The 41,252-nt window shown below is 69.9% G+C and carries 34 protein-coding genes and 2 pseudogenes (1 of these 36 running past the window's edge); 19 read left to right on the forward strand and 17 right to left on the reverse strand.

What is annotated here, in order from left to right; genetic code table 11:
- Window positions 1-1,159 carry the 3' portion of a benzaldehyde dehydrogenase gene (locus ACWD5D_RS33875; RefSeq protein WP_451376627.1) on the forward strand. 305 nt of this gene lie to the left of the window's left edge, so the window shows 1,159 of its 1,464 coding nt (coding positions 306-1,464); the start codon falls outside the window, past its left edge; the stop codon is at window positions 1,157-1,159.
- A gap of 220 nt (window positions 1,160-1,379) precedes the next feature.
- Here the strand turns inward: ACWD5D_RS33875 and ACWD5D_RS33880 are convergent, their stop codons facing one another.
- The 5 genes from ACWD5D_RS33880 to ACWD5D_RS33900 all read right to left on the reverse strand — a co-directional run bounded on the left by ACWD5D_RS33880 (window position 1,380) and on the right by ACWD5D_RS33900 (window position 7,496).
- Window positions 1,380-3,674, reverse strand: a complete 2,295-nt coding sequence (locus ACWD5D_RS33880) for an FUSC family protein (protein ID WP_451376628.1) — start codon at window positions 3,672-3,674, stop codon at window positions 1,380-1,382.
- Window positions 3,675-3,870: 196 nt separating this feature from the next.
- Window positions 3,871-4,311 carry a tautomerase family protein gene (locus tag ACWD5D_RS33885; RefSeq protein WP_451376629.1) on the reverse strand — a complete coding sequence of 147 codons (441 nt, stop codon included), beginning with the start codon at window positions 4,309-4,311 and terminating at the stop codon, window positions 3,871-3,873.
- 136 nt (window positions 4,312-4,447) lie between these two features.
- Entirely contained in the window at window positions 4,448-4,681 is a 234-nt protein-coding gene (locus ACWD5D_RS33890; RefSeq protein WP_451376630.1) for a hypothetical protein, read from the reverse strand.
- A 230-nt stretch (window positions 4,682-4,911) separates the two neighbouring features.
- A complete protein-coding gene (locus ACWD5D_RS33895) occupies window positions 4,912-6,873 on the reverse strand; it encodes a zinc ribbon domain-containing protein (protein ID WP_451376631.1) in 1,962 nt (653 codons plus the stop codon).
- Complete coding sequence (locus ACWD5D_RS33900; RefSeq protein WP_451376632.1) at window positions 6,870-7,496, reverse strand: IS607 family transposase; 627 nt, start codon at window positions 7,494-7,496, stop codon at window positions 6,870-6,872. The genes ACWD5D_RS33895 and ACWD5D_RS33900 overlap by 4 nt, the downstream gene beginning before the upstream one ends.
- Before the next feature lie 191 nt (window positions 7,497-7,687).
- Between ACWD5D_RS33900 and ACWD5D_RS33905 the strand changes: the two genes are divergently transcribed.
- Together ACWD5D_RS33905 and ACWD5D_RS33910 are read left to right on the forward strand one after the other, a co-directional pair.
- A complete protein-coding gene (locus ACWD5D_RS33905) occupies window positions 7,688-8,386 on the forward strand; it encodes an aldo/keto reductase (protein ID WP_451376660.1) in 699 nt (232 codons plus the stop codon).
- Window positions 8,387-8,588: 202 nt separating this feature from the next.
- Window positions 8,589-9,878 (forward strand): permease, encoded by a 1,290-nt coding sequence (locus ACWD5D_RS33910; RefSeq protein ID WP_451376633.1) that lies wholly within the window; start codon window positions 8,589-8,591, stop codon window positions 9,876-9,878.
- A 281-nt stretch (window positions 9,879-10,159) separates the two neighbouring features.
- Here the strand turns inward: ACWD5D_RS33910 and ACWD5D_RS33915 are convergent, their stop codons facing one another.
- From ACWD5D_RS33915 to ACWD5D_RS33925, 3 genes are all read right to left on the reverse strand, one after another.
- Entirely contained in the window at window positions 10,160-11,029 is an 870-nt protein-coding gene (locus ACWD5D_RS33915) for an MBL fold metallo-hydrolase (protein WP_451376634.1), read from the reverse strand.
- A 170-nt stretch (window positions 11,030-11,199) separates the two neighbouring features.
- Entirely contained in the window at window positions 11,200-11,979 is a 780-nt protein-coding gene (locus ACWD5D_RS33920; RefSeq protein WP_451376635.1) for an alpha/beta hydrolase, read from the reverse strand.
- A gap of 453 nt (window positions 11,980-12,432) precedes the next feature.
- A complete protein-coding gene (locus ACWD5D_RS33925; RefSeq protein ID WP_451376636.1) occupies window positions 12,433-13,641 on the reverse strand; it encodes an MFS transporter in 1,209 nt (402 codons plus the stop codon).
- Window positions 13,642-13,779: 138 nt separating this feature from the next.
- Here ACWD5D_RS33925 and ACWD5D_RS33930 point away from each other — a divergent pair, with 138 nt between their 5' ends.
- From ACWD5D_RS33930 to ACWD5D_RS33940, 3 genes are all read left to right on the forward strand, one after another.
- The gene (locus ACWD5D_RS33930) at window positions 13,780-14,316 is read left to right on the forward strand and encodes a TetR/AcrR family transcriptional regulator (protein ID WP_451376637.1); all 537 of its coding nucleotides are present in this window, start codon (window positions 13,780-13,782) and stop codon (window positions 14,314-14,316) included.
- A 196-nt stretch (window positions 14,317-14,512) separates the two neighbouring features.
- Complete coding sequence (locus tag ACWD5D_RS33935) at window positions 14,513-15,622, forward strand: alkene reductase (protein ID WP_451376638.1); 1,110 nt, start codon at window positions 14,513-14,515, stop codon at window positions 15,620-15,622.
- Window positions 15,623-15,945: 323 nt separating this feature from the next.
- Entirely contained in the window at window positions 15,946-16,371 is a 426-nt protein-coding gene (locus ACWD5D_RS33940; protein WP_451376639.1) for a hypothetical protein, read from the forward strand.
- Between the two features lie 137 nt (window positions 16,372-16,508).
- On the opposite strand, the gene ACWD5D_RS33945 is transcribed toward ACWD5D_RS33940, so the two are convergent.
- The 6 genes and pseudogenes from ACWD5D_RS33945 to ACWD5D_RS33970 all read right to left on the reverse strand — a co-directional run.
- The gene (locus tag ACWD5D_RS33945; RefSeq protein ID WP_451376640.1) at window positions 16,509-17,720 is read right to left on the reverse strand and encodes a 4-hydroxybenzoate 3-monooxygenase; all 1,212 of its coding nucleotides are present in this window, start codon (window positions 17,718-17,720) and stop codon (window positions 16,509-16,511) included.
- Window positions 17,720-18,871 carry a bifunctional 3-oxoadipate enol-lactonase/4-carboxymuconolactone decarboxylase PcaDC gene (pcaDC, locus tag ACWD5D_RS33950; protein ID WP_451376641.1) on the reverse strand — a complete coding sequence of 384 codons (1,152 nt, stop codon included), beginning with the start codon at window positions 18,869-18,871 and terminating at the stop codon, window positions 17,720-17,722. Before pcaDC ends, ACWD5D_RS33945 begins: the two co-directional genes overlap by 1 nt.
- Window positions 18,868-20,295: a 3-carboxy-cis,cis-muconate cycloisomerase gene (gene pcaB / locus ACWD5D_RS33955; RefSeq protein WP_451376642.1), complete on the reverse strand. Its 1,428-nt coding sequence runs from the start codon at window positions 20,293-20,295 to the stop codon at window positions 18,868-18,870. The genes pcaDC and pcaB overlap by 4 nt, the downstream gene beginning before the upstream one ends.
- Complete coding sequence (gene pcaG, locus ACWD5D_RS33960; RefSeq protein WP_451376643.1) at window positions 20,282-20,836, reverse strand: protocatechuate 3,4-dioxygenase subunit alpha; 555 nt, start codon at window positions 20,834-20,836, stop codon at window positions 20,282-20,284. The genes pcaB and pcaG overlap by 14 nt, the downstream gene beginning before the upstream one ends.
- Window positions 20,836-21,597: a protocatechuate 3,4-dioxygenase subunit beta gene (pcaH, locus tag ACWD5D_RS33965; protein ID WP_451376644.1), complete on the reverse strand. Its 762-nt coding sequence runs from the start codon at window positions 21,595-21,597 to the stop codon at window positions 20,836-20,838. Before pcaH ends, pcaG begins: the two co-directional genes overlap by 1 nt.
- Before the next feature lie 9 nt (window positions 21,598-21,606).
- A pseudogene (locus tag ACWD5D_RS33970) lies at window positions 21,607-21,885 on the reverse strand (3-oxoadipyl-CoA thiolase); the annotation flags it as partial.
- A 215-nt stretch (window positions 21,886-22,100) separates the two neighbouring features.
- Between ACWD5D_RS33970 and ACWD5D_RS33975 the strand changes: the two are divergent.
- Complete coding sequence (locus tag ACWD5D_RS33975) at window positions 22,101-23,738, forward strand: IclR family transcriptional regulator domain-containing protein (RefSeq protein WP_451376645.1); 1,638 nt, start codon at window positions 22,101-22,103, stop codon at window positions 23,736-23,738.
- 135 nt (window positions 23,739-23,873) lie between these two features.
- Window positions 23,874-24,344, forward strand: a complete 471-nt coding sequence (locus ACWD5D_RS33980) for a pyridoxamine 5'-phosphate oxidase family protein (protein ID WP_451376646.1) — start codon at window positions 23,874-23,876, stop codon at window positions 24,342-24,344.
- A gap of 201 nt (window positions 24,345-24,545) precedes the next feature.
- Here ACWD5D_RS33980 and ACWD5D_RS33985 read toward each other — a convergent pair whose 3' ends face one another.
- Window positions 24,546-24,710 carry a hypothetical protein gene (locus ACWD5D_RS33985; protein ID WP_451376647.1) on the reverse strand — a complete coding sequence of 55 codons (165 nt, stop codon included), beginning with the start codon at window positions 24,708-24,710 and terminating at the stop codon, window positions 24,546-24,548.
- 226 nt (window positions 24,711-24,936) lie between these two features.
- On the opposite strand from ACWD5D_RS33985, the gene ACWD5D_RS33990 reads away from it, so the two are divergent.
- The 3 genes from ACWD5D_RS33990 to ACWD5D_RS34000 all read left to right on the forward strand — a co-directional run bounded on the left by ACWD5D_RS33990 (window position 24,937) and on the right by ACWD5D_RS34000 (window position 26,841).
- Window positions 24,937-25,368 carry a hypothetical protein gene (locus ACWD5D_RS33990; protein WP_451376648.1) on the forward strand — a complete coding sequence of 144 codons (432 nt, stop codon included), beginning with the start codon at window positions 24,937-24,939 and terminating at the stop codon, window positions 25,366-25,368.
- 314 nt (window positions 25,369-25,682) lie between these two features.
- The gene (locus ACWD5D_RS33995) at window positions 25,683-26,216 is read left to right on the forward strand and encodes a hypothetical protein (RefSeq protein ID WP_451376649.1); all 534 of its coding nucleotides are present in this window, start codon (window positions 25,683-25,685) and stop codon (window positions 26,214-26,216) included.
- Entirely contained in the window at window positions 26,206-26,841 is a 636-nt protein-coding gene (locus ACWD5D_RS34000; RefSeq protein WP_451376650.1) for a Fic family protein, read from the forward strand. The genes ACWD5D_RS33995 and ACWD5D_RS34000 overlap by 11 nt, the downstream gene beginning before the upstream one ends.
- Before the next feature lie 72 nt (window positions 26,842-26,913).
- On the opposite strand, the pseudogene ACWD5D_RS34005 reads toward ACWD5D_RS34000, so the two are convergent.
- A pseudogene (locus ACWD5D_RS34005) lies at window positions 26,914-27,129 on the reverse strand (IS701 family transposase); the annotation flags it as partial.
- A 224-nt stretch (window positions 27,130-27,353) separates the two neighbouring features.
- On the opposite strand from ACWD5D_RS34005, the gene ACWD5D_RS34010 reads away from it, so the two are divergent.
- The 7 genes from ACWD5D_RS34010 to ACWD5D_RS34040 all read left to right on the forward strand — a co-directional run bounded on the left by ACWD5D_RS34010 (window position 27,354) and on the right by ACWD5D_RS34040 (window position 39,025).
- Window positions 27,354-35,462: an RHS repeat-associated core domain-containing protein gene (locus ACWD5D_RS34010; RefSeq protein ID WP_451376651.1), complete on the forward strand. Its 8,109-nt coding sequence runs from the start codon at window positions 27,354-27,356 to the stop codon at window positions 35,460-35,462.
- A gap of 32 nt (window positions 35,463-35,494) precedes the next feature.
- Window positions 35,495-36,058, forward strand: coding sequence for a phage tail protein (locus tag ACWD5D_RS34015; RefSeq protein ID WP_451376652.1), 564 nt, complete (start codon window positions 35,495-35,497; stop codon window positions 36,056-36,058).
- A gap of 41 nt (window positions 36,059-36,099) precedes the next feature.
- Complete coding sequence (locus tag ACWD5D_RS34020; RefSeq protein WP_451376653.1) at window positions 36,100-36,672, forward strand: phage tail protein; 573 nt, start codon at window positions 36,100-36,102, stop codon at window positions 36,670-36,672.
- Window positions 36,673-36,683: 11 nt separating this feature from the next.
- On the forward strand, window positions 36,684-37,277 hold the full coding sequence (locus ACWD5D_RS34025) for a phage tail protein (protein WP_451376654.1): 594 nt from the start codon (window positions 36,684-36,686) through the stop codon (window positions 37,275-37,277).
- 108 nt (window positions 37,278-37,385) lie between these two features.
- Window positions 37,386-37,919 carry a GNAT family N-acetyltransferase gene (locus tag ACWD5D_RS34030; protein ID WP_451376655.1) on the forward strand — a complete coding sequence of 178 codons (534 nt, stop codon included), beginning with the start codon at window positions 37,386-37,388 and terminating at the stop codon, window positions 37,917-37,919.
- A gap of 363 nt (window positions 37,920-38,282) precedes the next feature.
- Entirely contained in the window at window positions 38,283-38,603 is a 321-nt protein-coding gene (locus tag ACWD5D_RS34035) for a GYD domain-containing protein (RefSeq protein WP_451376656.1), read from the forward strand.
- Between the two features lie 179 nt (window positions 38,604-38,782).
- Window positions 38,783-39,025: an SDR family oxidoreductase gene (locus tag ACWD5D_RS34040; protein ID WP_451376657.1), complete on the forward strand. Its 243-nt coding sequence runs from the start codon at window positions 38,783-38,785 to the stop codon at window positions 39,023-39,025.
- A 453-nt stretch (window positions 39,026-39,478) separates the two neighbouring features.
- Here the strand turns inward: ACWD5D_RS34040 and tnpA are convergent, their stop codons facing one another.
- Window positions 39,479-39,928, reverse strand: a complete 450-nt coding sequence (gene tnpA / locus ACWD5D_RS34045) for an IS200/IS605 family transposase (RefSeq protein WP_451376661.1) — start codon at window positions 39,926-39,928, stop codon at window positions 39,479-39,481.
- Window positions 39,929-39,935: 7 nt separating this feature from the next.
- Between tnpA and ACWD5D_RS34050 the strand changes: the two genes are divergently transcribed.
- Window positions 39,936-41,144: an RNA-guided endonuclease InsQ/TnpB family protein gene (locus ACWD5D_RS34050; protein WP_451376658.1), complete on the forward strand. Its 1,209-nt coding sequence runs from the start codon at window positions 39,936-39,938 to the stop codon at window positions 41,142-41,144.
- The last annotated feature ends 108 nt before the right edge of the window (window positions 41,145-41,252 follow it).

Raw genomic sequence — 41,252 nt, forward strand, 5'->3', positions numbered from 1 at the left:
CATGGCCCGGTTCGCACTCCACACCGCTGCCGAGGAGTGCTACGAAGCCGCCTCGCTCCCCGGCCGCCCGCTGGGCGAGCTGCTGCCGAGTGAGGAGCCGCGCCTGTCCATGGCACGCCGCGTCCCCGCCGGCGTCGTGACGGTGATCGCGCCATTCAACGTGCCGATCATCCTGGCGATCCGCTCCGTCGCTCCTGCCCTGGCTCTCGGCAACTCGGTCCTGCTCAAGCCGGACCCCCGCACCGCGGTCACCGGTGGCACGCTGATGGCTCGTATCTTCGAGGAGGCAGGTCTGCCGGCCGGAGTGCTGCAGATGCTTCCGGGCGGTCCGGACGTCGGCGAGGCGTTGGTCGTCGACCCGCATGTCCGTGTGATCTCGTTCACCGGCTCCACGGGCGTCGGCCGACGCATCGGCGAGCTCGCCGGCCGGCACCTGAAGCGCGCTCACCTCGAGCTCGGCGGCAACTCCGCACTGCTCGTCCTCGATGACGCCGACGTGGAAGACGCGGTCAACCTGGCCGCGTGGGGCTCCTTCTTCAACCAGGGTCAGATCTGCATGACCACCGGAAGGCACCTCGTGTCGAGTGCGGTCTACGACGACTTCGTCGCCGCGTTCGCTGCGAAAGCGCAGAGCCTGTCGGTCGGGAACCCGGCCGGTGGCGACGTCGCTCTCGGACCGATCATCGACGCAAAGCAGCGTGACAAGATCCACCACCTGGTCACCGAGAGCGCCTCCCAGGGGGCAAAGGTCGCGGCGGGAGGCACCTACGAGGAGCTCTTCTACCGTCCGACGGTCCTGGCGGACATGTCACTCACGGCACCGGCTTTCGCCGAAGAGGTCTTCGGCCCGGTGGCACCGGTCACCCGCGTCGAGTCCGTGGAGGACGCGGTCCGGATTGCCGCGGACAGCGAGTACGGGCTCTCGCTCGGCATCGTGACCAAGGATGTCATGCACGGCCTGGCCGTGGCCGAGAAGATCCCCACCGGGATCGTGCACATCAACGACCAGACGGTGAACGACGAAGCGGTGGCACCGTTCGGAGGGGTGAAGGCATCGGGCACGGGGTCCCGCTTCGGCGGGGCCGCCGCGAACATCGAGGCCTTCACCGAGACCCGCTGGATCACCATGCGTGGTACCGCCGCGCGCCACCCCTTCTGATCGACATGCCTTGGTCCGGCAAGGGCGCCTCGTCCGGGGGCCCCGGCCGGACCGAGTGCCGTCGGCTCCGGCGGACGCCGCCAGAGTGATGCGCCAGAAATCCTGAGGATTGCTTCCTTCCGAGGACGAGCGTGTCGAACCGGTGTGCCGGGCGGGGCTGCGCAACCGCATCCGCACCACCGCCGGCAAGCTCGGCCTGTCCCACCTGGCGGAGCCCATTTCAAGCCGAGCCGAGAACGGCAGTCCGCGCATCGGCGTCACTGGCCGCCGCCGCGATGGGCACCTGAAGCCGGCGGGCCATTTCCAGGTGGTCACCGGTCCAGACGATGCGGACGCCGGTCGCCGTCGCCAGACCGTCCGCATTGTGCAGGTCACGGCGGACTGCCTCGACCAGCCGGGAGGTGTTCTCCGGGTCGGACTCCAGCGGTTGGGGCACCGGCCTGCTGCTCTCCAGTGCGTCGGCCAGACTCCGGTACCACCGCAGGATCCGTTCCGCCATGGTGATCAGTTCCTTCTGCGCGGCGGCGCGCTCTTCGAGCAGCACCCTGTCCGGGGAGCGTCGCCACAGCTCCAGGACCGCGTCGGCGGCAAGGCGAAGCCCGACCACACCAGTGGCCAGGGTCGTCATCTCGTCCAGAGGAACAGCCTTGGGCCCACGCTCGGCCAAGTACGTCCGGAAGGCGTCGTCCAGCCGCCGTGCCGCGGCCGCCGCCTGGCGGCGTTCCTGCGGAACCTGGATGGCCGCGGGCCCGAGAACGGAGCAGGACACCGCGTAGTCCACCGCAGCGAGCAGATAACGCGCACTGTCGGTGTACGCCTCCGCCAGCGCCTTGCTGAACGCGGCGGAGGCGCCGCGTGGCCAGAAGAAGAGGCCGACGACCAGGCTCACGGCACAGCCGAGCGCGATGTCCTCGATGCGGAACAGGATGACCGACAAGCCGGCAGGCTGGGCGATGTTGAACAAGATCACCAGCGTGAGCGTGAAGGCCGCCTGCCCGGCAGCGAACGAGATCGCGGCCGGGACGACACCTGAGATCATCACGGCGATCGGCAGCAGGATCCACAACAGGGTCGTCTCATGCCCGATGAACTGGAGGACACCGGCGCCCAGGACCGAGCCGACCAGGGTGCCGCCGAGGGCCCGGAAGGCGTTCTGCCCCGTGTTGAGTGCGTTGGAGCGCAGCACCGACAGGGTGCCGAGGATGACCCAGAAGGCGTGCTGGACGCCGGTCACGTCGGCCAGCACGACCGCGATGCCCAGGCCGACAGCGCCGCGGATGCTGTTGTGCAGCCAGACCGAGTGCGGTTCCATATGCGCCACCGCGCGCTCCGTGGCGCTGGTCAGCGGGCCGATCGGCGCCCCAGGCACGCGGCCGAGCAGGCGGTCCGGCCAGCTGCGCTGGTGGGCGGCCCGCGCGGTGTCGACGTTCTGGGCGATCTGCAGGACGACGAAGGCCACCTCCTGGGCCCGGAAGGACACGTCCAGACTGTCGACGAAGGTGTCGTGGTCAAGCCCGTCGCCTTCGCCGGCCGACGGCGACGGCAGGCGGCCGACCGCTCCGTCCTCCAGCACGGTCAAAGCCTTCCGAAGCTCCGCCGCCCCGGCCAGCAGCCGGTCCGACGGGCCGCCCAGATCATCGAGCAACTCGGCCGACAGATCCAGCACCGTCGCAGCGGCCCTGCGCACCTGCGACGACTCCACGGTGCCCAACGGGCCGTCCTCCACCGTGGGAGCGGCCTCCGCCAGGATCGCGGTCAGCCAGGTCAGCTCATCGACCAGGCGGACCAGAGCCCGGGACTCGGTCGACAGGCCCGTGGGCCGGTAGGGGGTGGAGGTGAAGGCAAGCCGCAGCTTCTGCGTACTCGACTCGGTCTCCTCCGCACAGCTACGGCACTCCCAGAACGTGGGGGCGGCGGATCGCCCCGCGAAATAGTCCGCGTCGGCACGCAACTGAGCCGCCGCCGCGCGGCAGACCCGCGCCGCCGGCGCACTGAGCGGATCGCCCTGCGGTCTCGGCCACAACAACCAGACCGCGAGCATGGACGCCCCGGCCGCCAGCACCACACCGAGCAGGCGCTCGGGCAGTTGCGACAGCGGCGCGGGCGCCGACACCGGCAGGATGAACGCAAGCAACAGCGGTGTCGTGGCGCCGGCCAGGACCGAGCTGACCACGCCCGAGAAGAGCACGGTGAAGCCCACCAGGACCGTGGCCACCATCGCGGTCCAGATCGACCGCGTCGCGAGGGTGCCCAGCGAGACCAGCACCAGCCACGCAACGGCGAGAGCCGCATGGGCCCGCAGCCGCTGGGCCATGGGACCGGTGAACTCGACGAGCAGAAGCATGGCGAACGCGCCGAACGCGGCAAAGGTACCCGCGACCGGCGCATGGAAGACCTGGGCACACAACGCGAAGAGGAAGGGCATCACCACAGCGGTCCTGGCCGCCCGCCGCGTGGCGGCCAAGCCGGGATCCCGGCGGCGCAACCACGCGGTGAGCCGACGCATCTGATTCATCGCAATCCGCCTCGGACGGTTGGTGGCACGGTGACCAGGTAGGGCTGTTCAGGAGGCATTCTCAGGTTGCCGTCCCGGCGAAGGGAAGGGTCGACGACCTGGCGTTGGGCGCGGCCTGGGCCACTGCGACGCCCACGACGCGCGCCACCACGTCCAGCGGCCACGGTGGTAAGCGGGAAACATTCCGATGGAGCCGCTAATCCGTCTTCGCCGCGGCGATCTCGGCAAGCTGAGCGCGGGCGGCCGCCACCAGCTCGGCGTTCGTGTTCGCGTGCCCGGCCAGCCCCCAGCCTCCCTCGCATGCCTCCGTGAGAAGGACCCACGTCCGCTCTGCCGCCGACGGGTCACCTGCTGCGTCAGCGACGAGATCGGTCAGTCGGCGGACCACCGCCAGCTGCTTGGCGCGGTCCAGAGCGCCGACGTTGGTCAGCACCTGGACACGGATGTACGTCGCGTCGCCGTCGACGTTCGACAGCTGGTCCACCGGCATCTCGTGGATGAAGGCGGCGGTGTTCTTGCGGAACATCGGGATGTCCGGTACCTGCTCGATGTCCATCAGCGTCGCTGCCAGATCCCGGGCGAGCCGTTTCGTCTCCCTGAAGGTGCCGGCTGCGGCATAAACGTCGATCATCGGCATTTTTCTGTCTCCTTGGCCAGGTGAGTGGACCCGGCGGGAACCCACTGCGGGTATTGCGCCTCCAAGGACCCGGGCCCGTGTTTCGTGCGGACAAGTGACCGACCCTGCTCCATCGCCGGTCACGAGGAGTCGGGGATCACGGTATTTCCAGCCCGTCGGTTCGCCGTCGTTCAAAGACGAGCCGAACCGCTGCGGAGCCCTCACCAACTGCTGTAGCGAAGTCGTAGGAGGCATCGCCGGCCGAGAAGTGGATGTCGCCGGAGGCGGCTGGATGCTCCGACCCCACGGCCCTCAACCGTGCGAGCTGATCGCCGGAGAGCGGCGCGATCGCGGCCCAAGCCGCATTCCCGCGCCGTTCGACGTCGTCCATGTGATGCCTTCCTTCGTCCCGGCGGGCAAGCACGGGTCCGTTCTTGGAGTGACCCATGCTCCGACGCGCCCGCCGACCTGTCCCTCACCCAAGAGGTGAGGGTCCGCCAGGGATGGAGTCTGCGGACGCCGGCACTCGTGTCTGTTGCCCTTGCGTGCCCGCGGTTTGACCAGTTGTGCGGTCTCAGGTGGTCTGGGTTTACCGCAGGCCTCCGCGGACAGCGTCTCTGATCAGCTAAGCGATCCCATGCGAACCGTAAGGTCTGACGCGGGTTCTGCCCACTTGGGCGGGGAGGCGTGAGCGTGGAGGTGGAATCCCGCGCCCAGTGCTGCTCCGCGTGGCCGGTGTCGGCGGGTGGTGGGTGTGCTGATCGTGGTCACGCCCTGGTGCCGGTGGGCTGCGCGGGGCAGCCGGGTCCGGCCCTGTGGTGCGTGTCCCTCCGGACGCTGGCCGGCCGGGCCGGTGGGCCTGGCTGGGGAGGGAACCTCACGTCGCCTGGGCGTGAGGCGGTTGGTTCGTGGCCGGGTCGGGCCGGTCTTCGACCGGTCCGACTGAGGGGTCTTCTCCGTGGCCGTGATGACGGCCTTGTCCTCCATCGTGTCCACCACGGCACGGATCACCATCTGCCCGGTGGAACGGTCCACGATGGTCTTGGTCTGGTGGGCCAGGCCCCGTGCAGCGATCCGCTGCCACGCGCCCTGGTCACGGTCGCCCTGCCATCCGCACTCCGGGTTGGGACAGATGGCCCATTTCCAGCCGGACACGGCAGGCCGGTCGGGTGCCTTGCGGTGCCGCAGCGGTGTGAGGCAATGCGGGCAGTGCTTGGAGGTGTTGCGCGGCGGCACGGTGACCACGGCGATGCCGACTTCGGCGGCGAGGTGCCGCATGCGGTCGGCGATCTGGCCGCGCACGGTCTGCGACATGCGCGTGTTGTGGGTGCGGCCCATGCCGCCTGCTTCCATCGACCGCAGGTCTTCCAGGTAGATGACCGTGGCCCCGGCCGCGATGGCCTGATCCACAGCCCAGCGGGCGGCCGACCATGCCAGGGCGTCGTTGAGGTTCGAGCGGCGCTCGGACACGCGCCGGATCTCCTCGGCAAGCACTCCGGCCTTGCCCTCCATGGCGGGATCGGCGAGCCGGACGTAGTGGTCGGTCTTGGCGTGCAGGCGTTCGGAGATACGGCGGAGCCGGTACTGCTTGGCCTGCACACCTGCGGCCCGGAACTGGGCACCGTGCGCGAGTGTGGTGATGCGGTAGTCGTCGTGGAGGCGGGCAGCGCCGGCGGACAGGAGCGTGCCCAGGCCCCAGTCCACGCCCAAGGCGACCGTATGGCCCGCCCGCCTCGTCTTGGGTACGCAGTGGGTGTAGGCGAGGTCGGCCCGCACCTTGCCACCCGTGATGCACAGAGTCGGCAGGTGGATCACCGCGTTCACCGGAACGGTCGGTGGCAGGGCGATCGGGCAGGCCACCCACGTCCAGTCGGCGTACTTGTGCGGGTCGGGGCGGGTCGGGAGCTGGAGCCGCAGCAGGGCCCGCTGCCCGTCATCGGAGCGCTTGATGGTGGCCTGTTGCGCGTCGCACGCGGCGAGCAGCAGCATGCGGGCCACACGCGGCGCGTCCTCCAGTTCGAACACGTCGGCCGGCAGACGCCCGTGCTTGCGCTGGAAGGAGACAGCCTGGCGGGTCCGGGAGCGAATGACGCTGGACGGCAGGTACTCCCCGCCGGGGACCACCCCGCGTACCTGATCCCACTCTTTGGGAGTGCGCTTGGCGGGATCGGCAGGCCAGGCGGCCAGAACTCCGGCGGCCAGGTCAGCACGCCACTTCGCCGATCGCAGCGCACGCCCGGCGCTCTCCTGGGCTATGCGCACGATCCGGTCGTTCACCTTCACTCCTTCGGGGGCGATGGTCCAGCCGAGGCGGCGCAGTGCCATCCACGCGTTCGACGGCAGCTTGCGGCCCCCGGCATCCTCCCCCGAGGCCAAAGCGTTCACGTCGGCGGTGTTCCAGTGCCCGGCCAGCAGCGCCCTCGTCATGCCGGCCACCAGGTCGACGCACCAGCCGACCCGCTCGACCAAGCCAGCACTGGTGAGGACTTCGCCGGTCTCCTCGTCCACGCCCGTACGAATGAGGACGCGGGCGCAGGCGGTACGGGCAGTCTCGCCGTCGGCGAGGGGCAGCTTTCGGCTCACGCCACCTGCCCCTTGTCGCTGCACTGGCCGGACTCGGCCAGCAGACGGCGGCGGTTCTCCGCACTGCGCATCCCGTACAGCCGCCCGGCGAACGTGGTCACCAGGGAGACGAAGTCCTCCAGCAGTTCATCCCGACCGCCGAGCTTCTTCGGGTGCAGTACCTCCACGGTGACGCCGTACACGGCGAACAGCCGCTTGAGCCAGCCGACACCGAACCGGGCCAGCCGGTCCTCATGCGTGACACGAACAACGGTCACAGAGCCGTCCGACACCATCGCCAGTACACGGTTGAGTCCGGGCCGGTTCTCCTTCAGACCCGAGCCGCGATCCTTGACGACCTTGACGATCTCGCCCGTGGAGGTGGCCCGCAGTTCGGCCTCCTGGGCCTCCAGCGAGGACTCCTGCCCGGACGAGCCGGACACGCGCACATACAGCAACTCCAGCCGTGAACGGGCAGTTGAGGACTCGCCGCCGCGCTTCATGTTCTCCACATCCACCGAGGAGAACCGGCGCTCACGACCGACCCACGTAAACGGGATCTTGCCGTCCAACGCCCACTGACGAAGCGTCATCGGGTGTATCCCGAGACGCTTCGCAGCCTTGGACACGCGCAGCAACTCCATGCACGCAACTATACATACGCAACACTAGGGATTACTAATGAAGTTGATGAGCCTGTCCCGCGTCGCAGCCGGATAAGGAGGATCGTATGAACGAGTGAGGGCCCGGAAGGCTGTGAAGTGAGACGTTGAGCGCACACCGGCTCGGCTCCGGCCGTCGCCGACCCGGGATTTGGGCAACGTGGAAAGAAGGAATCGCAGTGACATCCAGTCCTTCCCCCGCAGCGGCCTCAGGCACCTTCCGGCTCGGCGGTGACCTGCCGGTGCACCGCCTCGGATTCGGCACGATGCGTATCACCGGGCCCGGCGTCTGGGGCGAACCAGCGGACCCGGACGAAGCGGTGAGGGTGCTGCGCCGGCTGGTCGAACTCGGGGTGACGTTCATCGACACAGCGGACTCGTACGGCCCGTACGTCAGCGAGCGGCTGATCAAGCAAGCCCTGCACCCGTACCCGGCGCATCTGGTCATCGCCACCAAGGGCGGTTTCACCCGGCCCGGTCCGAACATGTGGCACCCGGACGGCCGCCCGGAGCACCTGAGGCGGCAGACCGAGCTCAGCCTGCGGAATCTCGGCGTCGAGCGCATCGACAACCTCGGGGACCACACCTCTGAAGACGTCCTCGACTACTGCGAGGCCGAGAACCTCGCCTTCATCCCCTGGTACCCCATCGCGACCGGCGGGCTCGCCGATCCCACGGGCCTGCTGGCCGGCATCAGCAGGAGCCACGGCGCGACGCCGTCCCAACTCGCACTCGCCTGGCTGCTTCGTCGATCCCCGGTGATCCTGCCCATCCCGGGGACGTCGTCGGTTGCTCATCTCGAGGAGAACGTCACAGCAGCCGCTGTGCGGCTTTCGGACGAGGAGTTCGAGACTTTGGCGGCGGCGGTCTGAGGCAGGCGGGTCCATCTGGCGTACCGAGACCGGTTCCAGCCCGTGCTCCGCAGCCGAAGATCCTCACAACGAGTAGCTTCCCCTCAGCGCCTCGGCCTTCGGTCGTCCGGCGCCGACCCCGGTTCGCCCGAGGGTCGGCGCCTCTCCAACCGGCCGTGTGCGCCGCGGCGTCGCCGGCCCTGACTGTCTGGGAGTGCTCTTCATGTCCGCCGTTCACGCCGTACTGCACGCGTTGTCCATCACGGGATCGATGACCTGGGAGATCACCTGGGCGCTGATCCTCGGCTTCCTGCTCTCGGCCATGGTCCAGGCCGTGGTGCGCAAGTCCACGATCGTCCGGTTGATGGGTGACGACCGGCCGCGCACGCTCGCCGTCTCCTCCCTGCTCGGCGCGGCGTCCAGTTCCTGTTCCTACGCCGCTGTGGCCCTGGCGCGGTCGCTGTTCCGCAAGGGTGCGAACTTCACCTCCGCGATGGCCTTCGAGATCGCCTCGACGAACCTGGTCGTCGAACTCGGTGTGATCCTGGCCCTGTTGATGGGGTGGCAGTTCACCCTGGCCGAGTTCGCCGGTGGGCCGATCATGATCGTGCTGCTGGCCGTGCTGTTCCGGCTCACCCTGCGCGGCAGGCTGCTCGACGCGGCCCGTCGGCAGGCCGACCGCGGCCTGGCCGGCTCCATGGAGGGTCACGCCGCGATGGACATGTCCGTGCAGAAGCAGGGAACCTTCCGGCAGCGGCTGTTCTCGCGCGAGGGCTACACCTCGATCGCGCACGTCTTCGTGATGGAGTGGGCGGCCATCCTGCGCGACCTGGTGCTGGGCCTGCTGATCGCCGGAGCGATCGCCGCCTGGGTACCCGACTCCTTCTGGCAGAACTTCTTCTTCGAGGGCCACCCGTTCGCCGCCAAGCTCTGGGGTCCGGTCGTCGGACCGATCGTGGCCCTCGTCTCCTTCGTCTGCTCCATCGGCAACGTGCCGTTGGCGGTGGTCCTGTGGAAGGGCGGCATCAGCTACGGCGGCGTGATCGCCTTCATCTTCGCGGACCTGCTGATCCTGCCGATCCTGAACATCTACCGGAAGTACTACGGCACTCGGATGGCGCTGTACCTCGCCGGGACCTTCTACCTGGTCATGGTCGTGGCCGGCTACGTGGTCGAGCTCGCCTTCGGCGGGCTGGGCCTGGTGCCCGACCAGGACGACGCGAAGATCCCCATGGAAGGCGTGAGCTGGAACTACACCACCTTCCTCAACATCGCCTTCCTGCTGCTGGCCGCCGCCCTGCTGATCCGCTTCTTCCGCACCGGCGGACGGCAGATGCTCGCCATGATGGGCGGTTCGCCCGACGCCATGGACCACTCGGCCCACGCAGAACACGGCGTCCAGGCGGCAAGCCCCTCGACTGCTGACCCCGGCGACCACAACCACGGTGGATCCGGCCGTCACTCGGCCGGCGACGCCGACCACGGACCATCCGCGGGGCACGATCACCGATGACGCCTGTGGAGCAGCTGGTTCTGCCGTACTTGCCCGGCAAGCGTCGTCGACCGCGTCCAGCAGCGCATCGCCACTCTGGCGCCGGCAGGCCGGGCGAGTGCGGCCGGTCGGGGCTGTTCGGCGAGGTGCGGGCACGCCGGTCCCCGGTCCTGGGGAGGGCGGTGCGTCCGGCGGCCCGCACCGTCACCGAAAGGCGAATACGGTGAACGCCGCGAGTTCCGCGTTGGACGGCGCGCTCGCCTCGAAGCCGTAGTACCGGCCGTACTTCGACCGCATCAGGTCTACGGCGTCCTTGGCCACGGCAGCCAACTGCCCCGGGAGTGGGCTCCCTGCGAAGGGTCGATGAAGTCGGTGATCGGGTGGGCCGTGAAGGCCTGTGTCACCGCGTCCCGGATGTTCTGGTAATAGCCGAGCTCGAACCGGACATCGGCGCGGGAGCCGATGTTTCCGTGGCCGGCCGAGAGGAAGTCCCACTCCATCTCCTGGACTTCGTACAGATTGCGCTCCGCGAACAGGAACCGCTCGTTCGCGGTGAAGCGCCAGAACGGCGGCTGGTCCGGCCCCATCAGATCGGGACAGTGGACGATCTTCTCGGTGGAGAGCTGCCATGCCGAGTGGTCGTCGGTGTGCGCGGCCCATTCGAAGCCGTGCATCTGGACACCGAGGTCCTCGAAGGTGAAGCTCCCCTTCGGCCAGGGGACGGTCTCGGTGGGGCGGGGCAGCACGCTGTCGACGGCATCGAGTTTCCTGGCCGTCATCTCGCTGGCCACGATGCGCAGTTCACGGCCGTCCTGACGTGCTCGCTCCACGTAGCGGGGAGCGTCTCCGACGTGATCGGCGTGGAAGTGCGTGTAGACGATGGTTGAGACGGGTTTGTCGGTCACCGTCCCGATCGCCGCCATGACGCCGTCGTAGCAGTGCTCGATGAGGTCCATGAGGAGGACGGACTCCTCGCCCACGTGGAAGAGGGTGGCGAAGACCCCGACCTCGACCCAGTACGAGCGCTCCGACAGTCTCTGCAGGACGAAGGGCTCGGTCATGGTGCGGCGGAAGAGCTGGTCGACATGGGCACCCACCGGCAGAACGACGTCCTTGGAAGGGACGACGAACTCGCCGCCCGTGGTCGACGGGAACGTGGGGAACTCGGACATGATCTCTCCTTCGTGTGCGGAACACCCAGTCCGCCGGCACCGCGCACCGGGGCGGCCGCGGGGAGTTCGGAGGCAGGACCACGGGCGACGCGCGGCGCTGACGGATTCAGGCGGGGATTCAGGCGGGGATAAAGGCGTCCGGGAAGCGGGGATCGCCGGATGGGCGGATCTCATGCTCCGTCGTCCGCTGTTGCCGTTCCCTCCCCTGAATGTGTGAGGAGCCTCGGGCAGGACGGGTTTCTGACGGCCGGCCGGCTGATCTGCTCGGAGATCCAGGACGCCGCGAACGTCGTCCAGGTGGCAGCGTCGCCGGCACCGTCGGCGAGACCGAGGCTGTGCGGCCCGTGGGCGAAGACGTGCACCGTGTGCGGGACGCCGTGCGCGGCCAGGGCCGTGGCGAGACGGTAGGTGTGCTCCGGTGGGACGTAGATGTCCTCGGCGGTGTGCCAGAGAAAGAAGGGGGGCGACGCCGCGGTCACCAGCGCGTCGAGCGATGTCGAGCGGCGCAGGTCGGGCGGAGCGTCCTCGCCGAGCAGGATCATGCGTGAAGGCCGGTACGTCTCCGTCTCCATCGACGTGATCGCGTAGCCGAGAACGGCGAACTGGACCGACTCGTACGGGTCGCCGCTCGGCGAGAGAGCGGCCAGCCCGGCAAGATGCCCGCCGGTCGAGAAGCCGATCAGTCCGATACGGTCGGCACCCTGCTCGCGTCGGCGCCGGATCTCGGCACGCAACGCCAGGAGGGGCTCGGGATGTCGCACGTTCAGGGGATACCGGAAGACGCTCGCCGACAGCCCCAGCCCGGAGAGCCAGGCGGCGATCGGCTCCGCCTCGTGTGCGGCGTGCATCGCGTAGCCCCCGCCGGGCAGCACGATCAGGTGTGGCGTCGCGGACCGGACCCGTCCCGCGTCCCCACGAGCCGACTGTGCTGCTGCGCGACGATCACTCACGGCCAAACCTCCGGCATCCACTCGCGGACGCCGCACCCGGCCTTCATCCGCGAGGCTGCACCCAGGCCATCACCTCACCGAGGTCCTCGCCATCACGCGAACAGGTGAGGCCGGCAGCGGGCGCACTCCGCGACCGCCTTCACCGACGAGGACCCAGGTCACCTGCATGGCCGAGCCCCGCTTGCTCCTGCCACTGTCGGAACGCGATCCTGCCCCCGACTCACGGCCAGAGGGCCGGCCCGGCGCGTCTCGTCCGGTCAGCCGCCGGCAGAACCGTCAGGCCGGACGGATCGTCGCCGCTCGGGTTGGCCCGCCCCGCCTGCCCACAGGGTCGACGTGAAAGCGGCGACCGCGGCAACTTCCTTCCGCGGCTTGCCGGATGCCGTCCGCCGAGAGACAAGGGGCGGACAGTCGTTGGTGCTCATAGGACGTCACCAGTACGCGCGCCGGCGGTCAGCGGCGCTTGTGAATGCGGTACTGCGTGAGCAGTCCGAGGGTGGCGGCGGCGATGACGGCGATGCCGTAGCCGAGGACGGTGTCGCGCAGGCCGAGCGGGGAGATCAGGAGGCCCGCGATGATCGCCGGAACTCCGAAGCTGAGGTAGGCGACCAGGTAGACGGCCGCGAAGAGCCCGGCCCTCTGGTGAGGCTGTGCGAGGGGGGTGATGGTGCGCAGGGCTCCGGAGAAGGAGGCGCCGACGCCCACACCACCGATGAGGCCTCCCAACCACAGCAGCGGGAGTGTCGCGGTGGCGACACCGGCCATGTTGACCGCGGTGCCCAGCAGTACACCCGTACCGCCGACGGCGATGGTGCGGCGGGGTGCGAGGTGGCCGAGGGCAAGACCGGCCACGGCGGCGGCCGCGGGCTGGACGAAGGCCGTGGCGCCGGTCAGAAGGCCGCTGTGCAGTCCCAGCAGGTCGCGGATGATGGTGGGCACGAGCCCCATGAACAGCCCGGCCAGCATCCACGCCGCCATGTGAACGGGAATGCTCGCCACGAACTCACGGCGCGCCGCCCTGGGGACGGAGACGCGGGGTATCAGGGAGCGCCCCGCTCCCGGGCGGGCGGAGACCGTCTCGGCCGAGAACGCGACGACACCCGTACCGACGGCCATGATCACCGCCAGGGCCGTGAACACGAGGGCGCTCGCGTCGGTGCTGAACTGGACCGCTGTGCCGGTCAGCAGGGCGCCCAGGCCCAGGCCGCCGGCCGGAGCGATGCTGGTGATGATCGTCCCCAGTCTCTTGTAGTGCTCCGGGGCGTGTTCCACGACTGAGGCCGAGAAGGCGCTGGTGGCCGCGCCGGTGGCGATGCCCTGGATGATGCGGGCCGCGATCACCCAGCCGATGTCGGGGGCGAAGACGAACATGAGCATCGCCCCGAGTTCCAGCGCGAGGGATCCGATCAGGACGGGCCGGCGGCCGACGTGGTCGGACAGGGAACCGGCGACCAGGAGAGCCACCAGCAGGCCCAGCGCGTAGGAGGCGAAGGCGACTGTCAGCACCCAGGCCGGGAAGCGCCACTGCTGCTGGAAGACGACCAGCAGCGGCGTGGGCGCGCCCGCGGCCACATAGAGCGCCGCGAAGACGGCACCCGATCCGGCGAACGCGGCGGAAGGAGCGAGGAGCCTCCTCCGGGCCGGGGCAGGCTCGGTGGGCACCGGGACCGTGCTGCGGTCGAGCGTTGAATCGATGACGCGGAACACCTCGAAGCCCCCTAAGGCCAGGATCTGTGCGTTACAAGCAACCTAGACCAGGAGGAGGGTAATTGCAAAGCCCTGTGCGTTACTGTGGGGTACATGACTGCAGAATCGACCCCGCGCCGCCGCACCGGCGGCCGCAGCGCCACCGTGCTGGCGTCCATCAGGACGGCTGTCGAGGAGCTGATCGCCGAACGGGGCAGTGACGCCATCACCGTCCCGATGGTCGCGGAGCGTGCCGGGGTGAATCACTCCAGCATCTATCGGCGGTGGGGCGACGCCAGGACCATGATCAACGACTTGGCGACCTACCGACTGGACCCTGAGCGCGGCCTTGCCGACACCGGGGACGTGCGGGCCGACCTGACTGTCTGGGCGCGCGAGCTGATCAGCCACTACAGCGTCCCGGTTAACGCCGCCATCCTTCGGGGTGGTGCCGCCGCGGCCGGCGGGAGCGAGTCGGACTGCCTGCGGGACCGGCGGGCGGAGGCGGCTGCCTTCGCCGCCCGGTCCGGCGGCGCGTTCAGTGGTGACGACGTCATCGACCGGGTGGTGGCCCCGATCATCTACCGCGTCATCTTCCTGCCCTGGACCCTGTCCGAGGCCGACGCGCGCGCCTACGTCGACCGCCTCTGAGGTCGACCCTCTCTCGTCCACTGCGTGCGCTTGAAGCGCAGAAGTTTGCGTTAAGGGGGATGGCTGCTAGGCTCGTCATAAAGCGCAGATTTGTGCATTAGTAAATCTGCGTGTTCGGGCGGCGGGTGCCGCCCGGACCGTGACCCGGCACCCTTCCCGGGGGCTGCCGGGCTTCACCCTCCATGAGGAGACTCAGATGACGAGTTCGACGCAGCCCCTGCTCCAGCCGTACCGGATGCGGGATCTCCCGCTGGCGAACCGCATGGTCATGGCGCCGCTGACACGCTCCCGCGCACGAAACCGCGACCTGCTGCCCGGCGACCTGCACGCCCGGTACTACGCTCAGCGCGCTTCGGCCGGCCTGATCATCTCCGAGGGCGTGTGGATCAGCCGTGACGCGATCGGCTGGCACGACGTTCCGGGCCTGTTCACCGACGAGCAGGTCGCCCACTGGAGGCAGGTGACGGACGCGGTCCATCGCGAGGGCGGCGTCATCTTCGCCCAGCTCTGGCACACCGGGTCGGCCTCGCACCCCGACTTCTTCGACGGCCAGCCGCCTCTCGCCCCCTCGGCCGTCAACCCGGGGCTACTGGCCCCGACGGCGACGGGCCGCAAGCCCACCGTCGAGCCCTTGGCGATGTCGGAGCACGACATCCGGCAGACGGTCGCCGACTTCGCGACGGCCGCTCGCAACGCCACGCGTGCCGGATTCGACGGGGTGCAGCTCCAGGCAGGCTTCAACTACCTGATCAGCCAGTTCCTGAACCCCCGCACCAATGTGCGCACGGACCGCTACGGCGGCTCGATCCAGAACCGCGCCCGATTCCTCTTCGACGTCATCGAGGCCATCGGTGAGCACATCGACCTGCGCCGTGTCGGTGTGAAGGCCGGACCGTCCTGGGCGGAGGCGGGGGCATTCGTCTCCGGAAGCGAGGCCCTGGCCGACAGCGAGTACGTTCTCGGCCGGCTCAACGACTTCGACCTGTCACATCTGCTGCTCATGGGGATGATGGCCGACCCCGTAAGGGGACCGCTGGAGGACCTGGCCGACGACGAGATGTTCCGGCACTTCCGCAAGGTCTACCAGGGCACCGTCATCGCGAACGTCGGATTCGACCAGCACCGGGGAAACACGATTCTGGCCGACGGCCTGGCGGACCTGGTCGCCTACGGACAGGCGTTCATCGCCAACCCGGACCTGCCCGCCCGGTTCGCCGCCCACGCACCCCTCAACGAACCGAAGCCGGAACTCTTCTACGGCCCGGACGCCGCCGGCTACACCGACTACCCGCAACTTGAAGGGTGAACGTGCCGGAGGCCTGCCCCGCGGTTCCGAGTTCGACACCGGACGTTCGACACCGGACGATCCTCTGCGCGCGGGTCGTGAACAGCGCCGCCCCGGATCTGTCCGCCGGCTGTCCTCCCTCACTCATACAGGTGAGGGACGAGCACTCCGTCGCTGACCCATGCTGCTTCAGGAGCGAACGAGGCGTGCCCCTCGGCGCGTTTCGGGTGGCTGAAGCAAGATACCTGCGCCGCAACGGGCAGCGTGCGTAGCCCGAAGGCCTGCCACCGCCGCGTTCCGCCCTGCCACTCATCGCACAGATCGGACCGGCAATGGAGGACAGCGTGAACACCGAGGCCTCCAGCGTCCTGTACGTCCCCGACCTCGCACTGGTCGTCGCCGGCGACGTCATCTACAACGGCGCCCACCTCTACCTCAGCGAGACCTCGCTCGCGGGCCTCGACGCCTGGCGGCAGGCGATCGACCGGGTCGCGTCGCTGGGCGCCCGCTCCATCGTGGCCGGCCACCAGGACTCCGGCCTCGACGACGACGCCGCACGCACCATCGCCGAGACGCGCGAGTACCTCGACGTCGCCGAAGAGCTGTTCGGCACCCAGAAGACCGCCGTCGACTACTTCGACGCGATGGTCGAACGCTACCCCGACCGGCTGGGACGCACGGTCCTGTGGGCGACGGCCAGGGCCGTGTACGGCATCCGCGAGAACCCCGCGGAAGACCCGGTCCAGTTCATCGCCGGCGGATGGCTCTGACGAGCTCGTGCACGGCAAGCAGTGAGGGGTCGGGGTTCCGGTCGTCGATCATCGTCGTCACCGGCCTGGACGGGAGCCGCGGTCACTCCCGTCCTCGAACGGGATTCACCCGACGGCAGCGCCGTGACCGTGTGCGCTCAGCCGCGATCGGCGGCGGCTGGGCGTTGGGTGTCCGTCAGGGCCACGCCCACGTAGTTGTGGGCAAGTTCCGCCGCCGCGTGAGGAGAGGCGGCGATGCGGGCCAGTTGGGAGAGCTGCAGCCGGGTCTCGAACGGGGACTGGTCCGGGGCGGCGTGGAGCGTGGTGGTCATGAAGTACGAGAAGTGCTCCGCCCTCCAGATCCGTTCCAGGCAGGTGTCGGAGTATTCGTCCAGGAGCTGTGTCGAGCCGGTCTCGTGGAGGTGGACGAATGCCTTGGCGAGGAGGGTGACGTCCGTCGCGGCGAGGTTGAGGCCCTTGGCGCCGGTCGGGGGGACGATGTGGGCCGCGTCGCCGGCCAGGAGGATGCGTTCGTGGCGCATCGGCTCGGTGACGTGGCTGCGCATCGGCAGCACGGACTTCGCGGTGATCGGGCCCCGCGCGAGCTTCCAGCCCGGAGCCTGACGGCTTGCGAGACGGGCGTCCAGCTCGTCCCAGACTCGGTCGTCGGGCCAGTCGGCGACGTCGGTGCCGTTCGGCACCTGGAGGTAGAGGCGGGAGACGCTGGCCGAGCGCATCGAGGCGAGGGCGAAGCCGCGCTCGGAGTGGGCGTAGATCAGCTCGGCGTAGACGGGCGGCGCGTCGGCCAGGATGCCGAGCCAGGAGTACGGGTAGGTGCGCTCGTAACTACGCCTCAGGTCGTCGGGTATCGCGTCCTTGGTGACGCCGTGGAAGCCGTCGCAGCCGACGACCCAGTCGCACCGCAACGTGTGCTCCGTGCCTTCGCGGACGTAGCGGACGGCCACCCCGTCCGTCGACTGCTCGACCGTCCGTACCTCGGCCTCGAAGAGGAGCGGGTCGCCCTCGGCGAGCTGAAGGGCGATCAGGTCTTTCACCACCTCGGTCTGCGCGTAGACCATGACGCTCCGCCCGTCCGCCAGGGCGGGGAAGTCGATTCGGTGCGCGCGTCCGTCGAAGCGCAGTTCGATGCCGTGGTGGACGATGCCTTCCTGGTCCATGCGCTGTCCGGCACCCGCGGCGCGCAGCGCGTCGACGGTGGTCTGCTCCAGGATCCCGGCCCGCTGGCGCTGTTCGACGTAGCTGCGGTCACGCGCTTCCAGGACGACGGAGTCGATGCCCGCCCGGTGGAGCAGGCGGGCGAGCAGGAGGCCCGCCGGGCCCGCTCCGATGATGCCGACGGTGGTGCGCATCAGTGGTCGTCCTTGTCTTCGTCGAGAACCTTGTCGGCGATGGCGAAGGCCGCGTTCGCGGCCGGAACTCCGCAGTAGACGGCGCTCTGCAGCAGGACCTCGCCGATCTCGTCCGGTGTGAGGCCGTTGCGGAGGGCGGCGCGCACGTGCATGGCCAGCTCCTCGTGGTGGCCGCCCGCCACCAGCGCGGTCAGCGTGATGCAGCTGCGGGTGCGGCGGTCCAGCCCCGGGCGACTCCAGATCTCGCCCCAGGCGTAGCGGGTGATGAAGTCCTGGAAAGGCCTGCTGAGCCTGGTCGTCCGCTGGACGGCTCGGTCGACGTGGGCGTCACCGAGGACCGCGCGGCGCACGGCCATTCCGTCGGCATGGCGGTCGGTGTCGTTGCTCGCCGACGCGGCGAAGTGGCCCAGGAGCGCGGAGAGAACGGCGCGCGGTTGCTCCACCGGAGCCAGGTGGCCGGCGGAGGGGATCTCGACCAGGCCCGCCCCCGGGATGCCGTCCGCGAGCTCGCGGGCGTGCTCGGGCGGGGTGGCGACGTCGCCGCGGCCCGCGATGACGAGTGGCGCGGCGGTGATCCGGTCCAGGCGGTCACGGAGGTCGAAGGCGGCGAGCGCCTCGCAGCAGGCGGCGTACGCGTCCGGGTCGGCGGCACGCTGGTCCGCGACGAGGGCGGTGGCCGCGCTGCCGGTGAAGCCCGGGGTGAACCAGCGATTTCGGGCCGTGGCGGCCAGCGGAGCGGTGCCCTCGGAGCGGACCAGCGCGGCGCGGTCCAGCCAGGCCTGCGGCTCGCCGAAGCGGGCGGACGAGCACACCAGCGCCAGAGCGCTGATCCGCTCGGGGTGGTGGACCGCGAGGTGGGCGCCGACGGCGCCGCCGAGGGAGATGCCCGCGTAGGCGAAACGGTCAAGCCCGAGGTGGTCGGCAAGGTCCAGGACGAGGCGGCCCAGGTCGGCGACGGTGCTGCCGGGGTGGATCAGGTCGGCCCGCGAGCCGCCGTGGCCCGGCAGGTCCCAGCGAACCACCTGGAACTGCCGGGCCAGTGCGGGTACTTGGGCGTCCCAGACGGCGAGCGAGGTGCCGAGAGAGGGGCCGAGGAGCAACGCGGGCGCATCGGCCGGACCGTCGAGGGTGAAGTGCAGCAGGTCGGTCATGGGGTGTTCCTTGACGGCGGGTTGGCGGTGCGTGCGAGGGCGCGATCGACGAGCGCGGACGCGGCTCCCACATATCCGGTGGGATCGAGCAGGCCGCTCAGCGGATACGGGGCGACGCGGCCGGCCAGGGCAGGGTCGTCGGCGAGTTCGGCGGAGAGGGCGTCGTCGAGGCTCAGCCCCTCGGCGGTGGCGCGGTGGGTGGCGCGGGTCAGCAGTTCCTTGGCCTCCCGGCGGCCGAGGATCTCACCGAGTTCGGCCACGAGGCGTTCGCTGACGATCAGGCCGCGGGTGAGATGGAGGTTGTCGAGCATGCGGTCCGGGAACACGCGCACGGTCTCCGCGAGTTCCGCCGCGGCACGGGCGGCCCCGCCGGTCAGGCGGAGCAACTCGCGCAGCGGCTGCCACTCGGCGTGCCAGGCGCCGGCCGGGCGCTCGTCCTCCGCGACGAGGGAACCGAGCAGCGTGGCCGCGAGCGCGGGGGCTTGGCGCGCGGCGGCGGCGATGAGGGTGGCCCGGACCGGATTGGCCTTGTGCGGCATCGCGGAGGAGCCGCCGCCCGTGCCTTCGGCGAGCTCGCCGGTCTCGGTCCGGGACAGGAGGAGAACGTCGGCGGCGAGTTTGCCCAGGGCGGAGGCTGTGAAGGCGAGGGCGTTGGCGAGGTCGGCGATGGGGGTGCGCAGGGTGTGCCAGGGGAGGTCGGGGGAGGGGAGGTCGAGTTCGGCGGCGTACGCGGTGAGGAGGTGGAGCGCGGGGGCGGTGGCCGGCTGGTCTCGCAGCTCCTCGTGCCCCTGGGGCGGGAGGGGGCTGAGCGCGGCAAGCGTGCCGGCGGCGCCGCCCAGTTGTGCCGGGAGGTGAACCGCGGAAAGGCGGTCCGCCGCGTCGAGGGTGAGGCTGCGCCAGCCCGCGGCCTTGAGGCCGAAGGTGGTGGGGACGGCGTGCTGGGTCAGGGTGCGGCCGGGCATCGGGGTGTCGCGGTGGGCGGCGGCCAGAGCGGCCAGGGCGCCGGCTGCGCGGTGCAGGTCGGTGAGGATCAGCGCGATGGTGCGCGTGGCCGTGAGCACCATGGCCGTGTCCATGATGTCCTGGCTGGTCGCGCCCCGGTGCACGAACGGTGCGGCCTCGGCGGGCACGGCGGACGTCAGGTCGGAGACGAGCGGGATCACGGGATTGCCACCCGCGCGGGCGCGCGTCGCCAGGTCGCGCAGGTCGAAGCGTTCGGCGCGGGCCGCGGCCGTCACCGCCGTGGCCGCCGCGGGCGGGGCCTGGCCGACGGTGGCTTGGGCCCGGGTGAGCGCGGCCTCCGCGTCGAGCATGGCCTGGAGGACCGCGACGTCGCCGGTGGCCGCCTCCACGGGGGTGCCGACTCGACCGGGCGTGAGCAGACCGATGTCGGCCCACGCGGGAAGAGACTCAGTGGAAGTCAAGGAAGACCGTCTCCTGTTCGCCTTGCAGGTGGATGTCGAAGCGGTACGCCCGCGCGGACGTCTCGGCGGCGACGAGTGTGGCGCGGCGCTGCGCGGGGAGCGAGGCGAGCAGGGGGTCGGCGTCCAGGTCCGGGCCGGGGAGGTAGACGCGGGTGAACAGGTGGTGCAGCAGCCCGCGGGCGAAGACGCAGACGGAGAGGTAGGGCACGCCGCCCGGCCGCAGGGTGTGCACGGTCCAGGAACCGTCGGCGTCGGTGGCCACGCGGGCGAAGCCGGTGAAGGTGTGACCGTCGCGGCCGGCGTAGCCCCCGGTGGTCTGGTCGCGGCGCAGCGAGCCAGGTGCGCCGCTGCGGCTGCCGTCCGGTGCGGGCTGCCAGAACTCGATCAGCGCGTCGGGGACCGGTTCGCCCGCCCCGTCCAGGACGCGGCCGTACACGACGACGGCGTCAGGGTGTCCGGCGGGGACCAGCGCGCCGCCGTCGGGGAAGGGCAACGCGTAGCCGTAGAAGGGGCCGACGGTCTGTGAAGGCGTGGGGAGCATCAGCGTCCCTCCTCGATCCAGGTGGCGGTGGGGCCGTCCAGGACGATGTCCCAGCGGTAGCCGAGCGACCACTCCGGGACGGACAGGTCGTGGTCGTAGGCGGCCACGAGCCGGGCGCGGGCCGCGTCGTCGGTGACGGACTGCAGGATGGGGTCGTAGGAGAAGAGCGGATCGCCGGGGAAGTACATCTGCGTCACCAGGCGCTGCGCGAAGGCGGTGCCGAAGAGCGAGAAGTGGATGTGGGCGGGGCGCCACGCGTTGGTGTGGTTCCGCCACGGGTAGGCGCCCGGCTTGACGGTGGTGAAACTGTAGCGGCCCTGGTCGTCGGTGAGGCAGCGTCCGACGCCCGTGAAGTTGGGGTCGAGCGGGGCCGGGTGCTGGTCACGCTGGTGGGCGTAGCGGCCCGAGGCGTTGGCCTGCCAGACCTCGACGAGCTGGCCGCGTACGGCGCGGCCGTCGCGGTCGAGGACGCGTCCGGTGACCGTGATGCGCTCACCGAGGGGCTCGCCATGGTGTTGGCGGGTCAGGTCGGCGTCCTGCGCGGTGATGTCGGTGACGCCGAAGACGGGGCCCGAGAGCTCGACGGCGTCCGGGTCCTTGAGGGAGACGAGCGACTGCCGCGGGTGACGCAGCACGCTGCTGCGGTAGGGAGGGTAGAGGCGCTCCGGATGGTGCCGGACCTCGCCGGAGCGTGCGGTCCCGGCGTAGGTGGCGGCCTGCGTGGCGATCTCGGCGGAGATCTCCTGCTGGGTGGGCGACATGAGGCGGGGCTACCTTTCCAGTACGAGGGCGAGGCCCTGGCCGACGCCGACGCCGCTGCCGGCCGACTTGAGCTGGTGGGCGACGGTTGTGGCGAGGCGGGCGCCGGACGCGCCGAGGGGGTGGCCCAGGGCGATGGCACCCCCGCGCGGGTTGAGGACGGCCGGGTCGAACTCGGGCGATTCGGCGAGGCAGCCGAGCACCTGGGCGGCGAAGGCTTCGTCGAGTTCGAGCGTGGTGAGGTCGGCGAAGCCCCGTCCGGCCTTGGCGAGGGCGCGGGTGTCCGCTTCCTCGGCCGAGGGCACCACCTTGTCCATCGCCTACCTCCCGCTCAACCAAGCATGTTCGCCGGGCATGTTCGCCGGGTGAACTTTCCTTCATAATCTGTGCCGCGGAGAGTGTGCGCCCGTCTGGCGCGCCTGTCAACGATGCCGACTGGGACGAGATCGTCGTGGTCGGTACCGTTCCGCTGCGAGGTCACAGGTGTCAGGCGATCAAGGGAGGCATGTTGCAGGGGAACAACGCGGCCGTCGGCCCGCTGGAACGCGGGCTCGCCGTGCTGCGCGTGCTCGCGCGGGCCCCGGGCGGGCGGCTGCGCCGCAGTGACCTGGTGCGGCTGACCGGCCTCACCCGCTCGCCCGTCGACCGGATCGCCACCACACTGGCCCGCCTCGGACACCTGCGTGAGGAGGGCGACCGCGATCTCGTCCTCGCGCCGCACCTGCTGGAGCTCGGCCTCGCCTACCTGCACGCCTGCCGCATCCCCGAAGCGCTGGGGCCGCTCGCCGAGCGGCTCGCCGACGAGCTGGACGAGTCCGTCTCGCTCGCCGTCCCGGACGGGGACGCGGTGCGCTTCGTGGTTCAGACACCGCGCCGCCGGGCGCTGTCGGTCACCTTCCGCGTCGGCGATGCCCTCCCCGCCGAACTGTGCGCGCCAGGCGCGCTCTTCGCCGGCGACTGGGACGAGGCCCGGTTCGCCCGCCGGCGGCAACGGGTCCACGACGACCCCATCGACAGCGCCTTTCCCGCGCTGCCGCCGCTCCCCGGGCGGACCCGGCCGAGCGACGCGGACTTCCGGGCGCGTGCCGCACAGGCGCGCGAGGACGGCTGGAGCGTCGACGACCAGCTCGTCGAGCCTGGTCTGATCGCCGTCGCCGTACCCGTCCGGGACGCGAACGGACGGGCGATCGCCGCGCTCAGCGTGGCCAGCCACACCAGCCGCCACTCCGCCCAGTCGCTGCGCGAGCGCGCGCTCGAACCCCTGCGTCGCACGGCCGAACTGATGCACGCGGCCCTCGCCGAACCACCGGCACCACCGGCCACGCCCGTGCCGGAACGGGACGCCTCACGCGACCTCAAGGAGGAGCTCGGCCCGGAGTACCTGCAGTCGCTCGCCCGCGGCCTCGCCGTGCTCGCCGCGCTCGCGGCCCCCGGTGGCATGACACTGACGGAGACCGCCGAAGCCACCGCCCTCCCACGGGCGACGGCCCGTCGCTCGCTCCTGACGCTCCAGCAGCTCGGCTACGTCGCGGCGGACAGCAACCGGTTCACCCTCCTCCCGCGCGTACTCGACCTCGGCTGCGCCGCCCTCTCGTCGCTGACACTGCCAGAGGTGGCGCAGCCACACCTGGTCGACCTCGTCCTCCAGGTCCACGAATCCGCCTCCGTCGCGGTCCTCGACGGTCCCGACATCCGCTACGTCGCCAGGGTCCCGGCCAGCCGGATCATGCGGGTCGACATCTCCGTCGGCACCCACTTTCCCGCCCACGCCACCTCGATGGGCCGCGTCCTGCTCGCCGGGCTCCCACCCGAGGCCCTGACCACCTGGCTCGCCGACACCGAACTGAAGGCGCTCACCGACCACACGGAAACTGATCCAACCCGCCTGGCGCGGGCAACCGAGCAGACCGGGCGTGACGGATTCGCTCTCGTGGACGAGGAGTTGGAAGAGGGCCTGCGCTCGGTCGCCGTCCCGCTCCACACTCCCGACGGCCGCACCGTGGCCGCGGCGAACGTCTCCCTCCACGCCGGCCGCACCACCACGGACGACATCCTCACCCGCGTCCTCCCCGCTCTGCGCCAGACCGCCCAACGGATCGACGCGGACCTCGCGCTGGTCTTCGCCCTCGGACCGAGGGGCTGACACGCCGGCGTTCCCTGAAGGGCGGCAGCCTTCTTCCACTGGGTGTCCTGGTGCATACGAGGACACCCCTCCGCCTTGCGCCCTAGTTCCAGCGGCGGATGTGACCGAGCACGCTACGACGTAACCTCCCATCTCGTGACGGCAGTTACCTCTCACCCCGGCGGACCCCGTAGCCCTGAGCAGCGCAAGCACGAAGCGCTGGAACGGCTCGCGCGGGACAACGACGTATGGGTCGCCACGGCCGACGCCACCGGCGAGCCCTGCCTGGTTCCGCTGGCCTTCTGGTGGGACGGCGAGGCGGTGTGGCTGGCCACCCGCGACACCAACCCGACCGGACGCAACCTGTGCGCCTCGGGACGGGTGTGTCTCTCCTTCGGCCACACCCGCGACGTCGTCCTGATCCATGGCACCGCGCGCATGCTGACCCGGGAGGAGCTCCCGGCCGAGGTGGGCGACGCCTTCGCCGCCAAGGACGGCTGGGACCCGCGCCAGGACCACCCCTCGTACGTCTTCTTCCAGGTCACCCCGCAGGTGCTCCAGGCATGGGGAACGGTCCCCGAGATGCCCGGACGGACCCTGATGCGCAACGGGAAGTGGCTGGTCTGATGGACCACTTCACATAGGTCGAGCGGCGGGCCTGTGCTTGGCGACGCCGGCCGACCACCTGCGCCAGGTGCGTATTGATCTTGCCCCGGACGACCTGTGGGAGCAGGTGGCTCCGCCGCTGCCGCCCGCTCCCGCGCGGCGCCACCGGTGCCACGAATTGTCTGCACCATGTCGGCCGAACTCCTGGGCCGTGCGCCGGGCTCAGCCCAGTACCTGTCTGATCGCCGTCACCAGTGCCTCGCCCGTCTGCTGGACGGCCGTTCCGGCGACCAGTGCGGGCAGGGAACGGACTGCTGTGCGCAGGACCGGGCGAAAGCCCTCGTTCTCCGGGTCCGTCAGGGCGCCCGCCAGCACCGACGCTTCCACCACACGATCTTGTCCCTTGACCGCTTGCGCCTGCTCGCTGATGGCGCTCCTTGGATGAGGTTCCGTCCGCACTTCCCTGGCGCTGATGGTCAGGTGCTCGGCGGAGTAGGCCAGGGTCGGCCGTCAGGTGCCCGGTCGGGGCGGCCGGCGGCGACATGGCCGCGGTACTCGTCACCGGCCAGGGATTGGTTCACCCAACGTGTGGGCGGTCCGGCACGATGTCTGAGTGAGCATCATCGTCGAGTTCTTCGCGGCTCCGGATGATGCGTCAGCAGCCTTGGTTCTTCGAACCGGGCCACGACGCGCATTCGAGTCGCTCTCCTTCGGCAACTTCGATCCCGAGCAAGCTGTGGTCGAGTGGGAGTGTCTTCTTGCCGGCGGCAGCTTCGAGGAACTGGTCGAAGCTGGTGAGCCTCGTCTTGTCGCCGGCCAGGGCAATGACGGGTGCGTCTTCGCGGTCTCGCCTCGCCTGTCCGCCGTGCTCGGCGACGCCGAGCGATCCGAGTTGGAGGAGGCCGCTGTCTCGTGGGCCGCGCAGCGCGCGGAGGATGGCGAGATCATCGACACGGAGATCGCCTCCGTGATCCTGGGTGATCTGGCTTCTCTCGCCGACAGCGCCCGGCATCAGGGCCAGGGCGTCTACTGCTGGGTCGCGTAGGGGGCAGGCCCCTTAAGCATGTCAAACGAAGCCTTTGCCGGTGGCTGGTTGATCAGCCGTGGAGGTCGTGCCGACGATGCGACAGTAAATTTGCCGCACGACGTAGCGTTTGAGGCGGCGGATGATCTCGCGGCGGGTCATGCCACGTCCGACTTCGGGGGTACACCACGTCCATCCACCAAGAACTTCGAGCCCGATCGCTGCCGTGGTCCGAGGTCGACCCTCGTCGCAACGCCTTCGCATGGGACGACGACGAGGAGGCCCGGATCACGGCGCTGGTCGCCCGGATGACACCTTCTGCCGACGTCGATCGGATGGAGAACTTCCGCTTCATGCGGGATGTGACCGCGCTCCTGGTGTCGCACTACGGCCGCTGGATCTGTGGCTGGGACTGGTCAACTCACAACGGTGGACCTGTTGCCACCTGGTGCTGCGACGCGCATTCGGTCGGAGCGGCGGAGGAGACCGCCGCGCGGGTCGTGGCCTCGGTGCTGGAATGGCGCGACTGGCTGGAGGACCTGGCCGAGCGGTTCGAGCAGCTTGCCCCGCGCCCCGGTGCCGATGCCGAGGACCGCAGTTGGCATCTGGAGCGCGCGGTGACCCGCTTGGTCACTGCGGTCGTGGACCGGACTCATGCCGAGTCGGCCTGGTACGGGCTCTGCGACACGACGCTGACCTGGTTTCTGTCCTTCACCGGCCTGGGGCCGGAGGCGGCGGAGAAGGCGGTGGAAGCCGCGATCGGCGGCCGGTTCAAGAGCTGGGCCGAGCCCGCTGCGACCTTGGTCGACGCGGTGGGCGAGGACCTGGCGGTCCGCCTCACCGGTCGCGGGTTCTACCGTGAGCGATGACTCACTGGCTCTGTGGGGCCAGGTGCGGGATCAGGTCGATTGGTCCTCGGCTGCGACCACGAGCCCGGCACCTGTGCGGTCGGCCGTCGACGGACTGGCCACCTGGTTCGACGGCCCGGTCCGCGACCGCGACCCGGACCGCGCCGACCGGCTGCTCGCCGCGATGGCCCTCTCCCGCGCCGCGGCCGCGCGGGGAGAACCGCTCACCCCGGCCCTGCTCGACACCTGGCAGAAGCAGGTCCTCGGGATGTCCGACGTGAGCCTGCGCCAGGGCGACGCCTTCGCCAAGGGCGGCCGGGAACGTTACGGGCTGACGCCGCGCACCTGGCGGGATTTCGCTGCCTGCCTGCGTCAGAGCGCAGATACGTCGGTGCCTTTGCCTGCCCGTGCGGCCAGGGCGTATCTCGACATCGCCTTCTTCCACCCCTACCCGGACGGCAACGCCCGCTTGGCGTTGCTGGCCCTCGCCCACGTCCTGGAGATGGAGGGGGTGCGCCTGGACGAAGTGGGGCCGTTGCAGACCACTCGCTACGCGGACGACCCGGCCGGCGCCCTTGACCTCGCGGCTCTGGTCTCTGTGCTGATCCGCGCCACCCACCGTCGGGCAACCGCAGCGGCGCGGTGAGAGAAGTCGTCGCTGCCGCGTACAGCTGAGCACCTTCCTGTGTACGCCGACACCTCGGGTAGCACTGATACCCCGGTGTTCGAAGTGGTCCAGACCCAGGCCGTGTTTGAGTTCCCGGTAGTCGTACTCGATCCGCCGGCGCATCTTCGCCCACCGCACCAGGTCGGCGACCGGGGTGGTGGCGGGCAGGTTGGTCGTCCAATAACCCGTCGGCTCGCGGGCTTCTTCAGGCTGTTCGACCAGCAGGGTTCGCAGGGGCAGCACGCCGTTCCAGCGGCTGCGTCCGCCGTGGCTCCGCAGGCGACATTCCTGGGCAGGGGAGGGGCACGGTGACGCGAAAGCCTCGGCCGCTCATGAAACCCCACCGTTGGCGCACAAGTCTGCATTGCATACGTAAGATCCATTTTGCTAGAAAGATCCATATACATCCTGCGAGTGATCACGACGACAACCTCTCGAAGTTCCTGCCCTAGCTGCGGTGGTGTCAGGCGCCCCGCCCCACGGGAGTAGCCATGGCAAACGCGGCGGAGCAAGCGGCCGCACCTGGCGTACGGGCATCGCAGATGTTCGTAGGCGCAGATGCCGCCAACGTGGTCAACATGTTCCGCGGTGAGGTGAACCTGCCGATCGACCTCGTCACGCTCGGCGGGCGCAACGGCCTCGGCGTGAACGTGACGGCGTTCTACAGCAGTGGAGTGCATCGCGCGGCGCAGCGGTGGAACCGGACCGAACCCACCGATGTCCTCGGCTTGGGCTGGTCTATGCCGTACGACCGGATCATGGTCGAGCACCAGGACAGCGGCACCCGTCTCGACGACGTGTTCTACCTGATGACAGCCGGTGCCCCGAAGCAGCTGGTACGGGTGGGCGTGGAGGGGGCGGCACAGCTCTTCCAACTGCGCGACCACCAGTTCTGGCGGATCCGGTACTTCCCCGACGCCGCGCATCCCGAAGCCGAGTACTGGGAGGTCGTGCGCGAGGACGGCACCACATACACGTACGGGCGGGGAGCGGTGCAGTGGGGCGTGCGATGGGGCAACTGGATCGGCCCGTCCACGGTGGCCAACGGAGTGAGTTTCCCGGTCGCCTGGAACCTTTACGAGGTCCGTTCGATGGCCGGCGACACGATGTCCTTCGAGTACGACAATGACGACGTGGCGATCGGCGCCAGCCCGAATGCGCTGTACACCCGCTCCTGCCGGATGCGCCGGGTCGTTGACGTCTTCGGCAGGACCGTCGACTTCGCCTATCTGCCGAAGGAGCCGTTCGAAGCTCCGGTGCCACGGGTGCCACCACCCGGTGGGCGCAATGCCTATCAGTACCACCAGGACAACCACTACCTCGACCGGATCGACGTCCGGGATCCGACCGGTGCTCTGACGTTGACCACCCGACTCGACTACCGGTTGCGCAACGTCTCGGGATTTCCGGGCAACAGCGCGTACACCAAGCGCTTTCTCGCCGGGCTGCGCCAGGAGGTCCAGGGCGGTGCGTCGCTCCCCGGCCTGGAGTTCGACTACCAGGACGCCTCCGAGCCGAACTCGGGCGCGCTGAAGAGCGTGTTCACTCCGCAGGGCGGCCGCGCGACCTATACCTACAAGGCCACCGAGTTGCCCAACACCGCGTTGCGGGTGCCCGTCATCAGCCCGGGGGCCGGCTGGACGCCGCGGGTCTGGCACGGGCCGACGTACACGGTGGTCACCTGGGAGAACTCCACGACGGGCCACGTCACGACGGGTGTGTACTCCTGGAACGGCAGCTGGTCCAGCCAGCAGGACACCCACGCGTGGCCGGCGGTGCCGGGAACCTTGCGGGTTCTGACCGGTGACGGCTTCTTCGCCATCTGGTACCGCGACGCGCGCAGCGAGCAGTACCGGGTCCACGTGGTACGTGCCGACCAGTTCCGCTTCGGACAGTGGGACCGCACCCCGTACCAGGTCAGCCTCGGCCGGCCGATGGATGAACCGGCGGTCGGTATCGGTGCGGGGTTCCTCGCGGTCGCCGACGCCACCGCCGGACAGCTCAGGATCCTCGATTGGGATCTGGTCGGCTCACGCTGGGTCGAGCACAGCTTCGGGCTCGCCGACGTCGCACAGGTCGCGCTCTCCAGCGGCGTCAACTTCTGCGTCGCCACCACCTACGCCACCACCGGCCGGACGCTGCGCACCACGATCTACTACAGAGACCCCGACCGGCGCTGGCTGTCCGGGGACACGGTCAGCGAGACGGTGGACGTCGAGTGGAGGGCGACTTCTCGGGAGCATATGCTCGCCACCGGGGCGTCCTTCGCCGCGCTGGGCTTCGTCACCGCGATCGACGAGCCGTCGCAGACCGTCAGGTACGCCACCCGGCTGCTCACCTGGTCGTCGACGTACCGGTTCAGTGCGCCGGTGAAGGCCGACGGGTCACAGCCGCTGACCGTGCGCAACCCGGTGGGGTACGTGGTGGTGAACGGGCCGACGGTCGGCAACGGCCAGCACCTGTTCCGCTTCGACGGCGCGCGCTGGCAGACGATCGCCGGGGTCACACCGGTCACCGGACCCCGCTACACCTGCAGCTACGCCGCGGATGCCGCCTACGTCACCACGGTCCAGGCCGACAACCGGTGGACCAGTGACCTCTACGAGTACGATCCCTACGGCAACAGCTGGCGCCCGAAGGCGCACCTCAGCGGGGCCGCTCCCGGGTTGCCGACCCTCACCGAGGGATACCGCACGGCAGGCCGCGAGCTGCTGCGGCGCACCCCCGACGGCACCTGGAGCAAGGTGCACACCTTCCCGGCGGACGCGGACCTGACCACCGTGGTCAACGCGGCGCCGGAGTATCTCACCTACCACGACAGCGGCGGCTCGACGCATGTACTGACCTTCGCCGACGGTGCGGTGACGGACAACAAGGCGCTGGCCGGTGAGCGGGTGGTGGTGCCCGACGCCGAGCCCGGCCAGATCCTCACCGGACCCGGCACGTTCGTCACCTACCGGGGGCCGAACTTCGACAAGTCCACCCAACTGGCCCTCTACCGGGTGGTCGGCGCCGCGGTCGCCACCCGGCTGGTGGCCTACCCGGTCGTTCAGGTGAGCAGTGACACCGGATACCAGACCCAGCACACGACCGTGGACTACGACCTGGCAACCGCCACCTACGACCCGTACGGGCTGGTGACGCAGTTCGTCACCGTGAGGGCGACGCCTGGCGACGGCGCGGACGGCTTTGTCGAGCGGGTCTTCTTCAACGGCCTGAACCCGTCCGTGCGCGGCGTGGTCTATCCGCCCTCCGACCAGTACACCAACGCCCGCACCTACTTCAGCCAACTCAACGGGCAACTGTTTCGCGCCCGCGGCTACGACGCCGACGGCCGCCAGGTCAGCGAGAGCGTCAACTACCCGTACACGTACACCAGTGGCAACAGCGGCCAGCGCATCGCCGGCGCCTACACCCTGCTGCGACGCCAGACCGAAGCCACCACCGGTCAGCTGCTGTCAACCGCGCTGGAGGAGGTCGGCGACCTCGACAGCCAGGCGGTGCCGACCGTACTGCGACACCGGTTCAGCGCCGCCGGACTGCCTCTGTTCGACCCGGTCACGATCACGGTCGACCGCCCCGGCCGGCGGTGGACACTGAGCGACGCCGCCGGCGCGTGCTACCAGATCGTCGCCGACGGCACGGACGCCACGGTGTACGGATGGCTTCAGGCAGCCACCGAGTACGAATACAACGCCAAGGGACAGCTGTGCCGCGAGATCACCGAGAACGTCGACGACACCGGCGTCACGCGGCGGCTCAGCCGCGACACGACCTACGCCTGGCAGGCGTACCAGCAACTGGCCGACCTCAACTGCCTGGTTCCGGTGAGCCAGGTGACCGCCACCGACCTGACAGCCGACGTGGTCACCGCCAGCACGGTCACCACCTACTCCGACGCGTGGGGTCCATGGGCGGCCCACCGCGGCTACGAGTGGACGGGTACCGGCACGCCGGACTTCGCGGGCTGGGAGCCGGACGCCGATCCCGGTCCGGGCTGGCTGCGGGCCCGTCAGGTGCTCGCCGTCACCGAGCGGGCCCAGCCGCTGGCGGCGCTGGACGCCGGCAGCCATGTCGCCGCCGTCATCTACGACCGCGAGCGCCGTTTCGCGGTCGCGACCACGGCCGACGCCGATCCACGTGCCGGCGAGGCGTGCTACTACGGCTTCGAGGAGTACGAGGACGCAGGCGGCTGGACACTCACCCCGACGGGCCTGGACCCGGCGCTCTACATCACCGAGGGCGCCGCGCACTCCGGGTCGCGGCGGCTGGCCATCCCGGGCGACCCCGCCGTGGCCGTCGGTATCACCAACGAGCTCACCCCGGCTCACGGCGACCGGAGCTACCAGCTGTCGTGCTGGGTGTGTACCGAACCGGGGTTCGTCAGCGACCCGGACCTCGCGGCATGGCAGATCACGGTCCATGGCGAGCAGGGCCACACGGCGTCGATGGTGACCGCCGTCCCCGCCACCGACGACCAGTGGCGCTGGCTGCATCAGCTCATCGACCCGCAGGCGCTCGGCGTGGGCGTCATCCAGTCGCTGACCCTCACTCTGACCAGCCGGCAGGACCACCACTACCTGCTGGTCGACGACATCGCGTTCGCGCCGGTCCAGGCCGGCCTGCGCGCCTCGGTGTACTCCCCGGACGGACAGGAACTGCGCGGCACCGTGGACATCCTCGGTGACTCCCGTCGTATCGCGTACGACCTGCTCAAACGCCCCGTCGTCGAAATCGGACCGGACGGGTCACCACTGTCGATGTCCGCAGACCGGCTCTGGCGCAGCGACCGCGACAGTTTCGACCCCGCCCAGCCCAACGGCTCGCTCATGGTCGCGCTGCGCGGGCGGGGGAGCTTCACCGACTTCCGGCAGGGCGGCCAGTGGCAGGCGCAGTGGCAGCCCAGCGCCGGCTGGCACCAGACATCAGGCCTGCTGCGCCACGAGGCCACCGGCACCGGCACGCTGACCCTCCGCGAGGCACCCCACGGCAGCTACCTGCTGCGCTTCGGCCTCGCCGGCGACCCGCCGGTGACCGAGCCACTGCGGCTGACCTTCGGCGGCGGCTGGTCGGTGTGCTGGGCCGAAGGCCGCTGGTCGCTGCACCGGCCGGACGGTACGACGGTCACCTCGGCGGCCGGGCCGGCCGGTACCGACCTCCTGCTGGCCTCCTGGCCGCACCGTGTGCTCTGGTACGTCGACGGCCACCTGGTGCTCCAGCACCTGGACGCCGACGGATTCGCCGGACCGGTCGAGCTGGCCGGCGACGGGGCGCTGGCAGTGCGGTGGATCGCCGTCGGCGCCGACCCGGTGGTAGGCGTCTCCTGGACCGACAACGCCGGCCGCCCCCACCAGCTTCAACGCGTCGCCGACACCCGCATCCGGGTATCGGCGACCGGGTACGACGACGCGGGCCGCGCCGCGGTGTCGACCAAGAGCATCGAACTCGACGGCGAGCCGGTCGGCTACCGGCCCGGTCTGGTCACCGCGCTGGACTCGGCGACCGGCGCGATGGGCGACTGCGAGCTGACCCGCGCCTACCCCGACGACGAGGGGTACCCGTTCTCCCGCACGGTCTTCGACCCCTCGCCGCTGGGCCGCCCCATCGAGGCCGGACGGCCGGGAAAGGCGTTCGCCGTCGATGTCTCGCAGCCGGTCGAGCGGCGGCACACCACCCGCACCGAGTACCGCATCAACAGCCACGAGCCGCTGCTGCCCGACCTGCCCGCCGGACAGTACCCGGTGAACGTGACCGTCGACCCCGACGGGCGCACCGCGCGCGTCTGGACCGACCGGCTCGGCCGGACCGTCGCCACGGCGCAGGGCGACCTGGCGGGCGCCGCGGGCACCTTCACGCTCGCCCGCAACTTCTACGACCTGTACGGCAACGTGGTGCGCCGCCACCAACCGAACCTGGTCGACACCCGGGTGAGCGACCGGGACCGTTTCGTCGAGCGGACCGACTACGACTTCCAGGGCAACCCCCTCTCGGTCACCGGCCCCGACCTCGACGGCAAGGCCGAATACGTGTACGACACCTTGGGGCGGCTACGGTTCAGCCGACTCCCGCAGGCAGCCGTCGAGGGTTATCTGAACTACCGCCGTTACGACAGCCTGGGCCGACTGGCCGAAACGGGCACCTGCGACACTGCCTGGGACCGCGACGAACTGGAACGGCACGCCGACGACCCGGCATGGCTGCCGGCTCCCGGTACCTGGCTGGCGCGCTACCGCTACGACGGCGACGGCACCGATCCACGGCTGTACGGCCGGCTGTGGCAGGCGTGGTCGGGTCCCGGGACCGACGACACGCCTGCGACCCGCACCACGTACACCTACGACGACCTCGGTCTGGTGACGTCGCGAACCGTCAGTGTCGCCGCCTATGCCGAGGGCGCACCGCACACCGTCGCGTTCGAATACGACGCCACCGGTGCGGTCACCGACATCACCTACGACGCCCAGCTGGGACCGGACGCGTTCACCGCCACCCTGCACACCGACGGCTTCAACGACCTGGTCGGCGTCACCAGCGACCACACAGGGCAGTCGACCGACCTGGCGCGCTTCACCTACACTCCCGACGGCGCGCTGGCCGGGGAAGTGCTGGCGCCGGACGGACCGGCCGAGCTGACCCGCAGCTACCGCTACACCCCGCCCGGCTGGCTGGCCTCGGTCAGTGACCGGTACCTGACCGAGACCACCGACTACACCAGCGGCGGTCCGGACGGCGCCGGATACCACGACGGCCGGGCGGCCCGCGCCCGCACCCGCTTCACCGGGGTGAGCCAGGACGGGTTCGTCCCCGACTTCGACTACCAGTACGGCTACGACACCCTGGGCCGGCTCGCCACAGCCGAAAACAACGCCGCCGAGGAGTTCGACCTCAGCGGGCTGGACTACGACGCCAACGGCAACCTCATCGCCCGCACCGTCGGCACCACGGCGCAACGGCTGCGCTACCGGGACGGCACCAACCGGCTACGCGCGATCGACGACGGCGTCGAGACCGACCCGTACAGCTACGACCGCGACGGAGACATCACCGACGCGCCACCTCTCGGGGTGTCCGACCTGCGCTACGAACCGGTCACAGGGCTTCCCGCCGGGCTGTGCGGCACGGCCGGGACGCTGCGCCTGGAGCACGACGCCGCGGGCACGCTGCTGTACCGCGCCGGTCCCGACGGGCAGCGGCTCTACGTCCCGGGCGACGCGGCGCCGCTGGTCCTGCACCATGTCGACGCCTCCGGCGGCCACCGCGTCGGTTACCTCATCCCGGGCCCGCACGGCGCCATCGCCGTCTGGTCCCCGCAGGGCACCGCCTACGTGCTGCGCGGTCGGCTCGGCTCCACGCGGGCCGTCCACGATGACACCGGGCTGATCGGCGCGTTCAACTACCTGCCTGGGGGCGGGTTCCTGGGAACACCCCTGGACCGGAATGCCAGCACCGTGTACCCGTATCTGTTCACCGGCGCCGAACGCGACCCGGTCACCGGCCTGTACCTGTTCCCGCTCCGCCTCTACGACCCGAACACCGGTCGGTTCCTGAGCACCGACCCCACCGGCCAGTACCCGAGCCCCTACCTGTACACCGGCGCGGACCCGGTCAACGGATACGACCCGAGCGGCGGGTTCGCCTGGTCCTGGGCGGCGTTCGGAGTCGTCGTCGGCGGAATCCTGGCCGTTGCCGGCGGCGTCATCCTGACCGTCGCGACGGGCGGCCTCGCTCTCGGGTGGATGGTCCTCGGTGCAGTGGCGGGCGGCGCGCTCATCGGCGGCGGAATTGCCAGCGCCGCGTACGGATTCGGCCACGCCGACGCGTCCAAGACCACGTTCGACGTGGGCGAGTGGGGCAGGATGGTCGGGCTGGGCGCGGCGTTCGGCGCGGCGGCGGCAGGACTCGGGTTCGTTCCGGCGGCGTTCGGCGCGAGCACGGCTGCCGCGTTCGCCGTGGAGACGTTCATCGGGACCGGATTGGGTGCGATCGACGGCTTCGTCACCAACGGCACGCTCAACCACTACCACGGCCGGGACTTCATGGAGGGCGGGGGCACCGGCGCGTGGCAGGGGGCGCTCGGCGGCTTCGCCGGCGGCGCCCTCGGTGGTGTCCTCGGTCGGGGTCCGATGCTGCGCACGAACCGGACCGTCAGGGCCGGCCGCAGCGCGGCGGCCGCCGATCGGGGTGAGATGCAGGTCATGACATACCGCAAGACGCTCCCGGGACGCCCCAACGGGCACGTGCTGGTGGGCACGAGAACGCCACAGCCGCTGGCCGAACTCGACGCGACCCACCTGACGCTGGTGGACGCACACACGAAGATCATGCCTGCCAACTACCTGCTCCAGCCGGGAAAAGTGTCCCCGAGCATGGTCTGGAGGGCGGTCGACGTGCCCGCGGCCAACGTCTCACGAGCGCGCGCCTTTGCCCAGGCACAGATCGCGTCGACGGCGACGCCGGCCTACTCGTACCTCACCAACAACTGCACCACATACGCCCAGAGCGTGCTGCGGGAAGCCGCCCTCTATCCACCACTGTGGACCCACGGGCCCGTCCCTTTGAGGTTCTGGATGAGGACCATCGGCGGACGGCTGCAGGTGTGAACGCAATGACAACGCCCCGCTGAGGAGAAGCAATGGCAGACACGTCCTCGCCGGTGCCGGTCGGCAGCATCGTCGCCTTCGCCGGTGAACTGGACACGCCCTGGCTCGCGAGCCAGGGCTGGCTCTACTGCGACGGATCCGAACTGGACCAGGGACAGTACCCGGCGCTGTACTCCGCCGTCGGCGGCAACTACGGCGCGGGCCACAACACGTTCAACCTGCCCGACCTGCGTGGGCGATTCACCCGAGGAGTCGATCTCGGCGCCGGGCGGGACCCCTACGTCCACACGCGAAGCCCGTCCAACAACGGCGGGCTGCCCGGGAACAATCCCGGTTCCGCCCAGGCCTACAGCACCGCGCTGCCCACCACATCGTTCACCTCGGACAACACCGGTGATCACACGCTCGCCGTACCGCACCTGCCGACATCGAAAGAGGGGCTGGCGGTGGCCGGCGGCCACTACGGGATCTGGCCGGACGACGACACGTCGACCGACAGCGACGGCGACCACACCCACACGGTCGAGTCCGGCGGAGACGCGGAATCCCGCCCGGTCAACAAATACGTGTACTTCGTGATCAAATTCAACGGTTGAGGACGACAATGACCTCTGCGCAGCAAAGCAATGCCATCCAGATGGCATCCGTCGACGGTGTACTGGTCGGCTCGGTCGTCGGCTACGGCGGCATCGTCTCGGGCAACGCGCAGCCACCGGCCGGCTGGCTGTTGTGCGACGGCACCACGGTGTCCCGCGACACGTACGCCGACCTGTTCCAGGCGATCGGCACGCAGCACGGCGGCGGAGACGGCACGCGCACGTTCAACCTGCCCGATTATCGCGGCCGGTTCCAGCGCGGCGTCGACGACGGCACCGGGATCGACCCCGACGCGGCCGGCCGAACGGCGGCCAACCCGGGCGGCGCGACAGGCGACATGGTCGGGTCGGTCCAAAGCACGGCCACGGCCTTGCCCACCGGAACCGCCTTCAGCACCGACAGCCAGGGTGACCACACGCATTCGGTCTCGCACCTGCCGAAGGAATCCTCCCATCCCTACGTCTCGGCGTCCCACTACGCCGAGTGGAACGACGACAGCGCCGACAGCGGCAACAGCGGCAGTCACACGCACACCGTCGGCGGCGGAGACTCCGACACCTGTCCGGTCAACGTCTACCTCAACTACCTGATCTTCTACGGCACCACCTCCTGAAGGAGCGAACAATGACGGATCAGGGTTCCACCAAGCCGGTCGTACCGCTGGGTGACCTGGTGGTCGGCACCATCCTGTCCTACGGCGGGCTGATCGACGCGGGCGCGTTGGAAGCAGAGGGATGGCTGTACTGCGACGGGCGGGGGCTGAGCCCCACCGACTATCCGGACCTGTTCGCGGTGATCGGTACGCTGCACGGCGGTAACGGCACCCAGACGTTCAACCTGCCCGACTACCGCGGATATCTGTTGCGCGGCGTGGACGACTACACCAAGCGCGACCCCGACGCGGACAGCCGGACCGCGGCGAACCCGGGGGGAGCCGCCGGCGACAACGTCGGTTCGACGCAGAGCCACGCCACCGCCCTGCCTTCGACCACGCCGTTCACACTGGGCGGCGCCGGCTCCCACAGCCACTCGGTCTCAGGCGTCCCCACCGACAGCTCGTCCGCCGCTGAGACCGGTTCCTACCGGTCCATCTGGAACGACTCCAGCGCGAGCACCGACACCGCCGGAGCGCATACCCACGCCGTGGCAACAGGCGGCGATGTCGAGACCCGCCCGGTGAACGCGTACGTCAACTTCATCATCCGCTGCGGCACCTGACTCGGTGGGGGCGAGCGCACTGCTTGATGCCACGGCGGAGTTCCGGAGCGGCAGCGCGGGCGAGCGCCGGATTTCCGATGAGGCCCTTGACTTCGGCAGGATGGGCGCATGACCGAGATCCGCACACCCCGCCTCCTCCTCCGTAGCTGGCACGACGACGACCTCGTGCCGATGGCGGACATCAACGCGGACCCACGGGTCATGCGCTGGATCGACGACGGCTCGGTGCGCGACCTGGACCACACGGCCGAGGACATCGAGCGGTGGGAGGAGGAGTGGGACGAGGAGGGCTTCGGACTCTTCGCCGTCGAGCTGCTGGCCTCGGGTGAACTGATCGGCTTCACGGGACTGTCCGTGCCCGAGTTCCTGCCGGAGGTGATGCCCGCCGTGGCGATCAGCTGGCGGATCGGCTCACAGTTCTGGGGGCAGGGATACGCGTCGGAAGCCGCCCACGCCACGCTGGAGTTCGCTCTCCAGGACCGCGGCCTGGACCGCGTCATCAGCATCAACCGGGTGGGTGACAACGCCTCCGAGAACGTCATCCGCAAGCTCGGCATGGTGCCCGAACGGGAGACGGAACACCCGGTGTACGGCTACCCGCTGCGCGTTCACGCCATCGATCTCACCGAGTTCCAGGCGTGAACCCGCCGAGCCGTCGATCGTCATAAGACAGCCAGCCCTGTCCGTACGCCCCCGAGCGCACTGATCGCGACGGTACGGACACCCCGCGACAGATGGTGTCCTCACCTCACTGACCTGCGCATTCACGGAATTGCGGTCAGATCCCCGACATTTCCCCGGGGCGCTCGATCTCTCCACTTGGTTGCTGGATCAACGAAGCTGGCGGATTCGTCCGCCGGCACCCGACGCCTGCGCGTTCCGGGACCGGGTCCCGTCCGGTGAGTCGGCCGTTCGGCGGCGCCTGGGCAGACAGAGCGCGGGGCGTGGGCGATGCTGGTCGGGCGGGGGCGTCGTCGTGGCCGCGTGGAGCAGTGGGAGTGTGAGATGCCGAAGTATCTGGTGCAGGCCAGTTACACCGCCGAGGGAGCCAAGGGTCTGCTGGCCGAGGGCGGCAGCGGCCGCAAGGAGGCCGTCCAGCGGGTCGTCGGATCGTGTGGCGGCACGCTGGAGTCGATGTACTTCGCCTACGGGGATGACGACTTGTACATCGTCATCGACTTCCCCGACCACCTGTCGATGGCCGCCATCGCGATGACGGTGCGGGCCAGCGGCGCCCTGCGCTCCAAGGCGATCCCACTGCTGACGGTCGAGGAAGTCGACGAGGCGGCGAAGCGGACGATCGACTTCCGACCGCCGGGAAGCTGAGCCGCCGGGACCGGCACCCATCAGTCAGCCGCTGAGGGGCAAGGCCGCCCTGGTGACGGGCAGGTCGCCCGCGACATCGGCGCGGCGACGGCACCGGGCGCTCGCGGACGCGGGCGAGAACGTGGCAGGGTGTCCCGCTCCGCGCGCCGCTCGGCGAACCGGGCGCGGACCGTGCGGCCTTGGATCGGCCGCACGCGGTCAACGCTCACGGTGTGATCGTCGGCATCCGCGCGGCCGCCTCCGTGATGGAGGATGGCGGGCGGATCACCTGTATGGGCTCGGTCGCTGCTGTGCGCGTCGGACTGCCCGGCTTCGCGTACTACGCCGAGTCCAAGGCCGCCGTCACCGGCTACAGCCAGGGCGTGGCATGGGACCTGGCGCCGCGCCGCATCACTGTCAACGTCGTCCAGGTCGGCCCGTAGAGACCGACATGAACCCGTCGGACAGCGAGCGCGCCCCGGCGCTGACGGCCCGGACGGCGCTCGGCCGCTACGGCTGCCTGGAGTAGGTGGCCGCGGCCGTCCAACGTGCGATCCGCATCAGGATGTTGAAAAGAGTTCACTGATGTCCGGCCCCACCTAAACCAAAGCCGCACATGACTATTCAACCTGGATCGTTCTTGACGACGGTCCCCTCGAACTCGGCAGCCCGCGCCGAACACTTCCAGTTCCCCAGGGCCTTTGCGTGATCGCGACTTGGTCTCCCGAACGTGTGCGTCATCCCGGTCGGAGCGCGGGCACCGCAACCTCACGGTACCCGTCCCGCGCATCTGATGGCTCGCACTGGGCCATTCGCAGTGCACCGGGCTTCAGCCCGGTGGTGAAGCGAATCCTTGGCCCGCTCTGACCTCAACTGTGTGCACGGATCTGCACTGTTCACCTCAGGCTGGGTCGGAGCGGCCGGTTCTGTTGCTCGATGTAGTGCTTCACGATGCTGAGCGGCGCACCGCCGGCCGACCCGGCGAAGTACGACCCGGACCACAGGCGCTGTGCCCGCCAGTAGTGCCGGACGAGCTCGGGGAACTCCTGGCGGAGCCTGCGCGAGGACACGCCCTTGAGGGGGTTCACCAGCTTCGAGACGGCGACCTTCGGCGGGAAGTTCACGAGCAGGTGGACATGGTTGGCCTCCCCGTTGAACTCCACCAGCTCGGCCTCGAAGTCCTCGCACACGCTCCGCGTGATCTCCTTACACCGCGTCAGGTGCCGGTCGGCGAAGACGGGATGCCGGTATTTCGTCACGAAAACCAAATGGACATGCATGCGGAAAATACAGTGACGGCCCGTACGAACGTTTTCATCGATACCCACAAACCAACTCTGTAACATGGTCGGCGTGCAGCTCCGGTACAGCTTCCGCTTGTATCCGAGCACCGGTCAGCGCACAGCGCTGGCACGGGCGTTCGGGTGTGCGCGGGTGGTCTACAACGACGCCCTCAGGGCCCGGGAGACCGCCCGCGAACAGGGGCTGCCGTTCCCGAAGAGCGGTGACCTGTCGAAGCGGCTCATCACCGAGGCCAAGAACACCCCGCAACGGGCTTGGCTCGGCGAGGTATCCGCCGTCGTTCTCCAGCAGTCCCTCCGCGACCTGGACACCGCGTACAAGAACTTCTTCGACGGCCTGAAGGGCAAGCGCCCGAAGGTGGGTGCGCCTCGGTACAAGTCCAAGCGGGACACCCGGCAGGCCGTCCGGTTCACCGCGAACGCCCGCTGGTCCATCACGGCCGGACGGAAGCTGCGGCTGCCGAAGGTCGGCGACGTGCGGGTGAGCTGGTCCCGGATGCTGCCCTCGACGCCGTCCACGGTGACGGTGGTCAAGGACAGCGCGGGCCGATACTTCGCCTCCTTCGTCGTGGAGACCGGCCCGTCCGAGGTGCTGCCGGCCACGGTGCCGGAGCTGGGCATCGACCTCGGCCTGCGGCACTTCGCCGTCCTGTCGGATGGGACGAAGGTCGACAGTCCGCGCTTCCTGCGCCGGGCCGAGAAGCGACTGAAGAAGGCACAGCGGGCACTCTCGCGCAAGGAGAAGGGCAGCAGGAACAGGGACAAGGCCCGGCTGAAGGTCGCCCGCGCGCATGCGCGGGTGGCCGACGCGCGCCGAGAGTTCCACCACCAGCTTTCCACGAAGCTGATCCGCGAGAATCAAGCGGTTGCCGTGGAGGACCTGTCGGTGAAGGGCCTCGCCCGCACGCGCCTGGCCAAGTCGATTCACGACGCCGGATGGTCGGCGTTCGTGAGCATGCTGGAGTACAAGGCCGCCCGGTCCGGGCGCACCTTCGTCCGCATCGGCCGCTTCGAGCCCACCTCTCAGGTGTGTTCGGTGTGCGGTGTGAAGGACGGCCCGAAGCCCCTGCACGTCCGCATCTGGACATGTGGGGCGTGCGGGGCTGTCCTGGACCGGGATGTGAACGCGGCGGTCAACGTCGCCAAGGCGGCCGGACTGGCCGTGTCAGCCTGTGGAGCGCAGGTAAGCCCGGGACTCGTCCCGGCACAGCGCGGCGAAGCAGGAACCCACCCGACACCGCAGCCTTCAACGGCGCGGTAGGCGGGAATCGCCGTCCTTCAGGACTCCGTTGGAAAATGAGCAAACGGGCGGCGTCGGCTTGCTGGGGTCGGCATGATCGTTCTGTTCGTCGGAGCGAGGGGTGGGCTG

The sequence above is a fragment of the Streptomyces sp. NPDC002520 genome (genome assembly GCF_053595235.1).

Coding starts and splice junctions, on each gene's coding strand:
- ACWD5D_RS33880 (WP_451376628.1), bottom strand. CDS start 3,674: ATGAATCAGATGCGTCGGCTCACCGCGTGGTTGCGCCGCCGGGATCCC.
- ACWD5D_RS33885 (WP_451376629.1), bottom strand. CDS start 4,311: ATGCCGATGATCGACGTTTATGCCGCAGCCGGCACCTTCAGGGAGACG.
- ACWD5D_RS33890 (WP_451376630.1), bottom strand. CDS start 4,681: ATGGACGACGTCGAACGGCGCGGGAATGCGGCTTGGGCCGCGATCGCG.
- ACWD5D_RS33900 (WP_451376632.1), bottom strand. CDS start 7,496: ATGGAGTTGCTGCGCGTGTCCAAGGCTGCGAAGCGTCTCGGGATACAC.
- ACWD5D_RS33910 (WP_451376633.1), top strand. CDS start 8,589: ATGTCCGCCGTTCACGCCGTACTGCACGCGTTGTCCATCACGGGATCG.
- ACWD5D_RS33915 (WP_451376634.1), bottom strand. CDS start 11,029: ATGTCCGAGTTCCCCACGTTCCCGTCGACCACGGGCGGCGAGTTCGTC.
- ACWD5D_RS33930 (WP_451376637.1), top strand. CDS start 13,780: ATGACTGCAGAATCGACCCCGCGCCGCCGCACCGGCGGCCGCAGCGCC.
- ACWD5D_RS33935 (WP_451376638.1), top strand. CDS start 14,513: ATGACGAGTTCGACGCAGCCCCTGCTCCAGCCGTACCGGATGCGGGAT.
- ACWD5D_RS33945 (WP_451376640.1), bottom strand. CDS start 17,720: ATGCGCACCACCGTCGGCATCATCGGAGCGGGCCCGGCGGGCCTCCTG.
- pcaDC (WP_451376641.1), bottom strand. CDS start 18,871: ATGACCGACCTGCTGCACTTCACCCTCGACGGTCCGGCCGATGCGCCC.
- pcaG (WP_451376643.1), bottom strand. CDS start 20,836: ATGCTCCCCACGCCTTCACAGACCGTCGGCCCCTTCTACGGCTACGCG.
- pcaH (WP_451376644.1), bottom strand. CDS start 21,597: ATGTCGCCCACCCAGCAGGAGATCTCCGCCGAGATCGCCACGCAGGCC.
- ACWD5D_RS33975 (WP_451376645.1), top strand. CDS start 22,101: ATGTTGCAGGGGAACAACGCGGCCGTCGGCCCGCTGGAACGCGGGCTC.
- ACWD5D_RS33995 (WP_451376649.1), top strand. CDS start 25,683: ATGGAGAACTTCCGCTTCATGCGGGATGTGACCGCGCTCCTGGTGTCG.
- ACWD5D_RS34010 (WP_451376651.1), top strand. CDS start 27,354: ATGGCAAACGCGGCGGAGCAAGCGGCCGCACCTGGCGTACGGGCATCG.
- ACWD5D_RS34015 (WP_451376652.1), top strand. CDS start 35,495: ATGGCAGACACGTCCTCGCCGGTGCCGGTCGGCAGCATCGTCGCCTTC.
- ACWD5D_RS34020 (WP_451376653.1), top strand. CDS start 36,100: ATGGCATCCGTCGACGGTGTACTGGTCGGCTCGGTCGTCGGCTACGGC.
- ACWD5D_RS34025 (WP_451376654.1), top strand. CDS start 36,684: ATGACGGATCAGGGTTCCACCAAGCCGGTCGTACCGCTGGGTGACCTG.
- ACWD5D_RS34030 (WP_451376655.1), top strand. CDS start 37,386: ATGACCGAGATCCGCACACCCCGCCTCCTCCTCCGTAGCTGGCACGAC.
- ACWD5D_RS34035 (WP_451376656.1), top strand. CDS start 38,283: ATGCCGAAGTATCTGGTGCAGGCCAGTTACACCGCCGAGGGAGCCAAG.
- tnpA (WP_451376661.1), bottom strand. CDS start 39,928: ATGTTACAGAGTTGGTTTGTGGGTATCGATGAAAACGTTCGTACGGGC.